Source organism: Pseudomonas sp. CCI1.1 (assembly GCF_034348165.1).
Lineage (GTDB): Bacteria > Pseudomonadota > Gammaproteobacteria > Pseudomonadales > Pseudomonadaceae > Aquipseudomonas > Aquipseudomonas paracarnis.
In genome coordinates this window covers 4,695,003-4,749,827 of record NZ_CP133780.1, presented here as the reverse complement: position 1 = coordinate 4,749,827, position 54,825 = coordinate 4,695,003, and the positions used below count along the sequence as shown (strand labels likewise).

57 protein-coding genes (1 of these 57 cut by a window edge) are annotated in these 54,825 nt (G+C 60.7%); 22 read left to right on the top strand and 35 right to left on the bottom strand.

The features are described 5' to 3' along the window. Window positions 1–66: 66 nt before the first annotated feature. Window positions 67–996, bottom strand: coding sequence for a zinc ABC transporter substrate-binding protein (locus RHM69_RS21605; RefSeq protein ID WP_003187364.1), 930 nt, complete (start codon window positions 994–996; stop codon window positions 67–69). Window positions 997–1,054: 58 nt separating this feature from the next. Between RHM69_RS21605 and zur the strand changes: the two genes are divergently transcribed. From zur to RHM69_RS21585, 4 genes are read left to right on the top strand one after another with little or no spacing between them, the layout of a single operon-like run. Beyond that, window positions 1,055–1,537, top strand: a complete 483-nt coding sequence (gene zur, locus RHM69_RS21600) for a zinc uptake transcriptional repressor Zur (RefSeq protein ID WP_014716336.1) — start codon at window positions 1,055–1,057, stop codon at window positions 1,535–1,537. Next, window positions 1,537–2,307 carry a zinc ABC transporter ATP-binding protein ZnuC gene (gene znuC, locus RHM69_RS21595; RefSeq protein WP_003187361.1) on the top strand — a complete coding sequence of 257 codons (771 nt, stop codon included), beginning with the start codon at window positions 1,537–1,539 and terminating at the stop codon, window positions 2,305–2,307. The genes zur and znuC overlap by 1 nt, the downstream gene beginning before the upstream one ends. Further along, entirely contained in the window at window positions 2,300–3,088 is a 789-nt protein-coding gene (gene znuB, locus RHM69_RS21590) for a zinc ABC transporter permease subunit ZnuB (protein ID WP_200600576.1), read from the top strand. The genes znuC and znuB overlap by 8 nt, the downstream gene beginning before the upstream one ends. A 37-nt stretch (window positions 3,089–3,125) precedes the next feature. Next, window positions 3,126–3,845, top strand: coding sequence for a PA5502 family lipoprotein (locus RHM69_RS21585; RefSeq protein ID WP_014716334.1), 720 nt, complete (start codon window positions 3,126–3,128; stop codon window positions 3,843–3,845). An 86-nt stretch (window positions 3,846–3,931) separates the two neighbouring features. On the opposite strand, the gene katE is transcribed toward RHM69_RS21585, so the two are convergent. Next, complete coding sequence (gene katE, locus RHM69_RS21580) at window positions 3,932–6,073, bottom strand: catalase HPII (protein ID WP_060766945.1); 2,142 nt, start codon at window positions 6,071–6,073, stop codon at window positions 3,932–3,934. A gap of 265 nt (window positions 6,074–6,338) precedes the next feature. Here katE and RHM69_RS21575 point away from each other — a divergent pair, with 265 nt between their 5' ends. Genes RHM69_RS21575 through RHM69_RS21565 form a run of 3 tightly spaced genes read left to right on the top strand, consistent with a single transcriptional unit; the run spans window position 6,339 to window position 8,842 of the window. Then, window positions 6,339–7,346: a methionine ABC transporter ATP-binding protein gene (locus RHM69_RS21575; protein ID WP_014716332.1), complete on the top strand. Its 1,008-nt coding sequence runs from the start codon at window positions 6,339–6,341 to the stop codon at window positions 7,344–7,346. Next, window positions 7,346–8,020, top strand: a complete 675-nt coding sequence (locus tag RHM69_RS21570; RefSeq protein WP_200600575.1) for a methionine ABC transporter permease — start codon at window positions 7,346–7,348, stop codon at window positions 8,018–8,020. Before RHM69_RS21575 ends, RHM69_RS21570 begins: the two co-directional genes overlap by 1 nt. A gap of 51 nt (window positions 8,021–8,071) precedes the next feature. Continuing rightward, window positions 8,072–8,842 carry a MetQ/NlpA family ABC transporter substrate-binding protein gene (locus RHM69_RS21565; protein WP_003187353.1) on the top strand — a complete coding sequence of 257 codons (771 nt, stop codon included), beginning with the start codon at window positions 8,072–8,074 and terminating at the stop codon, window positions 8,840–8,842. A 129-nt stretch (window positions 8,843–8,971) separates the two neighbouring features. Here the strand turns inward: RHM69_RS21565 and RHM69_RS21560 are convergent, their stop codons facing one another. The 5 genes from RHM69_RS21560 to RHM69_RS21540 are packed head-to-tail and all read right to left on the bottom strand — an operon-like array spanning window position 8,972 to window position 12,895. Continuing rightward, window positions 8,972–9,607, bottom strand: a complete 636-nt coding sequence (locus RHM69_RS21560) for an SCO family protein (RefSeq protein WP_014716330.1) — start codon at window positions 9,605–9,607, stop codon at window positions 8,972–8,974. Continuing rightward, window positions 9,604–10,503, bottom strand: coding sequence for a heme o synthase (cyoE, locus tag RHM69_RS21555; RefSeq protein ID WP_038448365.1), 900 nt, complete (start codon window positions 10,501–10,503; stop codon window positions 9,604–9,606). The genes RHM69_RS21560 and cyoE overlap by 4 nt, the downstream gene beginning before the upstream one ends. Further along, window positions 10,491–11,570 carry a COX15/CtaA family protein gene (locus tag RHM69_RS21550; RefSeq protein ID WP_014716328.1) on the bottom strand — a complete coding sequence of 360 codons (1,080 nt, stop codon included), beginning with the start codon at window positions 11,568–11,570 and terminating at the stop codon, window positions 10,491–10,493. The genes cyoE and RHM69_RS21550 overlap by 13 nt, the downstream gene beginning before the upstream one ends. A gap of 10 nt (window positions 11,571–11,580) precedes the next feature. After that, window positions 11,581–12,165, bottom strand: a complete 585-nt coding sequence (locus tag RHM69_RS21545) for a hypothetical protein (RefSeq protein ID WP_014716327.1) — start codon at window positions 12,163–12,165, stop codon at window positions 11,581–11,583. Next, window positions 12,131–12,895, bottom strand: coding sequence for an SURF1 family protein (locus RHM69_RS21540; protein WP_032872186.1), 765 nt, complete (start codon window positions 12,893–12,895; stop codon window positions 12,131–12,133). Before RHM69_RS21540 ends, RHM69_RS21545 begins: the two co-directional genes overlap by 35 nt. 31 nt (window positions 12,896–12,926) lie before the next feature. Here RHM69_RS21540 and RHM69_RS21535 point away from each other — a divergent pair, with 31 nt between their 5' ends. Continuing rightward, window positions 12,927–13,130, top strand: a complete 204-nt coding sequence (locus RHM69_RS21535; RefSeq protein ID WP_003187345.1) for a twin transmembrane helix small protein — start codon at window positions 12,927–12,929, stop codon at window positions 13,128–13,130. A 6-nt stretch (window positions 13,131–13,136) separates the two neighbouring features. On the opposite strand, the gene RHM69_RS21530 is transcribed toward RHM69_RS21535, so the two are convergent. The 4 genes from RHM69_RS21530 to coxB all read right to left on the bottom strand — a co-directional run bounded on the left by RHM69_RS21530 (window position 13,137) and on the right by coxB (window position 17,516). Next, a complete protein-coding gene (locus RHM69_RS21530; RefSeq protein WP_003187344.1) occupies window positions 13,137–14,024 on the bottom strand; it encodes a cytochrome c oxidase subunit 3 in 888 nt (295 codons plus the stop codon). 35 nt (window positions 14,025–14,059) lie between these two features. Further along, a complete protein-coding gene (locus RHM69_RS21525) occupies window positions 14,060–14,611 on the bottom strand; it encodes a cytochrome c oxidase assembly protein (RefSeq protein WP_003187340.1) in 552 nt (183 codons plus the stop codon). Window positions 14,612–14,746: 135 nt separating this feature from the next. Continuing rightward, a complete protein-coding gene (gene ctaD / locus RHM69_RS21520) occupies window positions 14,747–16,330 on the bottom strand; it encodes a cytochrome c oxidase subunit I (protein ID WP_003187339.1) in 1,584 nt (527 codons plus the stop codon). 58 nt (window positions 16,331–16,388) lie between these two features. After that, on the bottom strand, window positions 16,389–17,516 hold the full coding sequence (gene coxB, locus RHM69_RS21515; protein ID WP_014716323.1) for a cytochrome c oxidase subunit II: 1,128 nt from the start codon (window positions 17,514–17,516) through the stop codon (window positions 16,389–16,391). Window positions 17,517–17,886: 370 nt separating this feature from the next. On the opposite strand from coxB, the gene RHM69_RS21510 reads away from it, so the two are divergent. After that, window positions 17,887–18,534 (top strand): hypothetical protein, encoded by a 648-nt coding sequence (locus RHM69_RS21510; RefSeq protein WP_003187334.1) that lies wholly within the window; start codon window positions 17,887–17,889, stop codon window positions 18,532–18,534. Window positions 18,535–18,601: 67 nt separating this feature from the next. On the opposite strand, the gene RHM69_RS21505 is transcribed toward RHM69_RS21510, so the two are convergent. From RHM69_RS21505 to RHM69_RS21480, 6 genes are all read right to left on the bottom strand, one after another. After that, window positions 18,602–20,143: a SulP family inorganic anion transporter gene (locus RHM69_RS21505; RefSeq protein WP_200600574.1), complete on the bottom strand. Its 1,542-nt coding sequence runs from the start codon at window positions 20,141–20,143 to the stop codon at window positions 18,602–18,604. 85 nt (window positions 20,144–20,228) lie between these two features. Next, window positions 20,229–20,960, bottom strand: coding sequence for a carbonic anhydrase (locus RHM69_RS21500; protein ID WP_003187331.1), 732 nt, complete (start codon window positions 20,958–20,960; stop codon window positions 20,229–20,231). A gap of 228 nt (window positions 20,961–21,188) precedes the next feature. Next, window positions 21,189–22,247 (bottom strand): PA0069 family radical SAM protein, encoded by a 1,059-nt coding sequence (locus RHM69_RS21495; RefSeq protein WP_014716320.1) that lies wholly within the window; start codon window positions 22,245–22,247, stop codon window positions 21,189–21,191. Window positions 22,248–22,329: 82 nt separating this feature from the next. Further along, a complete protein-coding gene (locus RHM69_RS21490) occupies window positions 22,330–23,628 on the bottom strand; it encodes a cytochrome c (protein WP_014716319.1) in 1,299 nt (432 codons plus the stop codon). 12 nt (window positions 23,629–23,640) lie between these two features. Continuing rightward, window positions 23,641–25,425 carry a GMC family oxidoreductase gene (locus RHM69_RS21485; RefSeq protein ID WP_014716318.1) on the bottom strand — a complete coding sequence of 595 codons (1,785 nt, stop codon included), beginning with the start codon at window positions 25,423–25,425 and terminating at the stop codon, window positions 23,641–23,643. A 2-nt stretch (window positions 25,426–25,427) separates the two neighbouring features. Beyond that, on the bottom strand, window positions 25,428–26,180 hold the full coding sequence (locus tag RHM69_RS21480) for a gluconate 2-dehydrogenase subunit 3 family protein (protein ID WP_014716317.1): 753 nt from the start codon (window positions 26,178–26,180) through the stop codon (window positions 25,428–25,430). Between the two features lie 275 nt (window positions 26,181–26,455). Here RHM69_RS21480 and RHM69_RS21475 point away from each other — a divergent pair, with 275 nt between their 5' ends. Beyond that, entirely contained in the window at window positions 26,456–27,106 is a 651-nt protein-coding gene (locus RHM69_RS21475) for a tyrosine-protein phosphatase (RefSeq protein WP_200599947.1), read from the top strand. 35 nt (window positions 27,107–27,141) lie between these two features. Here the strand turns inward: RHM69_RS21475 and RHM69_RS21470 are convergent, their stop codons facing one another. Together RHM69_RS21470 and prlC are read right to left on the bottom strand one after the other, a co-directional pair. After that, complete coding sequence (locus tag RHM69_RS21470; RefSeq protein WP_020301415.1) at window positions 27,142–27,417, bottom strand: YheV family putative zinc ribbon protein; 276 nt, start codon at window positions 27,415–27,417, stop codon at window positions 27,142–27,144. Then, on the bottom strand, window positions 27,414–29,465 hold the full coding sequence (prlC, locus tag RHM69_RS21465) for an oligopeptidase A (RefSeq protein WP_166406524.1): 2,052 nt from the start codon (window positions 29,463–29,465) through the stop codon (window positions 27,414–27,416). Before prlC ends, RHM69_RS21470 begins: the two co-directional genes overlap by 4 nt. 101 nt (window positions 29,466–29,566) lie before the next feature. On the opposite strand from prlC, the gene RHM69_RS21460 reads away from it, so the two are divergent. Both RHM69_RS21460 and RHM69_RS21455 read left to right on the top strand, forming a co-directional pair. Next, complete coding sequence (locus tag RHM69_RS21460) at window positions 29,567–30,109, top strand: gamma carbonic anhydrase family protein (RefSeq protein WP_003187318.1); 543 nt, start codon at window positions 29,567–29,569, stop codon at window positions 30,107–30,109. Next, window positions 30,106–30,765, top strand: a complete 660-nt coding sequence (locus tag RHM69_RS21455; RefSeq protein WP_198832900.1) for an HAD family hydrolase — start codon at window positions 30,106–30,108, stop codon at window positions 30,763–30,765. Before RHM69_RS21460 ends, RHM69_RS21455 begins: the two co-directional genes overlap by 4 nt. A 95-nt stretch (window positions 30,766–30,860) precedes the next feature. Here the strand turns inward: RHM69_RS21455 and RHM69_RS21450 are convergent, their stop codons facing one another. After that, window positions 30,861–31,904, bottom strand: coding sequence for an aminopeptidase (locus RHM69_RS21450; protein ID WP_014716311.1), 1,044 nt, complete (start codon window positions 31,902–31,904; stop codon window positions 30,861–30,863). Window positions 31,905–32,014: 110 nt separating this feature from the next. On the opposite strand from RHM69_RS21450, the gene RHM69_RS21445 reads away from it, so the two are divergent. Beyond that, entirely contained in the window at window positions 32,015–32,437 is a 423-nt protein-coding gene (locus tag RHM69_RS21445) for a hypothetical protein (RefSeq protein ID WP_014716310.1), read from the top strand. A 1-nt stretch (window position 32,438) separates the two neighbouring features. Here RHM69_RS21445 and RHM69_RS21440 read toward each other — a convergent pair whose 3' ends face one another. Both RHM69_RS21440 and RHM69_RS21435 read right to left on the bottom strand, forming a co-directional pair. Continuing rightward, complete coding sequence (locus tag RHM69_RS21440) at window positions 32,439–32,678, bottom strand: DUF1161 domain-containing protein (RefSeq protein WP_003187312.1); 240 nt, start codon at window positions 32,676–32,678, stop codon at window positions 32,439–32,441. A 212-nt stretch (window positions 32,679–32,890) separates the two neighbouring features. Further along, window positions 32,891–33,322, bottom strand: coding sequence for an OsmC family protein (locus RHM69_RS21435; protein ID WP_003187311.1), 432 nt, complete (start codon window positions 33,320–33,322; stop codon window positions 32,891–32,893). Between the two features lie 217 nt (window positions 33,323–33,539). Here RHM69_RS21435 and RHM69_RS21430 point away from each other — a divergent pair, with 217 nt between their 5' ends. Beyond that, on the top strand, window positions 33,540–34,541 hold the full coding sequence (locus RHM69_RS21430) for an LLM class flavin-dependent oxidoreductase (RefSeq protein ID WP_014716309.1): 1,002 nt from the start codon (window positions 33,540–33,542) through the stop codon (window positions 34,539–34,541). 137 nt (window positions 34,542–34,678) lie between these two features. Here the strand turns inward: RHM69_RS21430 and RHM69_RS21425 are convergent, their stop codons facing one another. Both RHM69_RS21425 and RHM69_RS21420 read right to left on the bottom strand, forming a co-directional pair. After that, entirely contained in the window at window positions 34,679–34,906 is a 228-nt protein-coding gene (locus RHM69_RS21425) for a DUF1161 domain-containing protein (protein ID WP_014716308.1), read from the bottom strand. A gap of 116 nt (window positions 34,907–35,022) precedes the next feature. Then, complete coding sequence (locus RHM69_RS21420; RefSeq protein ID WP_005783406.1) at window positions 35,023–35,238, bottom strand: dodecin; 216 nt, start codon at window positions 35,236–35,238, stop codon at window positions 35,023–35,025. Window positions 35,239–35,395: 157 nt separating this feature from the next. Here RHM69_RS21420 and RHM69_RS21415 point away from each other — a divergent pair, with 157 nt between their 5' ends. Continuing rightward, window positions 35,396–35,722 (top strand): DUF883 family protein, encoded by a 327-nt coding sequence (locus RHM69_RS21415; RefSeq protein WP_003187304.1) that lies wholly within the window; start codon window positions 35,396–35,398, stop codon window positions 35,720–35,722. An 8-nt stretch (window positions 35,723–35,730) separates the two neighbouring features. Here RHM69_RS21415 and RHM69_RS21410 read toward each other — a convergent pair whose 3' ends face one another. Then, window positions 35,731–36,627: a LysR family transcriptional regulator gene (locus tag RHM69_RS21410; RefSeq protein WP_200599945.1), complete on the bottom strand. Its 897-nt coding sequence runs from the start codon at window positions 36,625–36,627 to the stop codon at window positions 35,731–35,733. A 108-nt stretch (window positions 36,628–36,735) separates the two neighbouring features. Between RHM69_RS21410 and trpB the strand changes: the two genes are divergently transcribed. The 3 genes from trpB (at window position 36,736) to RHM69_RS21395 (ending at window position 40,614) form a co-directional block, all read left to right on the top strand. Further along, window positions 36,736–37,962 carry a tryptophan synthase subunit beta gene (gene trpB, locus RHM69_RS21405; protein ID WP_014716306.1) on the top strand — a complete coding sequence of 409 codons (1,227 nt, stop codon included), beginning with the start codon at window positions 36,736–36,738 and terminating at the stop codon, window positions 37,960–37,962. Further along, window positions 37,962–38,771 carry a tryptophan synthase subunit alpha gene (gene trpA, locus RHM69_RS21400; RefSeq protein WP_014716305.1) on the top strand — a complete coding sequence of 270 codons (810 nt, stop codon included), beginning with the start codon at window positions 37,962–37,964 and terminating at the stop codon, window positions 38,769–38,771. The genes trpB and trpA overlap by 1 nt, the downstream gene beginning before the upstream one ends. A gap of 184 nt (window positions 38,772–38,955) precedes the next feature. After that, window positions 38,956–40,614, top strand: a complete 1,659-nt coding sequence (locus RHM69_RS21395) for an FAD-dependent oxidoreductase (protein ID WP_200599943.1) — start codon at window positions 38,956–38,958, stop codon at window positions 40,612–40,614. A 31-nt stretch (window positions 40,615–40,645) separates the two neighbouring features. On the opposite strand, the gene RHM69_RS21390 is transcribed toward RHM69_RS21395, so the two are convergent. From RHM69_RS21390 to RHM69_RS21365, 6 genes are all read right to left on the bottom strand, one after another. Next, window positions 40,646–41,950 carry an MFS transporter gene (locus RHM69_RS21390; RefSeq protein ID WP_032872181.1) on the bottom strand — a complete coding sequence of 435 codons (1,305 nt, stop codon included), beginning with the start codon at window positions 41,948–41,950 and terminating at the stop codon, window positions 40,646–40,648. A gap of 162 nt (window positions 41,951–42,112) precedes the next feature. After that, the gene (gene dgoD, locus RHM69_RS21385) at window positions 42,113–43,261 is read right to left on the bottom strand and encodes a galactonate dehydratase (RefSeq protein ID WP_003187297.1); all 1,149 of its coding nucleotides are present in this window, start codon (window positions 43,259–43,261) and stop codon (window positions 42,113–42,115) included. 48 nt (window positions 43,262–43,309) lie between these two features. Then, complete coding sequence (locus RHM69_RS21380; protein ID WP_014716302.1) at window positions 43,310–43,930, bottom strand: 2-dehydro-3-deoxy-6-phosphogalactonate aldolase; 621 nt, start codon at window positions 43,928–43,930, stop codon at window positions 43,310–43,312. Between the two features lies 1 nt (window position 43,931). Continuing rightward, window positions 43,932–44,891, bottom strand: coding sequence for a 2-dehydro-3-deoxygalactonokinase (locus RHM69_RS21375; RefSeq protein WP_014716301.1), 960 nt, complete (start codon window positions 44,889–44,891; stop codon window positions 43,932–43,934). Window positions 44,892–45,067: 176 nt separating this feature from the next. After that, window positions 45,068–45,394, bottom strand: a complete 327-nt coding sequence (locus tag RHM69_RS21370) for a DOPA 4,5-dioxygenase family protein (protein WP_014716300.1) — start codon at window positions 45,392–45,394, stop codon at window positions 45,068–45,070. Between the two features lie 30 nt (window positions 45,395–45,424). Next, window positions 45,425–46,375 carry a choline sulfate utilization transcriptional regulator gene (locus tag RHM69_RS21365; RefSeq protein ID WP_032901547.1) on the bottom strand — a complete coding sequence of 317 codons (951 nt, stop codon included), beginning with the start codon at window positions 46,373–46,375 and terminating at the stop codon, window positions 45,425–45,427. A 103-nt stretch (window positions 46,376–46,478) separates the two neighbouring features. Here RHM69_RS21365 and betC point away from each other — a divergent pair, with 103 nt between their 5' ends. From betC to RHM69_RS21350, 3 genes are all read left to right on the top strand, one after another. Next, window positions 46,479–47,993, top strand: coding sequence for a choline-sulfatase (gene betC / locus RHM69_RS21360; RefSeq protein WP_014716298.1), 1,515 nt, complete (start codon window positions 46,479–46,481; stop codon window positions 47,991–47,993). Between the two features lie 18 nt (window positions 47,994–48,011). Next, entirely contained in the window at window positions 48,012–48,926 is a 915-nt protein-coding gene (gene choX, locus RHM69_RS21355; RefSeq protein WP_014716297.1) for a choline ABC transporter substrate-binding protein, read from the top strand. Window positions 48,927–49,148: 222 nt separating this feature from the next. Beyond that, a complete protein-coding gene (locus tag RHM69_RS21350; RefSeq protein WP_019816916.1) occupies window positions 49,149–50,717 on the top strand; it encodes a SulP family inorganic anion transporter in 1,569 nt (522 codons plus the stop codon). Between the two features lie 128 nt (window positions 50,718–50,845). On the opposite strand, the gene aroE is transcribed toward RHM69_RS21350, so the two are convergent. Further along, window positions 50,846–51,664 (bottom strand): shikimate dehydrogenase, encoded by an 819-nt coding sequence (gene aroE / locus RHM69_RS21345; RefSeq protein ID WP_014716295.1) that lies wholly within the window; start codon window positions 51,662–51,664, stop codon window positions 50,846–50,848. Next, on the bottom strand, window positions 51,664–52,596 hold the full coding sequence (hemF, locus tag RHM69_RS21340; RefSeq protein ID WP_014716294.1) for an oxygen-dependent coproporphyrinogen oxidase: 933 nt from the start codon (window positions 52,594–52,596) through the stop codon (window positions 51,664–51,666). Before hemF ends, aroE begins: the two co-directional genes overlap by 1 nt. A gap of 178 nt (window positions 52,597–52,774) precedes the next feature. Here hemF and RHM69_RS21335 point away from each other — a divergent pair, with 178 nt between their 5' ends. Continuing rightward, window positions 52,775–53,752, top strand: a complete 978-nt coding sequence (locus RHM69_RS21335; protein ID WP_014716293.1) for a quinone oxidoreductase family protein — start codon at window positions 52,775–52,777, stop codon at window positions 53,750–53,752. Between the two features lie 110 nt (window positions 53,753–53,862). On the opposite strand, the gene RHM69_RS21330 is transcribed toward RHM69_RS21335, so the two are convergent. Continuing rightward, the gene (locus RHM69_RS21330) at window positions 53,863–54,420 is read right to left on the bottom strand and encodes an L-threonylcarbamoyladenylate synthase (RefSeq protein WP_014716292.1); all 558 of its coding nucleotides are present in this window, start codon (window positions 54,418–54,420) and stop codon (window positions 53,863–53,865) included. A 74-nt stretch (window positions 54,421–54,494) separates the two neighbouring features. Then, window positions 54,495–54,825, bottom strand: the final stretch of a protein-coding gene (gene dprA, locus RHM69_RS21325; RefSeq protein WP_200599941.1) for a DNA-processing protein DprA. The gene runs 773 nt beyond the window's last position; 331 of the gene's 1,104 nt are visible here — the last part of the coding sequence; its start codon lies beyond the right edge, outside the window; it ends in the stop codon at window positions 54,495–54,497.

Here is a 54,825-nt window from a genome sequence, read left to right as displayed (position 1 = left end):
AGCGGTATCAACTGAGCCAACGCTATCGCGGGCAAGCCCGCTCCCACAGGAGTTTTGTGTTACCTGTTAGAGCGACTCCAGGCAACCGGCCAGATCATTGCCGAGTTTTTCCAGCACCTGCTCATAACCCTGCGCGGTAGCCGGCGTATAGCCACCCAACGCATCCAATTCCGCCAACTTCACCGGCAACCCGGCCACCAGGGTTTCGGCCAAGCGAGGTCGCAACGGCGGCTCGCTAAACACGCAAGTCTTGCCCACTTCCTGCAAACGCGCGCGCATCGCCGCTACGTGCTGCGCGCCCGGCTGCACTTCGGCGGCCACGCTGAACACGCCAGCATGCTTCAAACCGTACGCCTCTTCGAAGTAATCAAAGGCTTCGTGGAACACGAAGTATGGTTTGCCATCAACGCCCGCCAAACGCTGCTTCAGGCGCGCATCCAGCGCGTTCAGGCGTTCTTCGAAGGCCTTCGCATTGCTCTGATAACGCTCGGCATTGGCTGGGTCGGCAGCGCTCAGATCGGCCGCCATCCGAGCGGCGATCACACGTGCATTGACCGTGGACAGCCACAGGTGCGCATCCACACTGCCTGGGCGGTGATCATGGTCATGTTCGTCGGCTTCATCGGCATGTGAATGGCTATCTTCGCCGAAGATGCGCAGTTTCATGCCTGGCAGGTCCTGCACGGCCACCGTTGGCGCCGTACGGCCTTTGAGCACACGCGGCAAAAACGTTTCCATGTCCGGCCCGATCCAGTACAGCAGGTCCACCGACTGCACACGCCGTACGTCGGATGGGCGTAAAGCGAAGTTGTGCGGCGACGCCCCCGGCGGCAGCAATACCTCTGGAACAGCCACGCCGTCCTGCACGGCAGCGGCAATCAGTTGCAACGGCTTGATGCTCGTCAGTACCTTGACCTCGGCCTGAGCGGCACCCGCAACGAACAAACTGGTGACAAATACGACAAAAACGGGAAAAAGTCGGGACACGATGACCACTCGATGGCGTAGGAACGGGTAACATAATAACGTCTCTATCAAATATCTGTCGCCGCTCATGCCTAAAACACCGCTTGCCAGCCGTCCCCACGACCACTCTCACTGCGTGCACACCGCATTGTCAGAGGCCGACACCCTGTGCGCAAAGAAAGGCTTGCGCCTGACTGCCTTGCGTCGCCGGGTGCTGGAGCTGGTGTGGCAGAGCCACAAGCCTTTGGGCGCGTACGACATTCTGGGCGTCCTCAGCGAGCAGGACGGCCGCCGCGCCGCGCCGCCCACCGTTTACCGTGCGTTGGATTTCCTGCTGGAAAACGGCCTGGTGCACCGTATCGCCTCGCTTAACGCCTTTGTCGGTTGCAACCACCCGGAGCACGCGCATCAGGGCCAGTTCTTGATCTGCCGCGAGTGCCACGCCGCCATTGAGCTTGAACAAAAAAGCATCAGCGACGCCATTATCAAAAGCTCTGCCGACGTCGGCTTCAAGGTCGAAGGGCAAACGGTCGAAGTGGTCGGCCTGTGCGCAGGCTGCCAGGGGGTTTGATGAGCAATGCGTTAATCCGCCTGGAGCAGGTCGGGGTCACGTTCGCCGGGCAAAACGTGCTGGAGAACATCGCACTGAGCGTGGAACCGGGGCAAATCGTCACCCTGATCGGCCCCAACGGCGCCGGCAAAACCACCTTGGTGCGCGCCGTGCTCGGGCTGCTCAAGCCCCACAGCGGCACGGTTTGGCGCAAGCCCAAGCTGCGCGTGGGCTATATGCCGCAAAAGCTGCACGTGGACCCGACATTGCCGCTCTCCGTATTGCGCTTCCTGCGCCTGGTGCCTGGCGTAGACCGCGCCCGCGCCCAGGCTGCGCTTAAGGAAGTCGGCGCCGAACACGTCATCGACAACCCGGTGCAAAGCATCTCCGGTGGCGAAATGCAGCGCGTGCTGCTGGCCCGCGCCCTGCTGCGCGAGCCCGAGCTGCTGGTACTCGATGAACCCGTGCAAGGTGTCGATGTCGCCGGCCAGGCCGAGCTGTACAGCCTGATCACCCGCCTGCGCGACCGCCATGGTTGCGGCGTACTGATGGTCTCCCACGACTTGCACCTGGTCATGAGCACCACCGACCAAGTGGTCTGCCTCAACCGCCACGTGTGCTGCTCCGGCCACCCGGAACAGGTCAGTGGCGACCCGGCGTTCGTGGAGCTGTTCGGCAAGAACGCCCAGAGCCTGGCGATCTACCATCACCACCATGACCACGCCCATGACCTGCATGGCGCCGTCGTCGATACCCCCCACGTTCATGGAGATAGCTGCAAGCATGGCTGATTTTCTGCTCTACGCCCTGCTGGCAGGCTTGGCTTTGGCACTGGTGGCGGGCCCATTGGGCTCGTTCGTGGTGTGGCGACGCATGGCCTATTTCGGCGACACCTTGTCCCATGCTGCCTTGCTGGGCGTGGCCATGGGCTTTCTGCTGGATGTAAGCCCGGCCATCGCCGTGACCGTCGGCTGCCTGCTGCTAGCCGTGCTGCTGGTGACCCTGCAGCAACGCCAGCCACTGGCTTCCGACACACTGCTGGGCATCCTTGCGCCCAGTACCTTGTCTCTGGGCCTGGTGGTGCTGAGCTTCATGCATGAAGTGCGCATCGACCTGATGGCCTACCTGTTCGGCGACCTGCTGGCGATCAGCCCGACCGACCTGGCCTGGATCCTCGGCGGCAGCGCTGCGGTGCTGGCGTTGCTGGTGGCCCTGTGGCGCCCGTTGCTGGCGATCACCGTGCATGAAGAACTGGCCAAGGTAGAAGGCTTGCCCGTCGCAGGCCTGCGTATGGCCTTGATGTTGCTCATCGCCGTGGTGATTGCTGTCGCGATGAAGATTGTCGGCGTATTGTTGATCACGTCGCTGCTGATCATTCCAGCCGCCGCCGCCCAGCGCCACGCTCGCTCTCCGGAGCAGATGGCGATGGGCGCCAGCCTCCTGGGGATGCTTGCAGTGTGTGGTGGCCTGGCGCTGTCCTGGTTCAAGGACACACCGGCCGGGCCGTCGATTGTGGTTACGGCGGCCGCCCTGTTTCTGCTGAGTTTTGTCCTGCCCCGTCGAGGGGTGTAGACTTGCTCGCTTTTTGCGCAAATAGAGAGTCGCAGGAATGAAGCCGTTCACCTCCCGTTATCTGCTCCTTGCCGCATTTTCACTGCTGCTGGGCGCCTGCCAAAGTACGCCGCCCGCTGCCCCCCAGGCTCCGGATCCGCGGGCTGCGGCCATCGCGCAGCTGGAACAAAACCTGGCCAGCAGCGAATTGGCCACCGCCGAAGACCAGCTGGCTGCATTGCAGGCCCAATCGCCCAACGACCCGGCACTTGAGGCCTACCAGCGTCAATTGGCCGAAGCCTACCTGCAACGCAGCCAGATCGTGTTGCAAAAAGGCGACGTCAACGCTGCCGCCACGGCCCTGAGCCGCGCCCGCGCCTTGATGCCCAAGGCCCCTGCGCTGACCGGTGGCGTCAACAGCGCCATCAGCCATGCGCGCAAAGCCGAATTGGACCAGGCAGAAGCTGCGTTGAAAGCCGCTGAGGCCAAGCCTGCCGCCAAGGTCATCGACCCGGCAGCGCCGAGCACCACCGTGGCGCTGAACCTTGCGGATGTTGAAGACATGCGCCATCAGTTGGACGCCATCGCCACCGATGTGGTGAATTACCAGTGCGACGTCAGCATCCAGGTGCCACGCACCCAGGATTACCCGTGGCTGGCCACGTTACTGACCAAGCGGGTCAAGCGGATTGATTCGGGGTATGACCTGAAGATTCACCGGCAAATCCTGAAACATATTCCGGCGCAGGTTGTGCTGATTCCGCGCAAGGCAGACTAAAAGCATCGCAGGCAAGCCAGCTCCCACATTTGAACAGTGTGGGAGCTGGCTTGCCTGCGATGACGACCTAACAAACAACCGATAAGTTAAGCCGGAATCGCCTTGGATTTCGGCTCACGCTCCCACACCCGATGCTGGGCAATCGCCGCAAAAAACGCTTTGAACGCCTTGGCATCCGCGCCCACGATCAACCCCGCATCCTCCTCCAGTTTCAGCAGGTCCAGCAACGGCTTCACATCGCTGGCTACCGCAATCGCCTTCAGGTGTTTGTAGGCTTCCAGTACGTAATGCAACGCCACGCCATCACCGCTCAGCGCCTTCACGGACTCTTTGCCACCCGGGATAAACACTGCGTCGAAGGCAATGGACGGCATGCCTTCCATGGAGGCGTCGACCGGCAGCGTCTTGCCCTGCGCGGTGGTTACCGGCGCCGAAGTAGGCCCCAGCAACTTGGCATGGGCGCCTTCAGCTTCAAGCGCGGCTTTTAACGCGTCAATGGCCGCACCATCAACGCCGTTGGCTGCCAGAATCGCCACTTTGCGCGTTTTGATATCACCCGATAGCAAATTCACCTGGCTCAAGGCTGGCGATTCTTTCAACGACGTTTCACGGGCAGGCACGGTGCCCTTGGTGGGCGCCGGCAAGCCGAGGTTCTGCGCAACGCGCTTGGCCAGCTCCAGGTCGATATTGGCCAGGATCTCGTTGACCTGGCGCGCACGGATGAACTCGCGCTCCACCTTGCCCAGCTCAAAACTGTAGGCCGCGATAATGTGCTCTTTCTCGTGGTGGCTCATGCTGTTGTAGAACAGCGTCGCCTGGGAGAAATGGTCACCGAAGGATTCGCTGCGCTCACGTACTTTGTTGGCATCGACGCGCTCGTAGTAGGACTCAAAGCCACCATCGGTAGGACCAGCAGGGGTTTCTTTCGGCCAACCACCATCAATAGAGTTTGGCTCGTAGGACGCACGACCCTTATCAATCACGGTGCGATGCTGAGCGTCGCGCTGGCCGTTATGGAAAGGCACGACAGGCCGGTTGATTGGAATCTCATGAAAGTTCGGCCCGCCCAGTCGGCTGATCTGGGTATCGGTGTAGGAAAACAGACGGCCCTGCAGCAATGGGTCGTTGGTGAAGTCGATGCCCGGCACGATGTGGCCCGGGCAGAACGCAACCTGCTCGACTTCAGCGAAGAAGTTGTCCGGGTTACGGTTGAGCACCATTTTGCCCAGCGGCGTGATCGGTACCAGTTCTTCTGGAATGATCTTGGTCGGGTCGAGCAAGTCGAAATCAAACTTGTGCTCGTCTTCTTCGGCCACGATCTGTACGCCCAGCTCCCACTCGGGGTAATCGCCGCTTTCAATCGCTTCCCACAGGTCACGACGGTGGTAGTCCGTATCTTTACCGGCCAGCTTTTGCGCCTCATCCCATACCAGCGAGCAGGTGCCGACTTTTGGACGCCAGTGGAACTTCACGAAGCTGGACTTACCTTCGGTATTGATCAAACGGAAGGTGTGTACCCCAAAGCCCTGCATGGCGCGCAGGCTTTTTGGAATGGCGCGGTCGGACATGGCCCAGATCACCATGTGCGCGGATTCCGGTTGCAGCGAAACAAAGTCCCAGAACGTATCGTGGGCCGAACCGCCGGTAGGAATCTCGTTATGAGGCTCGGGTTTCACCGCGTGGACGAAGTCAGGAAATTTGATCGCATCCTGGATGAAGAACACCGGCATGTTGTTGCCCACCAGGTCGAAGTTGCCTTCGTCGGTGAAGAACTTCACGGCAAAACCGCGAACGTCACGCACGGTGTCGCCGGAGCCACGCGGGCCCTGCACCGTGGAAAAACGCGCGAACACCGGGGTTTTATGCTCAGGCGTGCGCAGGAAACCTGCCTTGGTCAGCGCCGAATGGTCGCCGTAACTCTGGAAATAGCCATGGGCCCCCGTACCACGGGCATGCACGATGCGCTCAGGGATGCGTTCATGGTCGAAGTGCGTGATCTTTTCACGCATGATGAAGTCTTCCAGCAGCGACGGGCCGCGAGCGCCGACTTTCAGGCTGTTCTGGTTATCGGAAATTTTCACGCCCTGGTTGGTGCGCAGGGCCTGGCCGGTTGCATCGGAACGGAATTCTTCCAACGCCTGCAGCTTGGCGTTGGTGTTGCCACGGTCCAGGGTATCAGTGCCCGCGAGTTCACTCTTCGGCGGGGTGGCTGGCTTCTTGGTACTCATCAGTCAAAACTCCTTATTCAAAGTGGCCAGAGCGGTCCCCGGCTCGTTTGAGCAAAACCCCAGGCACGGCACCTGGGAAATCGAGTTGCTTAAGTAGTGACTGACTGGGTTTTGCACCGTTCCTTTTTTATGACCTTTGATCGCGTTATTGCCAAATGACTGGATGAATACGAAATAAATGCTAAGAAACGCTATACGGACAGGCTAAAATGCGCGCCCGGCTAACCGCTGATCCCTTTTCAATGCGCCCCACAAGGTTCGCTACGTGATCGAGTTTCAAAACGTCCATAAAACCTACCGCGTCGCCGGTAAGGATATCCCCGCCCTGCACCCCACCAGCCTGCGCGTCGCCAACGGCCAAGTGTTCGGCCTGATTGGCCACTCGGGTGCGGGTAAAAGCACACTGCTGCGCCTGATCAACCGCCTGGAAGAACCCAGCGGCGGGCAGATCACGGTCGACGGTGAAGAAGTCACCGCCCTGGATGCCAACGGCCTGCGCCGCTTCCGTCAGCAGGTCGGGATGATCTTCCAGCACTTCAACTTGCTGGCGTCCAAGACCGTGGCCGACAACGTCGCGCTGCCGCTGACGCTCGCCGGTGAACTGTCGCGCAAGGAAATCGACCAACGTGTGGCTGAGCTGCTCGCCCGCGTCGGCTTGTCGGACCACGCCAAGAAGTACCCGGCGCAGTTGTCCGGCGGCCAGAAACAGCGCGTCGGCATCGCCCGAGCCCTGGCGACCAAGCCAAAAATCCTGCTGTGCGACGAAGCCACCAGCGCCCTCGACCCGCAAACCACGGCATCGGTCCTGCAACTGCTGGCCGAGATCAACCGCGAGCTGAACCTGACCATCGTGTTGATCACCCATGAAATGGACGTGATCCGCCGCGTATGCGACCAAGTCGCGGTGATGGACGCGGGGGTGATCGTCGAGCAAGGCTCGGTGGCCGACGTGTTCCTGCACCCCAAGCACCCGACCACCAAACGCTTCGTACAAGAAGCCGAACAGGTGGACGAAGGCGAGCAGCGCGACGACTTTGCCCATGTGCCAGGCCGTATCGTGCGCCTGACGTTCCAAGGGGACGCGACCTACGCGCCACTGCTGGGTACCGTCGCACGGGAAACCGGTGTGGACTACAGCATTCTTGCCGGTCGTATCGACCGCATCAAAGACATCCCTTACGGGCAACTGACCCTCGCCGTCACCGGCGGTGACATGGAAGCTGCGTTTGCACGCTTCACCGCCGCAGACGTTCACATGGAGGTGCTGCGCTGATGGACGTGTTCCTAAGTTTCTTCGCCAATATCGACTGGTCTGAAATCTGGCTCGCCACCGGCGACACTATGACCATGCTGTTCGGCTCGCTGTTCTTCACCGTGCTGCTGGGCCTGCCTCTGGGCGTGCTGTTGTTCCTGACCAGCCCGCGCCAGCTGTTCGAACAAAAAGGCCTGTACGCGCTGTTGTCGCTGATCGTGAATATCTTGCGCTCGCTGCCGTTCATCATTCTGTTGATCGTGATGATTCCGTTCACGGTACTGATCACCGGCACGTCGCTGGGTGTTGCCGGTGCGATCCCACCGTTGGTCGTCGGCGCTACGCCATTCTTTGCGCGCCTGGTGGAAACCGCACTGCGCGAAGTGGACCGTGGCATCATCGAAGCCACCCAGTCCATGGGCGCCACCACCCGCCAGATCATCACCAATGCCCTATTGCCCGAGGCCCGCCCTGGCATCTTCGCGGCGATTACGGTGACGGCTATTACACTGGTTTCCTACACCGCGATGGCTGGTGTGGTCGGTGCTGGCGGCCTGGGCGACCTGGCAATCCGTTTTGGCTACCAGCGCTTCCAGACCGATGTGATGGTGGTCACTGTGGTGATGCTGTTGATTCTGGTGCAAATTCTGCAAACCGTCGGCGACCGGCTGGTGGTGCACTTTTCTCGTAAATAACGGCCATTGCCGGCGCGCAGCCGGCAGATGCCCGAACAAGGAGCTTGCTGGATGAAAAAACTACTGGTTGCCTTCGCCGCCGTGGCTGCGTTTTCCGCCCACGCCGAGACCATTACGGTCGCTGCTTCGCCGGTGCCTCACGCCGAAATCCTCGAATTCGTGAAGCCTGCCCTGGCCAAAGAAGGCGTGGACCTGAAGGTCAAAGTCTTCACCGACTACGTGCAGCCGAACGTACAGGTGGCTGAAAAGCGCCTGGATGCCAACTTCTTCCAGCACCAGCCGTACCTGGATGAATTCAACAAAGCCAAAGGCACTCACCTGGTGAGCGTCGGCGCTGTGCACCTGGAACCACTGGGCGCTTACTCCAGCAAGTACAAAAAACTGGCCGACCTGCCTGACGGCGCCAACGTGGTGATCCCGAACGACGCCACCAACGGCGGCCGTGCGCTGTTGCTGCTGGCCAAGAACGGCCTGATCACCCTGAAGGACCCGACCAACATCCTGTCGACCATCAAGGACATCACCGGCAACGATAAAAACCTGAAATTCCGTGAACTGGAAGCCGCTACCTTGCCGCGCGTGCTGACCCAGGTCGATCTGGCGCTGATCAACACCAACTACGCCCTGGAAGCCAAGCTGGACCCATCCAAGGATGCACTGGTGATCGAAGGCAGCGACTCGCCTTACGTGAACATCCTGGTGACCCGCGAAGACAACAAGGATGCAGACGCGGTGAAGAAGCTGGTTGCAGCCTTGCACACGCCTGAAGTGAAGAAATTCATCGAAGAGAAGTACAAAGGCGCGATCAAGCCAGCGTTCTGATCTCTCCTGATCTGATCGTTCCCACGCTCCGCGTGGGAACGCCTCTTGTGACGCTCTGCGTCACGCTTGGGGACGCAGAGCGTCCCTAACTGCATTCCCACGCAGAGCGTTGGAACGATCATCAGGTGCTCACTTGCGCTGTAGCAACCCCGGCAACTGCGCCACCAGCTTCTGGTTGTTCAATGGCGCACGAATAAACCCACGCTGAGTACCATCCGGGCCGATCAGTGCCAGGTTACCGCTGTGGTCGACGGTGTAGTTCGGCTTGCTGGTATCCGCCGGAATGAAGGGAATGCTCACCGCATTCGAAACCTTCTGTACATCCTCCACATTCGCGCCAGTCAGGCCTTGGAACTGTGGGTCGAAGTAACCCAGGTACTGCTTGAGCTGCGCCGGGGTATCGCGGTTCGGATCGACGCTCACCAGGATCACCTGCAACTTATCCACAGCCTCTTTGGGCAGTTCGCTCTTGATCTGGCGAAGCTGGGCGAGGGTGGTCGGGCAGATATCCGGGCAGAAGGTGTAACCGAAAAACAGCAGGCTCCACTTGCCCTTCAACTCATTGACCACCACCGGCTGACCTTCCTGGTCAGTCATGGTCACCGCTGGCAACTGGCGGCTTTGCGGCAGCAGAATGATGCCGGCGTCGATCAGCGCAGTGGGGTCGCCCTGGCCTTTGCCCGAGAGCACTTTGTTGACGGTCAGGCCCATGATCAACGCCACCAGGGCCACGAGGATGAAGACGGTTTTTTGAGTTCGAGTCATAGGTTCAACAATAAGTAGTGGTCTACGAGCAGGGCGATAAACAGCAGCAGCAAGTACCAGATAGAGTACTTGAACGTGTTGATCGCCGCGTGCGGCTGGCTGCCACGGTACAACACCCAGGCCCATTGCAGAAAGCGCGCCCCCAATACCAGCGCAAAGCCCAAGTAGAGCAGCCCGCTCATGTGGATAACGTAGGGCATCAGGCTCACCGCCAGCAGGGCGAAGGTGTACAGCAGGATATGCACCTTGGTGTAGTGCTCGCCATGGGTAACCGGCAGCATCGGGATGTCGGCCTTGGCGTATTCCTCTTTGCGGTGAATAGCCAGGGCCCAGAAGTGTGGCGGAGTCCAGGCGAAGATGATCAGCACCAGCAGCAAGGGTTCGGCACTCACATGCCCAGTGACAGCCACCCAACCCAGCAGCGGCGGCGCCGCACCGGCCAGACCGCCGATGACAATATTCTGCGGCGTCGCTCGCTTGAGAAAGCCGGTGTAGATCACCGCATAACCCAGCAGCGAAGCCAAGGTCAGCCAGGCCGCCAGCGGGTTGGTGAACACCAGCAGCAGGGCCAATCCTGCAATAGCCAGGAACAACGCAAACGCTAACGCAGCCATCGGCGAGACACGCCCCTCAGCCATCGGCCGCTTGTGAGTGCGCGCCATCACGGCATCAATCCGTCGATCCACTACATGATTGACCGCCGCCGCGCCGCCGGCACACAGGGCAATGCCGAGGTTGCCGAACACCAGCACTGTCCAGGGCACACCGGCGCGGGTGGCAAGGAACATGCCCACCAGCGAAGTGATCAGCATCAGCACCACTACTTTGGGCTTGGTCAGCTCCAAATAGTCACGCCAGATCGCCCGGTCGCGACGTGCGCCGATCACGGCCGCCATGGCAGTTCTCCTTTAAGGGTGATCAGGCCTGACACCTGTTTGCGCGGGATAAAACGCCAGCCGAACAGGCGCGGGTGACGCACCCGAACCAGGCTGGTGCGCGCGTGATAATTGACCAGCACCAGCGTCATCAACAACGTTGCCCCGCCAGCGTTGTGCGCGACCGCCACCGGCAGCGGCAGGCCGAACGCCACATTGCTCACCCCCAGGCAGATCTGCGCGGCCAGGGCGATCAACAACAAGCCGGCCAGGCGCGTCATCCCCACTGCCCGCAGTTGCCAGGCCAAACCGAGCAGCACCAGCGTGACCAGCACGGCGCCGATGCGATGCGTCAGGTGGATGGCGGTGCGCGCTTCGCTGTCGAGCTGGCCCCCCAGGTAATTGGGGCCGATGTGCTGGGTCAGGTGAAAACCATTGGCGAAGTCCGCTGCCGGCCACCATTGGCCGTGGCAGGTGGGCAAATCGACACAGGCCACCGCGGCGTAGTTGGAACTGACCCAGCCGCCCAGGGCGATCTGCCCGATCACCAGCACCAGGCCCGCCGTTGCCCAATATTGCAGGCGCTTGGGCACGACCAGCGCCGGTAGTACGCCGGACAGCCGCAGGGTCAGCAGAAACAGCAGGCTCAAGGTCGCAAAGCCGCCCAAAAGATGCCCTGTGACCACTTGCGGCCAGAGCTTCAAGGTCACGGTCCACATGCCAAACGCCGCTTGGGCGAACACCACCGTCAGCAGGAACAGCGGCAGCTTCACCGGCTGGCCCGGATCGCGTCGATGACGCCACGAACGCGCCGCCAGCAGCGCGATCAACAGGCCCAGGCTGCCCGCGAAGTAGCGATGGGTCATCTCGGCCCAACCTTTGTCGGCCTCCACTGGCGTGTCGGGAAAGTGCAACTCGGCATGAGCCAGTTGGGCTTCGCTTTGCGGCACGCTGATAAAGCCATAGCAGCCCGGCCAGTCCGGGCAGCCGAGGCCGGCGTGGGTCAGGCGGGTATAGGCACCGAGCAGCACGACAAACAACGCCAGTAACGTGGCAAACAGCGCGAGGCGAAATCCAGGCTTGGCCATGAGGGTGCCCTTATCCGATGTTCGACAGTTTCAGCAGCAAGCGCAGATCGTTGAGCAAGTCCTTGCCCTTGACCTTGGCGTCGTAGCGCAGCACCAGATTGCCGTGGGGGTCGACGATCCACAATTGCGCATCGCCAGGCGCGGCAGCGTTCCTGGTAAAGGTCGACACATCCAGCGGGTAGCGCTGCAGCTGTGGATATTCGGCTTTGAGCTTGGCCTCGTATTCGCCGCTCAACGGTTGCGCACCCGCCAGGGCATGGCTGGCACGGGATGCATCACGGCCAAGGCTAATCTGCAGCTGACGCGCCAGGTAGACCAGTTGCTGGCAATTGGCAGCACAGGCGGTGGGGGCGGTGACCAGCAGTTGCCAGCGCTGTTCATCGGCCTGCACGCCGATGTCGGCGCGGGTCTGGCCGTTGCCAATCAGTTCGCCGTGATAGCTGCGGCTGTCCGGCACCCAGAACTGCAATTTGTACATGAAGGTGGCCAGCACCATCGGGCCGATCACCATCATCAGGATCAAAATCAGCTGCCAGCGCCCCTTGCGCCGATCAGGCGTGTCAGATGTGCTGGGTGGATTCATGACCGCTCCCATGGGGCTTCTCCTTTTTGTTATGCCATCCGAGGTAGAGGTAAAGCGCCAGCAACGCCATGGCCATGGCGAACCATTGCACAGCGTAGGCCAGGTGTTTTTCCGGGCCCATGGCGACCACAGGCCAGCTGGTTTCGTAGGTACCGGGGCCCGCTTCGGCACGCAGCTCATAGGCAAAGCCACTGCGCCCCAGTTCGCCCCACAAGGCGGCAGGGTGCAGCGCGGTCAGCAGGCGCGGCCATTGCGTGCTGGCCGGGTCGGCATGCAGTTGGAAGGTCTCGCCGGGGGCGACGTACACCCAGGCGTCGAGGTTCAGCGTCTGTTCAGGGGTTGTAAAGGCGGGCGCGATACGCCGGTCCGGCCAGGGCAGCCAGCCGCGATTGAGCAACAGCCACAGGCCGCTGGCCTGGTCATGAAAGGGTTGCAGCAACTCGACACCGGCCTTGCCGTCACGCATGCGGTTATCCAGCAATACGCTGTGTGCACCATCCAGTTGCCCGCGAAGGTGAACGCGACGGAAGGCTGGATCAGCCATGTCATTGAGCTGAGCACTGCTGACCGGCTCGGCGGCGCGGCGCTCGGCATAACGGTCTACCAACAGTTGCTTTTCGTGCCCGCGGGACAATTGCCAAAACCCCAGGCCCACCATCAACGGCAGCAACACCAGTACCACCAGCGTCGGCGCGATGCCCGGACGAAAGCGTTGCATGGCACTGGCTATACTCGATCTCATCGCCCCTCCCCAATTAGCCCGGAGCCAGACCATGCTCAAAGCCGCCATTGCCCTGATGCTGATCGCGACCGTCGTGAGCCTGTTCAGTGGCTTGTTCTTCTTGGTCAAGGACGAGGGCAACTCTAACCGCCTCGTCACTGCCTTGACCGTGCGTGTCACCCTGGCCGTGATCACCGTGGGCTTGATCGCCTGGGGCTTTTTCAGCGGCCAATTGGTCTCTCATGCGCCGTGGTAAGCCGCGTCACAGCACATAGACAAAGAAAAACAGCCCGATCCACACCACGTCCACAAAATGCCAATACCAACTGGCCGCCTCGAAACCGAACTGGTGCTCGGCATTGAAATGCCCGCGCAGGATGCGCATCAGCATCACAAACAGAATGATGGTGCCGATGGTCACGTGGGCGCCGTGAAAGCCCGTGAGCATGAAGAACGTCGCGCCGTACACCCCCGAACCCAAGGTAAGGCCCAACTCTTTGTAGGCGTGGATGTATTCCTCGGCCTGGAACCCGAGAAAGGCCAAGCCCAGCAGCACGGTGATCGCCAGCCAGAGTTTCAGCGCACCACGATGGCCTTTGCGCAGGGCATGGTGGGCAATGGTGATGGTTACGCTGGAACTCACCAGCAGGATGGTGTTCACCAATGGCAGGCCCCAGGGGCTGATGGTGCCTTTGGGCGCAGGGTAGAGCTTAGGGTCGGGGTTGTTCAGCAGGGGCCAGGCAAACTCAAAGTTCGGCCACAGCATGTGCGCAATGCCCTTGGGCCCCTCGCCCGCCAACCAAGGCCCGGCCCAGACGCGCACGTAGAACAGCGCACCAAAAAAGGCGATGAAGAACATCACCTCCGAAAAGATGAACCAGGTCATGCCCCAGCGGAACGAGCGGTCCATCTGCGCGCTGTACAGCCCGGCGCGACTTTCCTTGATCACCGCGCCAAACCAGCCAAACAGCATGTAGGCCAGCAGCAAACCGCCGACGAAAAAGATCCACGGCCCGTGGGATTCGGGCCGCGCGGCCTTCAAGTCGTTGAACCACACGGCCAGGCCATACACGGTGACCAGCAGGCCAATCGTGGCAATTATTGGCCATTTGCTTTGCGCTGGTACGTAGTACGTATCATGAGTCGACATGTATTCGCTCTCCTGATTGAGGGGGCAAACAGTAGCTAGCCCCCGGTCCTGACGGCCACGGGCGGCTGGCGCGCAGTGATATCGAACAGCGTGTACGCCAGGGTCAAATGCTTCACATCCTTGGGCATCGCGCGGTCGACGATGAAACGTACGGGCATCTCAATGCGCTCACCGGGCTGCAACACTTGCTGGGTGAAGCAGAAGCATTCGGTCTTGTGGAAGTACATCGCCGCTTCGGCCGGGGAAATGCTGGGTATCGCCTGGGCTGTCATCGGCTTATCGGTGGGGTTGTAGGCCACGAACAGCATCTCGTTGACTGCACCGGGGTTGACCACAATCTCATCGGCCTTGGAGTGGAATTCCCAGACCATGTCGATGGCGTTGGTGGACAGAAACTGCACCCGCACCTGGCGCGAGGGGTCAACCATTTGCTCACCCTCGTACTGCCCGGCGGTCTTGCCGTTGATGCCGAACGCCTTGCACATCACGTCGTAGATCGGCACGAGGGCGAAGCCAAAGGCGAACATCGCCAGCACTAGGATTAGCAGGCGGGTGACCAGGCGCTTGAGCGGGACGGAGTCAGCCATGGCGCCCACCTGGCTTTGGACTTTCTGTGGGAGCTGGCTTGCCTGCGATGAGGGCCTGAGGGTTGGTAGATTCAGCGCCTGACCTACCGCCATCGCGGGCAAGCCCGCTCCCACAGGGGGAGTATAGGGAGGGCTTCATTTGACCTCCGGCGGCGTGGTGAAGGTGTGATACGGCGCGGGTGAGGGCACGCTCCATTCCAGGCCCTCGGCGCCATCCCACGGCTTGGCCGGCGCAGGCGGGCCGCCACGGATGCACTTGATGACAATGAACAGGAAGAAGATCTGCGTGGCGCCGAACATGAAGGCACCAATGGACGAGACCATATTGAAGTCAGCGAACTGCAGGTTGTAGTCCGGCACTCGGCGCGGCATACCGGCCAGCCCCACAAAGTGCATGGGGAAGAACGCCATGTTCATGCCCACGAAAGACAACCAGAAGTGCAGCTTGCCCAAGGTTTCGTCGTACATATGGCCGGTCCATTTCGGCAGCCAGTAGTAGGCAGAAGCGAAGATCCCGAAGATCGCGCCGGGCACCAGTACGTAATGGAAATGCGCCACCACAAAGTAGGTGTCGTGGTACTGGAAGTCCGCCGGGGCAATCGCCAGCATCAGCCCGGAGAAGCCGCCGATGGTGAACAGGATCACAAAGGCCACCGCAAACAACATCGGCGTCTCGAACGTCAGTGAGCCTTGCCACATGGTGCTGACCCAGTTGAACACCTTCACGCCCGTGGGCACGGCAATCAGCAGGGTGGCGTACATGAAGAACAGCTCACCCACCAGCGGAATGCCCACCACGAACATGTGGTGCGCCCACACGATGAACGACAGGAACGCGATGCTCGCGGTGGCGTAGACCATCGAGGTGTAACCGAACAGCGGCTTGCGCGAGAAGGTAGGGATGATCGAGCTGACGGCGCCAAAGGCCGGCAGGATCATGATGTACACCTCGGGATGCCCGAAGAACCAGAACACGTGCTGGAACAGCACCGGATCACCACCACCGGCCGCACTGAAGAAGCTGGTGCCAAAGTGAATGTCCATCAGCATCATGGTCACGCAGCCCGCCAGTACTGGCATCACCGCGATCAGCAGGAATGCGGTGATCAGCCAGGTCCACACGAACAGCGGCATTTTCATCAGGGTCATGCCCGGCGCACGCAGGTTGAGGATGGTGGCGACCACGTTGATCGCGCCCATGATCGAACTGATGCCCATCAGGTGGATCGCAAAGATAAAGAACGTCACGCTTTCCGGCGCATAAGTGGTGGAGAGCGGGGCGTAGAAGGTCCAGCCGAAATTCGGCCCGCCGCCGGGCGTGAACAAGGTGGACACCAGCAACAGGAACGCCGCCGGCAACAGCCAGAAGCTGAAATTGTTCATGCGCGGCAGGGCCATGTCCGGCGCGCCGATCATCAACGGGATCATCCAGTTGGCCAGGCCGACAAACGCCGGCATCACCGCGCCGAATACCATGATCAACCCGTGCATGGTGGTCATCTGGTTGAAGAACGCCGGCTGCACGATCTGCAGGCCCGGCTGGAACAACTCGGCGCGGATCACCATGGCGAACGAGCCGCCGAGCAGGAACATGGTGAAGGCGAACCACAGGTACATCGTGCCGATGTCTTTGTGGTTGGTGGTCAGCACCCAGCGCATCAAGCCTTTGGCGGGGCCGTGGGCGTGGTCGGCATGACCGTGGTCGATCACAGTGCTCATGGCCGTTCTCCTGCAAGCGAGTGAGCGGGGCGATTCAGGGCATTGGCAATGAAAGTCGTCATTTGCTTTGGGCCTGTTTCAGAGCCAGCACGTCTTTGGGCGTGACCATGTCGCCTTTGTTATTGCCCCAGGCGTTACGCTCATAGGTCACCACAGCGGCGATATCCACTTCAGAGAGCTGCTTGCCGAAGGCTGCCATCGCGGTGCCGGGCTTGCCGTGATACACGATGCTCAGATGGTCTTTGGCCGGCCCGGTGGCGATTTTCGAGCCCTTGAGCGCTGGGAACATCGGTGGCAAGCCTTGGCCCTCGGCCTGGTGACAGGCCACGCAAGTGGTGTGATAGACCTTGTCGCCACGTGCCACCAGTTCGTCCAGTGTCCATTCTTTGGAGGTCAACTCCTTGAGCTTGGCGGCCTCCTCCTTGCGCTCCCCCAGCCAGGTGTCGTAGTCGGCCTTGGACTTGACCTCCACCACGATGGGCATGAAGCCATGGTCCTTGCCACACAGTTCGGCGCACTGGCCACGGTAGATGCCGGGCTTCTCGACGCGGGTCCAGGCCTCGTTGACGAAGCCAGGGATAGCATCGCGCTTGACCGCAAAGGCCGGCACCCACCAGGAGTGGATCACATCGGCAGCGGTCACCAGAAAGCGCACCTTGGCGCCCACCGGCAATACCAGCGGCTGGTCGACTTCCAACAGGTAGTGCTCACCCTTGGTGGCCTGGTTATGGATCTGCTCGGCGGGGGTGGCCAGGTTGCTGAAGAACTCCACATCCTGACCCAGGTATTTGTAGTGCCACTTCCACTGATAGCCGGTGACCTGGATATCGATATCCGACTCACTGCTGTCGTAGATGTTGATCAGGGTCTTGGTGGCCGGAATAGCCATGGCCACCAGGATCAGCAAGGGCACCACGGTCCAGAGGATTTCCACGGTGGTGCTTTCGTGGAACTTGGCCGCTACCTGGCCCGTGGACCGACGGTGCAGGATCATCGACCAGAACATCGCGCCAAACACGACGATGCCGATCACCACACAGATCCAGAAAATGGTCATGTGCAGGTCAAACACAGCGTGGCTGACTTCAGTAGCCCCTGGCGCCATATTCGTAGTCCAGGCGGCGTGCGCCTGGCCGAATACCGACCACAACAGGAGGCCCATCCAAACGTGTGGATGTCGCGTCATTGCGGGTTCCCCTTTATGTTTCTTGTTATCCCGCCGGTTTGCACCTGCGGCGAAGGGAGCGGCTTCCATACTGCTTACAACCGCCAAGCCTTGCCTGCGTCATGCAGTTGGGCGTCATCAGCTAATTGCGTACAAAATCGAGTATAGACAGCCGTAGCAACCCCGCAATGTGTGGGGGCAAATGAATAGAAACAGACAGACGGAGCCCGTAAAATAGGCAGCGGAATCGTTTATCCGACGAACGATGGCATTTCGATATAACCCCTGCCTATAACCATGAAATAATTATGACAAATGCGTCTTAGGCGCTCGTATAAACGAACTACCTTATCTTCTCCCCTTTTCCTACGCCTGCTTCACTGGAGCCCTCATGAACACCGCCGCATTGCGCGAGCAGATTTCCCGTGCCCATCAACACGAAGCCAGCACCGGCCAGCTCGTCAGCCAGCTGAAAAAACAAGTGCCGCACCTGCATTCGTCCATCGCCCTGGCTGACGGTGATCGCAACATGGTCATGACCCGTTTTGTGACCGCTTACATCGACCTGGTTCCTGATTTGCTCGACGCCGCCAATGACGTGGCCCGTGAGGCCGGGATTGAAAGCCAGATCAAACCGGTACTGAAAATCGCTGAACATTTCTTCCTGCAGCCGCCAGCGATTCTGGCCGGCCACGACGGCCTTGATGGCCTGCTGGATGAGGCCTACCTGGCGCATCGCCTGGTCGAAGAAGTAAACGATCTGTATATCAAGCATTTTGGCCAGCCGTTGATTCCAGCGGATACCACCGTGGCCAACGTGATCGCCCATCAACTGATCGGTGAAGACTTCGCCAATCAATTGGATGAAGCCGTGCACCTGGCGGTGGATGAGATGCTTAACGAGGAAAGCTTTGCGCTGGAGTCGGTCGAGGCCTATCGCGAACAGCTCAAGAGCCCGCAGACCGAAGCGTCCTGGAAGCGCTGGCCATGCCTGTCGCGCCAGCTTGGGGTTGAGCTGTCGCTGGATCAGCCTGCGTAGACTTCAGATCCGATAGGGATCCAATGTGGGAGCCGGGCAAGCCCGGCTCCCACAGTTTTTTGAGGGGTCAGGCAGGCGCTGAGCCGATCCCCACTGTCGTTCGCACCCGACCTTCCAGCCGACGCTTCAACCCACGCGCCTCGATCACCAACGTCGAGCCCTTGGCCGCATTGGCCCGGCCCCATTCTTCCAGCAACTCCAGGCAAGAGTGGTCGATGTAACTCAAGTTGCTCAACGGCACATGCAGGGTGGTCCCCGCAGGCACCGCCGACAACACCTGAGTCAACGCCGGCACCTTCAGAAAGGTCGCCGCCCCCGTCAAACGCAGCTCCATCTCACCTTCCTGGGGCAGGTCGATCAGGCTGACTTTCAGGCGCGAGGCCTTGAAGGCCAACTTGAGCAATGTGAGCCCGAAGCCCACCAGCACGCCGGTCAGCAAATCGGTAAAGATGATTGCCAGCGCGGTGGCCGCATAGGTGAACATCGGCATCCGCCCATAGCGCCCCAGCGCCTTGAACGCCTTGACGTCTACCAGCTTGATCCCGGTGTATACCAGCACACCCGCCAGGCTCGCGACCGGAATGCTCTGCAGCACGCTCGACAGCAAAAGCACGAAACCCAGCAACCACAGGCCATGGAACATCGCCGACAGACGCGTGGTAGCACCAGCCTGGACGTTAGCCGAGCTGCGTACGATCACACCGGTCATTGGCAATGCACCCACCAGGCCGCAGAGCATGTTGCCCACGCCTTGGGCCGACAATTCCTTGTCGAAATCGGAACGTTGACCACTGTGCATACGGTCCACCGCTGCGGCAGACAGCAGGGTTTCGGCACTGGCAATAAACGCCACGGCGAATGCCGCGATCAAAAGCTGTGGATCTGCCAGGTTCAGCAGGTCGCTGGGGCGCAGCCAGTCGATAGCGTCCGCCAGGTTTTCCGGGACTTCCACGCGCTTGACCTGCAACGCCAGCACCAGGCTGGCGACGGTCGCCAGGCCCACGCCAAGCAACGCGCCAGGCACAAACCGCAGTTGTTGCGGGCGGAGTTTGTCCCACAGGTACATCACCAACATCGTCGACAGGCCGAGTACGCCAGCCTGCCAGCCGAGGCCGCCGCCAAAGGTAGGAATCGCTTCAGCCAGCGCTGCCGGGAAGCCTGCGAGGTTATCCAGCCCTGACGGCTTGGGCGCGCCGTCGAGCATCACATGGATCTGCGACAGCACGATCAACACGCCAATGCCGGCCAACATGCCGTAGACCACCGCCGGCGCGGTAACGCGAAACCAGCAGCCCAGGCGCAAACGCCCGGCCACCAATTGCAGGAAGCCGGCCAGCAACAGGATCGGCCCCAGCATCAGCATGCCGTGCTGGCGCACCAGTTCGAACACCAGTACCGCCAGACCCGCCGCCGGGCCGCTGACTTGCAGCGGCGAGCCGGCCAACCAGCCCACCACCAAGCCGCCGATGATGCCAGTGATCAGGCCTTTGGCCGGCGGCATGCCGGACGCAATCGCGATGCCCATGCACAGTGGCAAGGCGACCAGAAAAACAACCACCGAGGCGAGCAGCTCCCGTGGCAATACAGCTTTCAATTGAGCAGCACGCATGATGACTCTCCCGAGGCATTCGCCGGGCGCGGTAAAGCCTGGCTGCATCCATGGCAGCCACCGCATTACCCGGCAGGGAAGTGTTTTAGAAGCGCGCTTTAGGCGTCGCTGAAGGGATCGGCTCGGTGCCGTTCAGCGGTCGGAACGCCGCTTTGTCCGCATCGTAGGCCCGGATTTCGCTGGTCTCGATGTTGTAGATCCAACCATGGATAAACAAATGACCATTGGCCATGCGCGAAGCCACGGAAGGGTGGGTGCGCAAATGTTGCAGTTGGGCGATAACGTTTTCTTCGGTCAGCACCGCCATGCTCTCGCCTTCGTTGGCGCAGTCGCAGTTGTCATGGACCATTGTCTTGGCGACCTCGGCGTGACGCAACCAGGCCTTGACCGTTGGCATCTTCTCCAGGCTGTCGGGGTTGAGCACCGCACGCATGGCGCCGCAGTCCGAATGCCCGCACACGATGATGTGCTGTACGCCAAGGGCGAGCACCGCGTACTCGATAGCGGTGGAAACACCACCGTTCATCTGGCCGTAAGGCGGCACCACGTTACCGACGTTACGGGTCACGAACAGGTCGCCTGGGGAGCTTTGGGTAATCAGCTCGGGCACGATGCGCGAGTCGGCGCAGGTGATGAACATCGCCCGTGGGCTCTGGGCGGTGGCGAGTTTCTTGAAGAGTTCTTCCTGCTGGGGGAAGACGTCGTGATGGAAATGCAAAAAGCCGTCAACGATATGCTGCAGCGCTGCATCGGCGGATTCCGCCACCTGAGGGGCTGAAGCCGACGCAGCCAACGGCTGTTTATCCTTGTCACTCATGATTCATCCTCTTGATCAATGCAGGGGAGGGTTCAGGTCAGTTCGACGCCATGGCGGTGAAATAGTTGTAAAACAAGCACCGGCCAGGCCGCCGACTCATCAGTCACTCGCTGAACAAGGTAACCGTCGAAACTTAACTCAAACTGAATGAACCGCTCTAGAACGCGGGTTTCAGTGATATCAAAACGCGACTATTCCTACAGCAAAGGTGCGTGTCTCTCCATCAGTCTACAACAAAGCCATCTGCCTGCCCGGTGGGCAAAACACCGTGCAATCGAGGTTGAACCCTTCCCGCCGATTCAGCCCCAGGCGCTTGATTGCCTTGCTGAAACGCTGCGCCAGCAAATCGGCAAACGGCCCCTCACCACGCATGCGCACGCCAAACCGGCTGTCATACACCTCACCCCCGCGCACCTGGCGCACCAGGCTCATCACATGGGCCGCACGCTGGGGGTAATGGGCCGCCAACCACTCCTCGAATAACGGCGCCACCTCCAACGGCAGGCGCAGCATCATATACGCCGCGCTTTGTGCGCCGGCCGCGTGAGCTTCGGTAAGCAGGCTCTCCAGCTCGCTGTCGTTGATCATCGGGATCATTGGCGAGCACAGCACGCCCACCGGGATACCCGCGTCGCGCATTACCCGAATCGCCCGCAGCCGTGCCTTGGGCGCTGCGGTGCGCGGTTCCAGGATGCGCTTGAGCTCATCGTCCAGGCTGGTGAGGCTGATCATCACCGCCACCAGGCGCTGGCGGGCCAACTCGGTCAGCAGGTCGAGGTCGCGCAGGATCAGCGAGCCCTTGGTGATGATCGTCACTGGGTGGCGGTAGCGCAGCAGGACTTGAAGGGTTTGCCGGGTGATCCGGTATTCGCGCTCGATTGGCTGGTACGGATCGGTATTGGAGCCCAGGTTGATCGGCGCACACACGTAGCCCGGCTTCGACAACTGCTGTTCCAGCACATCGGCCGCGTTGCTCTTGGCAATCAATCTGGTTTCAAAGTCCAGCCCGGGCGACATGTCCCAATAGGCGTGGCTTGGCCGTGCATAGCAGTAGATGCAACCATGTTCACAACCGCGATACGGATTGATGGACCGATCAAACGGCAAGTCCGGGGAGGTGTTGCGGGTGATGATGGTCTTGGCCGTTTCGATACGCACTTCGGTGCCTTGGGTCGGCGGCACTTCCTGGTACCAACCGTCGTCCTCGGCCACGCTGACGGTGGGTGCAAAGCGATTGTGCAGGTTAGTGGCCGTACCCCGGCCACGGGGCGGCAGCGCAGTAGACATGAAAACGCCTCGATACTGTTTTTATATACAGTATCGAGGCGCGAAGCTTCTGACCAGTGCCGTTGGGCGGCCAGCGAACTTATCAGTGCTTTTGCGTCACCTGCCCCAGGTCATCGCCCGAGGTGGTGTGCAGATCGTTTTTGCGCAGATCCGCCACATCGCTCGCCTTGACCGGTGCGCCCTGGTTGCCCCAACTGCCACGGATAAAACTGACCACATCCGCCACTTCCTGGTCCGACAGACGCCAGGCAAACGCCGGCATGGTGAAGGTTGACGGCGCCGCATGGGTGGCCGGCAAGGTGCCGCCGTTCAACACAATGTTGATCAACGACGTGGCATCTGCCGTCTGCAACACCGGGTTGCCCGCCAGCGCCGGGAATACCCGCGTATAGCCATGGCCGTCGGTACGGTGGCAGGCCGCGCAGTTGTCGATATACACCGACGCACCCGGCTTGCTGTCGTCCCCCTTCCACAACGCTTGCGCTACCTGCTTGTCGTACTGGTGCGGCTGATCCTTGGGATCGACCGCCGGCAGGCTCTTGAGGTAACGGGCGATGGCGGTCAGGTCATCTTCCGACATGTACTGCATGCTGTGCACGACCACATCACTCATGCCACCGAATACCGCGCTGCGGTCGCTGCGACCGGTCTTGAGGAACTGCACCAACTGCTCCTCGCTCCAGCTGCCGAGACCGTCCTTGTGGTCGCCGCGCAGGCTTTTGGCAATCCAGCCTTCCAACGGCGCACTGCCAGACAGGAAGGCGCTGCCGTCCGTGGCACTCAGGGCTTTTTCCTGCATGGTCAGGGCACGCGGCGTATGGCAGGCGCCGCAATGTCCGAGACCTTCCACCAGGTAGGCACCGCGATCGATCACCGGGTCGGCAGCGGCTTGCGGCTGATGCGCCTCGACTGCCGGGGCAAACATCCAGCGCCAGGCCGCCAACGGCCAACGCATGCTCAGGGGCCAGGGAATATCGCTGTCCTTGTTTTCCTGGGCGACCGGTTCGACCCCCTTCATGAAGTACGCATACAACGCTTGCATATCGCTGTCGCTGACGCGCGCGTAAGACGGGTAGGGCATCGCCGGGTAAAGCGTACTACCGTTCTTGGCGACGCCATGGCGCACGGCCTTGTCGAAATCCTCGAAGCTGTAGTCGCCCAGGCCGGTCTTGTCCGGGGTGATGTTGGTGGAATAGATCACGCCAATCGGTGTTTCCATCGGCAGGCCGCCAGCGAAGGGCTTGCCACCCTTGGCGGTATGGCAGGCAACACAGTCGCCGGCCCGCGCCAGGTATTCACCCTGTTTGATCAGATCGGTTTCGGCAGCGCTGATCGAGCAGCTGCTGAACAGCGCCAGGGAGGCAATAACGAATGCTTTCATGGTCATCGCTCCTTATGCCTGAACCAGTGGGCCGGGGTTTTTGAGGTACTGCTCGCGAATCGCGCGAGCCGACCAATAGGTCAACGCTGCCACCAGGCCGGTAGGGTTGTAGCCCAAGCCTTGTGGGAAAGCGGAGGCACCAGGGACGAAGACGTTGTGCACATCCCAGCTCTGCAAGTAGCGGTTCAACGCACTGGTTTTCGGGTCGGTACCCATGATCGCGCCACCGTTGAGGTGGGTGGTCTGGTAGGAGGCGGTATTGAAATGCTCACCGACCTTTTTACCCAGCACGGCGATGGCCTTGGGGTTCATGGCCTGGGCCACTTTGCCCATTTTTTCCATCATGAAGCGGTTCATCTTGATGTCGTTTTCTTGCCAGTCGAAGGTCATGCGCAGCAGCGGCAGGCCGTAGGCATCGCGGTAAACCGGGTCCAGATCCAGGTAGTTGCTGCGGTAGGACTGATGGGCACCGTGAGAATCCATTGAGACTTGATGGGTGTAGTAATCGGCGGTGGCGCGCTTCCAGGCACTGCCCCACGCCGGGGTGCCCGGCGGGTTGGACGTACCGGCAATCGGCCGGCTGCCCGCCTGGTTGACCCACATCGGCGACCCCCCCACAAAGCCATGGGGGCCATGGTCAAAGTTGTCGGCGTTGAAGTCGTCGATGGCCACGCCATTGCCGCCCGCGCCGATAAAGTTGTTGGTGTGGGTGTCCTTGTCGAAGAACGCCTTGATGGTGCCCATGTTCTGGTAGGCGAAGTTGCGGCCTACCACACCCTCGTTGGTAATCGGGTCGTAGGGCTTGCCGATGCCCGACAGCAGCATCAGGCGCACGTTATGGAACTGGAATGCGCCAAGAATCACCAGGTCGGCCGGTTGTTCACATTCGCGGCCCTGGGCGTCGATGTAGGTCACGCCGGTGGCTTTCTTCTTGGTGCTGTCGAGGTTGACCTTGAGCACGTGGGAATTGGGCCGCAGCTCGAAGTTGGGCACCTGGCGCAAGGCCGGCAGGATGTTCACGTTCGGCGAGGCTTTGGAATACATGTAGCACACGTAGCCACTGCAAAAACCGCAGAAGTTGCACGGGCCCATCTGCGCACCGTAGGGGTTGGTGTACGGCCCCGACGTGTTGGCCGAAGGCAGGTTGTAAGGTTTGTAACCTACGTCGGTCGCCGCTTTCTGAAACAGCTGGGCGGAGACGGTATTTTTCTGCGCCGCAAGCGGGAACGGGTTGGAGCGATCCGGCGCGTAGGGGTTGCCGCCACGGCCTTCGCCGACCAGTTGGCCCTTGACCGTCCAGGCTTGCCCGGAGGTGCCAAAGACTTTTTCCGCATAATCGAAAAACGGCTCCAGCTCTTCATAGCTGACGCCGAAGTCCTGGATGGTCATGTCCTTGGGAATGAAGTTCTTCCCGTAGCGCTCTTCGTAATGGCTGCGCATGCGCAGCTCAATCGGGTCGACGCGAAAATGCACGCCCGACCAGTGCAGCCCCGCACCACCAACACCGTTACCCGGCAGGAATGCGCCCAACTGGCGATTGGGCAGGGCAACGTCATTCACGCTGTGGCGAATGGTCACCGTTTCTTTGGAGATGTCCTGGAACAGCTTCTTACGCACGCTGTAGGTCAGTTCGTCGATGACCTGGGGATAGTTGCCGTCTGGGTAAGTGTCCTGCATCGGGCCGCGCTCCAGCGCTACCACGTTGAGGCCCGCTTCCGTCAGCTCCTTGGCCATGATCGCGCCCGTCCAGCCGAAGCCCACAATCACTGCATCCACTTTCTTCATGATGGTCGCCACGTTTATGCCCTCTCACCGCGAATGGAAACAGCCGGGAAGGGGTATTGCTCGTTGCGTTCCACCCAATCCATGAAGTCGGCGCGGGCGCCGGGGAAGCCGATCATGGTCCAGCCGACCATGCCTTTATTACCGCCGTGGATAGGGTCGCAGAAGAAGCCTTCCTTGGTGTTTTGCAGCAAAAGGTTGAAGAACATCTTGGGCGGCACCGCGTCGAAATGCGCCGCCACTTCGCTGCCGCCAGCCTCCAGACGCCTGAGCATATCGTCTCGGGTAGCGCTGTCTTGCGCAGCAAAAGCTTTACCGTTGAACGCTTTCGACCAGGCATCCGTCGCAGCAATACCCAGGCGATAGATCTCCTTGGGCACCAATTTGCTCTGCCAGCCCATCTCCGGCGCCGCATCGGCATTGAACGGGCCTTGCATGAACCACAGAGCGCCACTGGCGTAAGGGGTGTTCATCTGGCGGTCGATGTATTCCGGCGCGCCAGCCTCCAAGGCACCGGGTCCCTGGGCGTCAGCGGGAATCAAGCGCTCGACGGCGGCGTTGATAAACGCCCATTCCTCGGCCGTGAAATAGCTCGGCTCATAGGCTTTATCGCTCGCCGCAGGTTTGGCCGGCTCGGCCTGGGCCGGTGCCGGAGTGGCCATCAACATCGAACCGCCAAGGCCAGTGCTGGCAACCGTGACCACCGGGATCAAGGTCAAGGATTTGCGTAAAAAGTCACGCCGGGGGTTGTCTTGATCTTGATCAGACATAGGTACACCTCATCATGTGGTCACGGGTTTATCCGCCGCTTCTGGGAGCAGCGTGAAGGCTTTGCGGCTAATTGGATCCAAGCAGATACAGCACAATGGCAAACATTAGTTACAAATGATAGCAGGCTAAGAATTCAGAGGCGTCAATTCGGCGACAAAAACACCGGATCAGATAGCAAGTATCACGATTCTTTGACGCGAACCTCACGCCTTATTGACCCGCCGTGAGTGAGTCTGTGGCCCATCAACCACTTCCTCGCTCGGTCACAACGTTCATGTTCAACACACGCATACTGCTCGCTCTCGGCCTGGCGCTCATGAGCCTGCTCAACACCGTACAAGCCGATGAGGCTGCGTCGATCCGCTCGCCGGAATGGGCCCAGCCGGTGGGTAACCAATACAACCTGCATCAAATGACACCCACGCTCTATCGCAGTGCATTGCCGGACGAGCGTGCGCTGCCGCTGTTGCAAACGCTCAAGATCGCTACGGTCATCAACTTCCTGCCGGAACCTGATGCGCAGTGGCTCCAGTCATCTGATATCAAACAGGTGGAGTTGAGTTATCGCACCAACCACGTCGACGATGCCGACGTGCTGGCGGCGATCAGGGCGATTCAGGCAGCAGAGGCCGATGGCCCGGTGTTGATGCATTGCAAGCACGGCGCCGACCGCACCGGCCTGATGGCAGCGATGTATCGGGTGGTGGTTCAAGGGTGGAGCAAGGAGGACGCGCTGAACGAAATGACCTTGGGCGGCTTTGGCAGCAGCAATGGTTTCAAGGACGGCGTTCGCTACATGATAAAAGCTGATGTCGACAAGTTGCGTACAGCTTTGGCGAATGGGGATTGCAGCACCAGCGCCTTTGCGTTGTGCTCAATGAAAGACTGGATCACCACAACGGGCCAGCAAGAGAAAAAATTGTAGGAGCGAGCTTGCTCGCTCCTACAGTGAGTGCGGTTTTAGTCTTTTTTCAGCTTCGGGTTCGGGAAGAACTGCACTGCCTGCACTTTAGGATCCGCCGGCGCTTTCAACGCGGTGGTATTGACCCTAGTGCCCAATTCCTTGGGCACCGACAGGCCTTGATCATTCAGCGTATCGGTATACCCGCAGGCCACGCATTCGCGGTGCGGCACGCTGTCTTCGGTCCACATCTTCAACTTGTCCGGCTCGCTGCACGCCGGGCAGACCGCCCCGGCGATAAATTGCTTTTTGGTGATCACAGGCCCTTCACTCATGCTGCTGCGTCCTCACTCAGGCCGCTGTGGCGCAAGAGTGCGTCAATCGACGGCGCGCGTCCGCGGAAGTCGACGAACAGCACCATCGGCGCCTGGGAACCGCCACGCGCCAGGATGGCTTCACGGAAGGCACGCCCGGTCTGGGCGTTGAGCACGCCGTCTTCCTCAAACTTGGAGAACGCATCCGCCGACAGCACTTCGGCCCACTTGTAGCTGTAGTAGCCCGCCGCATAACCGCCGGCGAAAATGTGAGCGAAGCTGTTGGGGAAGCGGTTGTAGGCCGGTGGGCGCATGACCGAGACTTCATCGCGCACGCCTTCAAGCACCTGGGCCACACTGCGACCATCGCCATGGGTGGCGTGCAGTTCAAAGTCGAACAGTGAGAACTCCAGCTGACGCACCATCATCAGGCCGGACTGGAAATTTTTCGCCGCGAGCATTTTCTCCAGCAAGTCTTGGGGCAGGGGCTCGCCGGTTTCGTAGTGGCCGGAGATCAGCGCCAGGCCTTCAGGCTCCCAGCACCAGTTCTCCATGAATTGGCTCGGCAGTTCCACCGCGTCCCACGCCACACCGTTGATACCGGATACGCCGGCATGTTCCACGCGGGTGAGCAGGTGATGCAGGCCATGGCCGAATTCGTGGAACAGGGTGGTGACTTCATCGTGGGTCAGCAGGGCAGGCTTGCCGCTGTCGGCCGGAGTGAAGTTGCACACCAGGTTGGCGACGGGGCTTTGCAGCACGCCATCAACGGTACGGCGGCGGTCACGGGCGCCATCCATCCAGGCACCGCCACGCTTGTTGGCGCGGGCGTACAGGTCGAAGAAGAAACGTCCGACGTGCTCGCCGTTCTCCTTGATCTCGAACAAGCGCACATCCGGGTGCCAGGTGTCGAAGCCTTTAAGCTCGGCGATCTCGATGCCGTACAGGCGCTGCACAATGGCAAACAGGCCGCCCAGCACTTTGTCGATGGGGAAGTAGGCGCGTAGCGCTTCCTGGGACACGCTGTAGCGCTGCTCACGCAGTTTTTCGCCGTAGAAACCGCTGTCCCAGCTTTGCAGATCGGCGCAGCCTTGCTCGGCGGCATAGGCCTTGAGTTGCTGCAGGTCCTGGGCGGCAAACGGCTTGCTGCGCTTGGCCAGGTCACGCAGGAAGCTGAGCACCTGGTCGCTGGACTCGGCCATCTTGGTGGCCAGGCTCAGCTCGGAGAACGACGCATAACCCAGCAATTGGGCCAGTTCCTGACGCAGGTCGAGGATCTGTTCCATCACCGGGCCGTTATCGTTCTGACCGGCATTCGGGCCTTGGTCCGAGGCACGGGTGCAGTAGGCGGCGTACACCTCTTCACGCAGGGCACCGTCCTGGGCGTAGGTCATGACGGCGTAGTAGCTGGGGAATTCCAAGGTGATCAGCCAGCCGTCGAGGCCCTTGGCCTGAGCGGCGGCGGCCATTTGCGCCTTGGCCGAATCGGTCAGGCCGGCGAGGGTGGCTTCATCGGTGACGTGTTTGGTCCAGGCCTGGGTGGCGTCCAGCAACTGGTTGGAGAATTTGCTGCCCAGCTCGGATAGCTTGCTCTGTACCTCGGCGTAGCGTTTTTGCTGCTCCGGCGGCAAGTCGATACCCGACAGGCGGAAGTCACGCAGGGAGTGCTCCAGAATGGTTTTTTGTGCCACATCGAAACCGGCAGCTTCCGGGCTGTTGGCCAGGGCTTCGAAGGCCTGGAACAGCTCACGGTTCTGGCCCATTTCGGTGGAGTAAGCGCTCAAGGCCGGCAGGCACGCCTCGTAGGCTTCGCGCAGTTCGGCGCTGTTGCACACGGCATTGAGATGGCTGACCGGGCTCCAGGCCGCGCCGAGGCGATCATTGAGTTCATCCATGGCCAGGACCAGGCCGGCCCACGTCGGATTTTTACCCTGGCTTTGCAGGATCTCTGCGATTGCCACGCGGTTGTCGGCGAGGATCTGTTCGATGGCCGGCTGGACGTGCTCGGCACGGATCGCCGAGAACGGCGGCAGGTCGTAGGACTGCAAAAGAGGGTTGTTCGCGCTCACGGTGGGCACCTTGGCTGAAGAAACATGTAGAACAAAGATGGGGCCATCTTAATTACAATCAACACCCACCGCAGCTATCAGCACAACAGAGAGAGGCTATCGTGACCCTTCGCACCTATCAGAACCACACGCCAACCCTCGGCGCCGGGGCGTTTGTCGATATTTCGGCGGTGGTGATCGGCGATGTCGAAATCGGCACTGACAGCTCGGTTTGGCCGCTGACCGTGATTCGCGGCGACATGCACCGCATCCGCATCGGTGCGCGCACCAGCGTGCAAGACGGCTGTGTGCTGCACATTACCCATGCCGGGCCGTTCAATCCGCAGGGTTACCCGTTGCTGATCGGCGACGATGTGACCATCGCCCATAAGGTCATGCTGCATGGCTGCACCGTAGGTAGCCGCGTCCTGATCGGCATGGGCAGCATCGTGATGGATGGCGCCGTGGTTGAAGACGACGTGATCATCGGTGCCGGCAGCCTGGTGCCGCCAGGCAAGAAACTCGACAGCGGTTTTTTGTATGTGGGCAGCCCGGTTAAGCAGGTTCGCGCATTGACTGACAAAGAGCGCGCCTTTTTCACCTACAGCGCGGCGAACTACGTGAAGCTCAAAGACCTGCACCTGGCCGAAGGATTCGATCAATGACCCTGCATCACCCCACCGTCCTGTTCGACCTGGACGGCACCCTCACCGACCCGCGCGAGGGCATTACCCGTTCGATCCAGTACGCCCTGGCCAAACTGGGCATTGATGAGCCCGACCTGACCAAGCTCGAACACTTCATCGGCCCGCCCTTGTTGCAGGCGTTCATGCAGTTTTACGCCTTCGACGAGGCCAAGGCATGGGAGGCGGTGAATTTCTACCGCGAGCGCTTCAAGGTTACCGGACTGTATGAAAACCGCGTGTTCGACGGGGTCATGCCGTTGTTGGAAGAGTTGAACAGCCAAGGGCGCCAGCTGTACATCGCCACCTCCAAACCGTGGGAATTTGCCCGCGAGATTGCGCGACATTTCGACTTTGCCAAGCACTTCAAGGTGATCTACGGCAGCGAGTTGGACGGCACGCGTACCAACAAGGTGGAATTGATCGCGCATTTGATGCGTGAGGAACGACTGGACCCGGCCACCACCTTGATGATCGGTGATCGCAAGCATGACCTGATCGGGGCACGCAGTAATGGGCTGGATTCGGCCGCCGTGGGGTATGGGTTTGGTAGTTTTGAAGAGCTGAATGCCGAGGCGCCGACCTGGCATTTCGAGACGTTGGACCAGATGCATCAGGCGTTTTTGCAGCGTCCTTGAGACCGCTTTCGCAGGCAAGCCAGCGCCCACAGTTGACCGCATTCTCATGTTGAAAATCGGTCAACTGTGGGGGCTGGCTTGCCTGCGATAAGGCCCTAACGGCCAACCCTCTCCAACTGCCTCAACGCCGCCTTACGCTGCTCCACCGGCAGCTCACCCAACTTCTCCACCGCCGCATAAAACCTCACCCAATCCCCGCCTTCCCGCGCAAACAACGCCGCAAACGCCGGCACCCATTGGTCATACAACCCAAACGGCAAAAGCCGCGCGTTATTCATCGGCTGGTTGATCCAGGCGTCATAACGCTTGTCACCACCCCATTGGCTATCGCGCAGGTGCCGGTATTCGCTGCGCAACTGCTCGAATTGCGCCGCTTTGGCCCGGCGCATGGCGTCCGCCGCCAACGGCTGCGCGTACAACGCCTCCAGACGTTTGCGGGTATCGAGAATCAGCCGGATAAATTGATCGCGTTGCTTCAACGCCGCATCGCCGACAGGCGCCAGGCCCCGCGCCGCACGCCATTGTCGGGTGCCTTCCTGCTCGACAAAACTGGCATAGGACTCGTTGAACTCGGTGTCGTCCTTCACGTAGAAGCGCTGGTGGGCCAGCTCATGGAAGATCAGCGTGGCGAGGCGCTCATCGCCCCAGCTCATCATCGAACTCATGATCGGGTCGTTGAACCAGCCCAGGGTGGAATAGGCCTCCACGCCACCAATCGACACATCCATGCCCTGCTGCCGCAACAGCGCCGCCTCGCCCCGCGCAGCGCCTTGGTTGTAGTAGCCGCGATAGGCGACGCAACCGGCGATGGGAAAGCAATGGTTCTGTGGTGACAGAGAAAATTCCTGCGTGGCAAAGACATTCCAGACCACATAGGGCCGGCCGATATCGGCATACAGCCGATAACTTTGGTTGTCAGGCAGATGCAGTTGTTCACTGGCAAAGGTTCGGGCTCTCTGCGATTGAGCCAGATGCTCGCGCAGCACTGGCGGGCGAGCAGGGTCGGCGATGACCTCGGCAACCGGCTCCCGGGCCCGCAACAGCTGCCACTGGCCACTCGCCAACTGGCTGTAATAACTGACACTGGAGCAGCCGCTGAGCAGCACAACCATCAGCCCTGGAAGAAAACGCCTGATCATGCCCTGACTGCTCCTGGATGATGGGTTCGCCAGACTATCGCGCTTGCAGGGGATTTTTCCACGGCATGGCGTGTTTATACTCAAGCCTCTCTTCGTGTTGAGTACCTGCCATGCGCCAGCTTGTGCTTCCCCTCGCCGCTGTGTTCCTCAGCGCTTGCGCCTATACCCCCATCCCCCCTGTGGACCCGCAGCAGGCCTGGGTGGATTTCACCACGCCGACACCGGGTTCCAAGTTGGTGATGGCTCAGCGCCTGGACGGGAAAAACCTCGACGACGGGCGCTTTTTTCAAATGCCTCCCGGCCCTCACGAGCTGATGGTGCGCTTTGACTTTGAAGTGCCCGCCGGCGGCGGCCTGGGTGGCCTCAGCCAGATGATGTATCGCACCTGCTTCATGACGCTGCAGTACGACCACTTTCAGGCCGGCCAGCACTATGTGCTGGAAGGGCGATCACTGGCGTTCACGCCCAACATCCGGCTGTACGACTCAACCCGCCAGCTATTGGCCGAAGAGCGCAGCGTGAACTGCATCTAAGTCAGTCGTTGTTCTTTTGATAGATGATGCGCTTGGTGCCGTTTTCGCATGAGCCGACAATCATGGCTTCGTCATGGTTCTTGGCTTCTTCGGCGGTGATGATTTCCAGGGTGTAGGACGGAATCGCCTTGGCCTGGATCTTCACTTCGATTTCTTTCCTGAGCTCTTCACAATCTTTTGGCGCGGCCACGGCCGAAGTGGCCAATACACCGCAGATGATTGCCAAGGCAAAACGTTTCATGTGTGGAGCTCCCTGAATGCGCTGCGCACGAGTGTGCGCCTAGGCTGCATGGGCTATTCGACCACATTTTGCAAACACGAGTTCTAATTTAACGCAGCACCAAAAATGTGAGAGCGGGCTTGCTCGCGAATACGCAGTATCAGGCACCGAAGATATCGGCTGATCCACCGCATTCGCGAGCAAGCCCGCTCCCACACAAGATGACTGCTGTGTCAGTTGACCAGCGTGGCATCCAAGGTGATGGTTGCATTCAGCACCTTGGACACCGGGCACCCTTCCTTGGCCTTTTTGCTCAGCTCGTCGAACTGCGCCTGGCTCGCGCCTGGAATTTTGGCCTTCAGGATCAGATGCACTGCTGTAATCGCAAAGCCGCCCTCGACCTGGTCCAGGGTCACTTCGGCCTGGGTGTCGATACTGTCAGCCTTGAGCCCGGCGTCGCCAAGAATCATGGAAAACGCCATGGAGAAACAGCCGGCGTGAGCCGCGCCGATCAATTCTTCAGGGTTGGTACCCTTGCCGCCCTCGAAGCGGGCCTTGAAGCCGTAGGGCGCTTCGCGCAGCACGCCGGTTTCGGTGGAAATGGAGCCCAGGCCAGTCTTCAGGTCACCTTCCCAATGCGCGGATGCCTTTTTAACGATACTCATAGCTTTCTCCTCGAACGGTGGTTTGCGTCGGTAAGGGTTCTGAGGATAGACGCCGCGGCAAAGTTCACTTGTAAGAAAAACCTAGTGATTAAGTAGGAAATTTGGCGGTTACTATTGAATCTCGGGTATATGCCCTCATTGCATAGGGTATGCACATGCAGCGGCAGGTTTTAGCTCGTTTAAAAAAGCCTGTACGCCCTATTGGAGAAGCAGGCTGATGAAATCGCTGTCCGACGTAAAATTCTCGACCCTTGACCTCGTGCCCGTGCGCGCCGACGGCAACCCGGCGCAGTCCCTGCGTAATTCCCTGGACCTGGCCCAGCATGTGGAGAAGTTCGGTTACCACCGTTTCTGGGTAGCCGAGCACCACAATATGGACGGTATCGCCAGTTCGGCTACCTCGGTACTGCTCGGTTACCTGGCAGGCGGCACCTCGACCATTCGCGTGGGTTCCGGCGGGGTGATGCTGCCTAACCACGCGCCACTGGTGATCGCCGAGCAGTTCGGCACCCTGGAAAGCCTCTACCCTGGCCGTATCGACCTGGGCCTGGGGCGCGCCCCCGGTTCCGACCAGATGACCGCCCGCGCCCTACGCCGTGAACGCTCCGGCAGTGCCGATGACTTCCCCGAAGATGTGGCCGAGCTGATGGCCTACTTGGGCCCGCGTACGCCCGACCAACGGGTTATCGCGGTACCGGGGACCGGCACCAATGTGCCAGTGTGGCTGCTGGGTTCAAGCCTGTTCAGCGCGCAATTGGCCGGTGAGCGTGGCTTGCCTTACGCCTTCGCCTCCCATTTCGCGCCGCGCCTGATGCACGAAGCAATTCGCGTGTACCGCAATCACTTCAAGCCTTCGGCGGTGCTGGACAAGCCCTACGTGATGCTCGGCATTCCGCTGGTGGCCGCGGACACCGATGAGCAGGCCGATTACCTGGCCACCTCGGTGTACCAGCGTATTCTGGCGTTGATGCGCGGCCAGAGTCTGGTGCAGCGCCCTCCTGTAAAAACCATGGACGGCCTGTGGTTGCCCCATGAAAAAGACGCGGTGGGTAGCTTCCTCGGGCTGGCCATGGTGGGTAGCCCCGCGAAGATTCGCGGCAAGTTGGAGGTGTTGATCGAGCAGACCGGTGCCGATGAGCTGATTTTTACCAGTGACCTGTATGAGCACGCAGACCGGATTCATTCTTACGAGCTGCTTGCACAAGTGATGAAGGGCTGAATGGTAAAACGATATACCTGTGGCGAGGGAGCTTGCTCCCGCTGGAGTGCGCAGCGCTCCCATTTTTTTGGGGCCGCTACGCAGCCCAGCGGGAGCAAGCTCCCTCGCCACAGGTGCGTCGCTTATACAGCACGAGGTTAGCCGCGCTTGTAGGCAATTTCCTTGGTGCCACCTTCGCAGGTGCCAACTACTGTGTGGTCACTTGGCGTAGCACCTTTGTCCACCACTTCCAGCGAATACCCCGAAGCACCCTTGGCGTCGATTTTCGCTGCGATTTCACTTTTCAGCTCTTCACAAGGCTTGCCCGCCGCCATAGCGGTACCCGCAATGCTCAACAACCCTACCGCTAACAGAAACTTCTTCATCCGTTACTTTCCTTGCGCTGATCAAAAAGAGCGTGCCGACGCTCATCGCGTCGGCACCCGTTGTTTGTAGCGCAGGTTATGGCAATCGGCCAGCGGGCAAAGTTCAACTCTGCCGATCAACTACTGGCAATGCGGAATCCCACTTTGAGCGTGACCTGGAAGTGTGCAGCCTTGCCATCCTTGATGTGACCACGGGTTTCGGTCACCTCAAACCATTCCAGATGCTTGATGCTCTTGTTGGCTTCGGCCAGGGCATTGTTGATCGCGTCTTCGATGCTGGTGGTGGAAGAGCCTACCAGTTCGACTTTCTTGTACGTGTGATGATCACTCATGGCGTTTCTCCTTTAGGTCGTCAATCAAGACTAGCAGCGAATGTGCGTACTGCTTCAGGCGACCGTTGGGAGGCGAAAGTTCAGAATTACTGCACTTTCTGAAACCGGCGCAGTCGGTATCTACACACGCCACTCAATCACTTCAGGAGATGTCCACATGGCCAACACTTCTTTACGCAAAGCGTCGCTGGAAAGCATGGAAGCCGAGATTTCGAGCCTGCTCAAATCTCTGGAGAGCCTCAAGGACGACGCGTCCGATGAGTCGCGCAAAACGCTGAAGGCCTTGAAGAGCAATGCCGAGAACGCGCTCAAGCACTCTCGCCATCTGATCAGCGACGCCTACGAAGAAAGCAAAGTCAAAATCCGCGAAACCAGCGCTGCCACCCGTGACTACGCACAAGAGCACCCATGGACGACCGCTGGCGTCGCCGTGGGCGCGCTGGGCCTGCTGGCGGCTTACCTGCTGTGCAAGCGCGGTGACTGATTGACCGGTTACACCGGTTGACGCAACAGCTCAGCCTTGAGCCATTGCGCCAACTGCCCGGCGCGCCCGTCTGCGGCGCGCTTGGGTAGCCACAACGCCAGGTGCGCCGGGGTTTCACTGAACCCCCACGGCGCCACCAGGCGACCCGCTCGCAGGTCCTCTGCCACCAGCGGTTCTGGCGCAATTGCCACTCCCAAGCCGGCAACCGCCGCTTCCAGTAAATAATACAAATGCTCAAACCCCTGGCCGAGCTTCAGCGCACCGGGTTCGATGCCGTGTTGCCGTGCCCAACTGGGCCAGGCTTGCGGCCTTGACGTGGTGTGAAGCAAGGGTTGCTCCAGCAGTTCCGACGCTGGGGCCTGACGCAGGTGTTCAAAACCGGCGAAACGGGGGCTCAAGACCGGGCCGATACGCTCGCTGGCCAATTCATACACTTGCATGTCCGCCGGCCAAGGCGGCTCAGCGAATACCAGCAGGGCATCCAGCCCCGGACGGCGCGGGTCCAGATCGCCTTCGCCCGCCGACAGGTGCAGGCGTAAATCCGGCAAGTCGGCATTCAACCGCCCCAGCCGAGGGATAAACCAACGCGCCAGCAAGCTGCCTGAACAGCCAAGAACGAAGGGCGCATCAGCGCCGCGTTGGGTGAGTTCGGCGCACACGTCGCGCAACCGCTCAAAAGCCTCGCTGCTGGCATCTCGTAGCCTGACGCCAGCATCTGTGAGTTTAATGCCGCGTCCATCCTTGACGAACAGGCTCACGCCCAAATGCTCCTCCAGTACTTTCAACTGCCGGCTGACAGCACCGTGGGTCACGTGCAATAGCTGCGCAGCCTGGCTGACGCTGTTAAGGCGAGCAGTGGCTTCAAAAGCGCGCAGGGCATTAAGGGGCGGGAGATCACGACTCATCTGTGAGTTTTCCTGACAGGTTACGGCGATCTTATCGGTTTTCAGGCCAGGGCGTCACGAGTAGAGTGACCGTCATTGCCTTTAAACACATTTTTCCTGGAGCGTCCCATGACTCAGTCCCAGACCGATCTACGCAACGGCCCCGACGCCAACGGCCTGTTTGGTGCGTTCGGCGGCCGCTACGTCGCTGAAACCCTGATGCCGTTGATTCTCGACCTGGCCCGTGAATACGAAGCGGCGAAGGTAGATCCGGCGTTTAACGAAGAATTGGCCTACTTTCAGCGCGATTATGTCGGACGCCCAAGCCCGCTGTACTTTGCCGAACGCCTCACCGAGTTCTGCGGCGGCGCCAAGATCTACCTCAAGCGCGAAGAGCTCAACCACACCGGCGCGCACAAGATCAACAACTGCATCGGCCAGATCCTGCTGGCCCGGCGCATGGGCAAGAAACGCATCATCGCCGAGACCGGCGCCGGCATGCACGGCGTGGCCACCGCAACTGTGGCGGCGCGCTTTGGCCTGCAATGCGTGATCTACATGGGCACCACCGACATCGAGCGCCAGCAGGCCAACGTGTTTCGCATGAAGCTGCTGGGCGCCGAGGTCATCCCCGTGGTCGCCGGCACCGGCACCCTCAAAGACGCCATGAACGAAGCCCTGCGCGACTGGGTCACCAACGTCGACAGCACCTTCTACCTGATCGGCACCGTGGCCGGCCCACACCCATACCCGGCGATGGTGCGCGACTTCCAGGCAGTGATCGGCAAGGAAACCCGCACCCAGCTGCAAGCCCAGGAAGGCCGCCTGCCGGACAGCCTGGTGGCGTGCATCGGCGGCGGTTCCAACGCCATGGGCCTGTTCCACCCGTTCCTGGATGACACCAGCGTCGAGATCATCGGCGTTGAAGCCGCAGGCCATGGCATCGAAACCGGCAAGCACGCCGCCAGCCTCAACGGCGGCGTCCCGGGCGTGCTGCACGGCAATCGCACCTTCCTGCTGCAGGACGACGACGGCCAGATCATCGACGCCCACTCGATTTCCGCAGGCCTGGACTACCCCGGCATCGGCCCGGAACACGCCTGGTTGCATGACATTGGCCGCGTCCAATACACCTCGGTAACGGACGACGAAGCCCTGGAAGCCTTCCACAAATGCTGCCGCCTGGAAGGGATCATTCCTGCCCTGGAAAGCGCCCACGCCCTGGCTGAAGTATTCAAGCGCGCGCCAAACTTGCCCAAGGATCATCTGATGGTGGTCAATCTCTCGGGCCGTGGCGACAAAGACATGCAGACCGTGATGCACCATATGGAACAGTCCAAGCAGGAGAAACACTGATGAGCCGCCTGCAAACGCGCTTTGCGCAACTTAAAGAACAAAACCGCGCCGCCCTGGTGACCTTCGTCACCGCTGGCGACCCCGGCTATGACACCTCGCTGGCGATCCTCAAGGGCTTGCCGGCCGCTGGCGCCGACGTGATCGAACTGGGCATGCCCTTCACCGACCCGATGGCCGACGGCCCGGCCATTCAACTGGCCAATATCCGCGCGCTGGCCGCCAAACAGAACCTGTTGAAAACCCTGCAGATGGTTCGCGAGTTCCGCCAGGACAACAACGACACGCCGCTGGTGTTGATGGGCTATTTCAACCCGATCCATAAATATGGCGTGTCGCAGTTCATTGCCGATGCCAAGGCAGCTGGCGTCGACGGCCTGATCGTGGTGGACATGCCCCCCGAGCACAACGGCGAGCTGTGCGACCCGGCCCAGGCCGCAGGCATCGACTTTATCCGCCTGACCACGCCGACCACCGATGATGTGCGCCTGCCTACTGTGCTCAATGGCAGCTCCGGGTTTGTGTATTACGTGTCGGTCGCCGGTGTTACCGGGGCGGGCGCCGCCACTCTGGAACACGTCGAAGAAGCCGTGACCCGCCTGCGCCGTCATACCGACCTGCCGATCAGCATCGGCTTTGGTATCCGCACACCGGACCAGGCAGCGGCCATCGCACGCCTGGCAGACGGGGTGGTAGTGGGTTCGGCGCTGATCGATCACATCGCCACGGCCAAGAACGACCAGCAAGCCATTGATGGCGTACTGACCCTGTGCGCGGCGCTGTCGGAAGGTGTTCGCAACGCACGCAAGTAAACTGCACAACGACCGCAGCTCATACGCTAGGCTTCAAAGGAGGTGGGCATGTCGCCCACCTCCTTTTTTATCGCACTTCGTGCCCTTTGCCGTCTAACCACCTTCGCAAGTCCTGCAGTCCTTGCCCCTCGGTCGTTAAGTTAGCCGCATCAGAAGTCATTCTTGTCTCTTTAAGGAGTACATCATGGCATTTGATCTCGTCACGGTTTCAGACCGTCGTCACTCAGCCCTACAAAAAGGCTTCAACCTGCGCTGGCCCTTGGGAAACGTGCAGGGCCAGTCGTCGACCAAGGGCGCCAATCTGATTTACCTGTGCCGCAGCCCGCAAGACATCATGGACGCCGCCGCCCAGGCATTGGCCCTGCCCAATGGGCGCATCACCGTACGCAGCGGCGGTCATTGCTACGAAGGGTTTGTCGCCAACAAGATGCCCGACAGCCCGCATGAGGTGCTATCGATCCTGGATATCAGCGCGCTGAACCGAGTGGTCTACGATGCCAGCGGCCAGATCGGTTCCGAGCTAAATCCCACGCAGCCCTTTCGCTACCGCTTTCGCCTCGAGGCCGGCAGCCAGGCCTGGGACAGCTATAGCGCGTTGTACAAGCAAGCCAACAAGACCCTGCCCGGCGGCTCATGTTACTCAGTGGGCCTGGGCGGGCACATTTGTGGTGGCGGCTACGGGCTGCTGTCGCGCAAGTATGGACTGGTGTGTGACTGGCTCAGCGGGGTCGATATCCTGGTGCCTGACAGCCAAGGCAAAGGGCTCGAACCGCGCCATGTCAGCCGGGACAGCACGCAACAGGACGAATTGGACCTGTTCGCCGCCTGCTGCGGTGCGGGGGGTGGGCAATTCGGCATTATCACCAGCTATTACTTCGAAGACCTGCCACCGGCCCCCAAAGAAGTACTGTCGCTGGTGTTGGAATGGGATTGGTCAGTACTGACCCAGGATGCACTGAACAATCTGCTGGCGGCTTACCAGCTATGGTTTGCCAGCCATCAGAACAACCCGGACACCTGGGGCCTGGCGACCAAACTGGAAATGCGCCACGAGCACACAGGCAATATCACCCTGGGCATCCATTATGTGGACAAGGAGGGTGAGCTGAACGACCTTGCGCCCTTCGATGATTTTGTCGACAAGATGCTCACGGCCATCGGCTTACCTGCCACCGAGTCGCTGGTGCCGTTTCATGTGGTCCATTTGCCGCCTGGCACAGCCGGCGGGCGCCCCATCGACTCAGTGTCATCCGCCCAGGCTGCGGCGCGGCGCCTGGATTGGCTGGCGTGCCAGCAAACATTGAATGGTTCGGGAGACAATCAGCGTGGGCGCTACAAATCGGCCTATCAGAAAGGTGGATTCAGCCCTCACGTATTAGAGGCCATCTGGCGGGCCTTGACCTGGCCAGACCCAGACAACCACCTGACACAAAGCCTGATCCAGATCCAGTCCTTCGGCGGCCAGATCAACGCCGCCAGTGCGCCCGTACGCAAGGAGTCGTCGGCCGCCCAGCGGTCGTCCTTCCTCAAGTGGCAACCCCAATGTTACTGGCACGGCGACAGCGCCGCTGCGGACCAAGTCCATGCTGACTGGATCCGGGGGCTGTACTTCAACGCGTTTGCCGACGCTCAAGGCGTGCCGCTCAACGATGCGTTCGAAGGCTGCTACATCAATTACCCCGACCTCGACATGACTTACAAAGGGGGTAACCCGGCCAACGGCAAAAACCCCCAGTGGTACAAAATCTTCTTTCCCGATCTGATGATCGAAAGCCGCTTGCGCCGTACCAAGCAGCGCTGGGACCCGCACAATATATTTCGCAACGAGATGTCGGTGCCGTAGAACAAAAAAGGCGACCCGAAGGTCGCCCTTTTTACAGCTCGATCCGCTCGACTTTGCCGACCAGCAATATGTAGGAAAGCGCACCGAGCAACGCCAAGACCGCGATATAGGTGATGGCCGGCGCAAACGATGAGCCACTGGCCAGAAAGCCAATCACGATAGGTGTGGCAATCGCCGCCAGGTTGCCAATGAAGTTGAACACCCCGCCGGTCAGCCCCAGCAGACGGGCAGGCGCCAAGGTCGACACCAACGACCAGGTGATCGACGCCAGGCCATTGCCGAAAAACGCCACCGCCAGAAACGCGATGACCCACCCCGTCGATTCCACGTAGTTGGCCCCGATGATCGCCGTGGAAATCAGCAGCCCGCTGATGATCGGTAACTTGCGCGCAAAGCCCACTGACGCCCCACGCCGAATCAGCCAATCGGAAAACACCCCCGAACACAGCACGCCCACAAACGCGGCCAGGAACGGCAAGGAGGCCAGCAAGCCAGACTGGATAAAGTCCATGCCGCGATATTTCACCAGGTACGTCGGGAACCAGGTCAGGAAGAACCACAGCGTGGAGTTCAGGCAAAACTGGCCCAGGTAGATGCCCCACAGCTTGCGCTTGCTCAGCACGATGCCGAGGTCGGTCCAACTGAAGGGTGCCTTGACGGTTTTAGCCTGCATGTCCACCAGCCCGCCACCGTCGCGGATCAGTTGGACTTCGGCTTCGTTGACGCCTTTGAAATCCTTGGGCTCGCGATACACCGCATACCAGATCGCCGCCCACAGGATGCCGATGCCACCGGTTACCACAAACACCATGTGCCAGCCGTACTGGTGCTGCAGCCACGCCAACACCGGGGTGAGGAACGCCAGGCCGACGAATTGCCCGGAGGTATAGACGCCGATAGCCGTGGCGCGCTCACGCTCGGGAAACCAGGTGGTGACCACACGGCTGTTGATGGGATAGGCCGGTGCCTCCAACGCGCCCACGGCCATGCGCAGCACAAACAGCGCGATAAAGCTGGCGGCGAAACCGAGCATCACGGTGGCAATCGACCACAGCAGCAGGGCGGCCGTGTAGAGAATGCGCGGCGGCACTCGATCTACCAGCCAGCCACCCGGGATTTGCATGGCCGCGTACGTCCAGCCGAAGGCAGAGAAAATCAGCCCGACTTGCACCGGGTCGATCCCCAGCTCGCTGGTCAGCGCGGGCGCGGCAATCGACAGGTTGCTACGGTCGAGATAGTTGATGACCACGGTGATGAACAGCAGCACCATGATGAAAAAGCGCTTTCTGCTGGGCGTGACTAAAGAAGCCTGCCCGGTGAGGGATTCAGGGTGCATGGGGGGTGCCTCTTTTTATATTTGTTGAGGAAGGAACGCGCTCAATGTGGGAGCTGGCTTGCCTGCGATGGCGGCATGACTGGCACCACTGCAGTGACTGGCCCACCGCCATCGCAGGCAAGCCAGCTCCCACATTTTTAGCGCGTTTCAATCAAGTGGAAATCACCACTCGGCAAAGCTGCCATCGGCATGGCGCCAGATCGGATTGCGCCAGCGATGGCCGATGGCCGCGCGCTCAACCACATACTCCTCGTTGATCTCAATGCCCAACCCCGGGCCGTTGGGGATCTTCACAAAGCCCTGGTCATAGTCGAATACGCCTGGATCACGCACATAGTCGAGCAGATCGTTGCTTTCGTTGTAGTGAATACCCAGGCTCTGCTCCTGGATAAACGCGTTGTAGCAAACCGCATCCAATTGCAGGCATGCCGCCAAGGCAATCGGGCCCAGCGGGCAGTGCAGGGCCAGGGCCACGTCGTAGGCTTCGGCCATGTTGGCGATCTTGCGGGTTTCGGTAATCCCACCGGCGTGGGAGGCGTCCGGCTGAATGATGTCGACGTAGCCTTCGCTGAGCACCCGCTTGAAATCCCAGCGCGAGAACAGGCGCTCGCCCAGGGCGATCGGCGTACTGGTCAGCGGCGCCAGTTCTTTCAGCGCTTCGTAGTTTTCGCTCAGCACGGGCTCTTCAATGAACATCAGTTTGTATGGGTCGAGCTCTTTCATCAGCACCTTGGCCATCGGCTTGTGCACGCGGCCATGGAAGTCGACGCCGATACCCACGTTAGGGCCGACCGCATCGCGCACGGCAGCGACGTTGGCCAGGGCCAGGTCGACTTTTTCGAAGCTGTCGACGAACTGCAATTCTTCGGTGCCGTTCATTTTTACCGCCGTGAAGCCACGCGCTACGGCCTCTTTGGCAGCACGGGCGGTGTCGGCGGGGCGGTCACCGCCGATCCATGAGTACACGCGAATTTTGTCACGTACCTGGCCGCCCAGCAGATCGCTGACCGACACACCGAGGGCTTTGCCCTTGATGTCCCACAACGCTTGGTCGATACCGGCGAGGGCGCTCATGTGCACCGCGCCGCCTCGGTAGAAGCCGCCGCGATAGAGCACGGTCCAGATATCTTCGATATTGCGTGGGTCTTTGCCGATCAGGTAGTCGGACAGTTCTTCGACGGCGGCGGCCACCGTGTGAGCGCGGCCCTCGACCACCGGCTCGCCCCAGCCGGTCACACCCTGGTCGGTTTCGACCTTGAGGAAGCACCAGCGCGGCGGAACGATAAAGGTCGTCAGTTTGGTGATTTTCATCTCTTGTCTCTCTTATAGATGCAGCGCCTGTGGGCGCGGAATATGCTCTCAGCCGAGGGCTTTCCAGGCGGCGACATAAGCCTGGGCACGGCTCGCAACCTGATCCACTGTCATGCCCGGCTTGAACAGCCCGGAACCCAATCCGAAGCCCTTGGCGCCGGCGTCGGTAAACACCTGCATGTTGTCCGGGGTGATGCCGCCCACCGGCAGCAGCAATGTGCCCGCCGGCAATACCGCCAGCCATGCCTTGATCACTGAAGGGCCCATCTGCTCGGCCGGGAACAGCTTCAACACATCGGCGCCTTCGGCCAGTGCGGCAAAGGCCTCCGTAGGCGTGGCTACCCCAGGCGACAAGTACAGGCCCGCCGCTTTAGCGGCACGCAGCACCTTGGCATCGCTGTGGGGCATGACGATCACCTGGCCTCCGGCGGCCTTGACCTGTTCGACCTGCTCAGGCGTCAACACCGTGCCGGCACCGATCAGGCAATCGGCGGGCAAGCTGTCGCGCAGGATGCGGATGCTGGTGTAAGGGTCTGGCGAGTTGAGCGGCACTTCGATCACGCGAAACCCCGCGTCGTACAGCACTTGGCCGACCGCCTGGGCTTCGTCGGGGCGTAGGCCGCGCAGGATGGCGATCAAACCGTTTTGTGCGAGTGCTTGCTTGAGCATGTCAGGCCTCCAGTACAGGTCGAATGAGCCCGGCGGCTTGCGCCAGTTGCCACAGGCCACGCTCGGTGGCTTCTTGCGCCAGGCTGACGTGGGCAAATCCGCAAAGGGCGAGGGCGCGTTGATAGCGGGCGCAAAGTGCAGCAGCGCCGACCAGGATGATCGGCTGATGTTTGGCCGAATCTGGCAAGCCGGCGAGCTCATGGCCGATGAGCAGGCCAGACAGGTAATCGGGTTGCTGGTCGGGCGCCAGCTGCGCGGTCAGCCCAAGGGTACGGGCACTGAACAGGGTCGAAAGTACGCCACGCTGACCATCGTTGGACAGCGCCACGCGCACGCCTCGATCAAACGCCTCGGCCTGGAACTGCTCGCTTGCTTGTTGGGTACGCCCCAGGATGCTGTGCTTGCTCAACACCGCAAACACTTCGCCAGTCATGAAGGTATCGAAATGGGTAATGCGGCCTTCCACCACCTCGACCCACTTGGAATGGCTGCCGGGCAGGCCGATCAACACCTGGGGCCCTAGCCCTTGCAGTACGCCGAGCACTTGGGTTTCTTCGCCACGCATGACATTGGGCAGACCCACTTGCTCGATCACCCCCGGCACGATATGCACCTGCACCCCACGCAGGCTGCGTATGCCATGCAATGCCTGGCCGAGACTGGCGACATCCACGGGCGTGCTGCGATAGGCCGCCTCGCTCCAACCCTGTGCGCTGCCGACCATGCCGCAAGCGATCACCGGCAGCTCGGGCTGGGCATCAAGCCAATCGCCACAGGCGCTATCGAACGCCAGTTCAAAGCCGTCAGTGCACAGCACACCGGCTATTTCCCGGGGCTCTGTGGGCAAATGCATGATGCCCCAGGCTTGCGAGCGCTGTTCCAGCACAACCCCCGCGGGGCCGAGTTTGTAAGCACGAAGGGAGCTGGTCCCCCAATCGAGCGCGATCAATTGCGCCTGCATCGCTTCACCTGAAATGAGTGGGTGCTGAAAAAAGCAGATGGGCGAATATAAACCGAGGGCGCGGAATATCTCAATATATAAATATCAATCCCATATAATGAGACAAGACAAGATTAATCCTACAACTCATCCTGTTTTTACTTAGGGAAAGACGCAGGATTATCGGGTAGGAAAGGCTAAAAAATAGACAGGTCCAGTTCGCGCATCGCACCCATCCAGATGGCGTAATCGGTGTGGTCCTTGAGGTCGTCACCGGTTTCAGGGTGCAGGAACACCACCAGACCATTGCGATGCAGCGCCAGCCACGGCAACACCACGCCGATATATTCCGGCTCGAACGCCAACTGGCAACTCCAATCCGGGTGCGGGCCCACGGGCCGCTCGTGCACGCGGCCCATGCGCAGCGGGAACAACTTGGCGGCGTCTTCACAGAGCGTGCGCGCCTGCTCGATCGTGCTGGCATCGAAGTAGATATGGGCGTGGTAGCCCTTGATACGTTGCATGACAGACTCCGGTTCCACTGTGCGCCGATCCTAGACCGCAATCGACGGCAGGGCCAGCCCGGTCAACGACTGCGCACTGCTGGCCTGTTCCGCCACCAGCCACTCGACAAATCGGTCCACCAACTGCCCACGGCGTTTGCGCTGGGGCTGCACCACGTAATAGCCCAAGCGCGACGTCACCGTGTGGCTGATCGGCCGGCACAGCCAATTCTGCTCCAGCAGGTTATCCACCAGGTGGCGCCAGCCGATGGCGACGCCCTGGCCGGCAATCGCGGCCTGGATCAGCAAGGTGTAGTTGTCAAAGCGCAATTGCCCAGGGGTCGGCGCAGCCGTGATACCCAATTCACGGAACACGCCATTCCAGTCGAACCACTGGCTGTTGTTTTCCTGGCGCAGGTGCAGCAACGGGCAGTCTTGCAAGGTCTGCACCGTCAGGGGCGCGACCTGCTCCTTGAGCCACTGCGGGCTGCACACCGGGAACACTTCCTCATTGAACAACCACAGGCTTTCGCCCTGCTTGAAACGGCCATCGCCAAACAGCACCGCCACATCAATATCGCTGCGCAGCGTGGCGTGGTTGCGCTCACTGGTGACCAGGCTGACATCCACCTGCGGGTTGGCCTGGTGAAAGCGATGCAGGCGTGGCATCAGCCAATAGGCGGCGAAGGCAAAGTCGGTGGCGACTTGCAGCACTTCATGCTGGCTTTGTTGAGTGATGGCGCCGAGGCCCTGATTGATGTTCTGCAGGCCGCCTTGCACATGCTCGAACAGCAGGGCACCGGCGTCGGTCAGTTCGATGCCGCGGTAAATGCGATCAAACAGGCGGATCGCCAGTTGCTCTTCAAGGCGTTTGATTTGCTGGCTGACCGCCGGTTGGGTGGTACCCAGCTCCATCGCAGCCGCGGTGAAACTGCGATGACGCGCCGCCGCCTCAAAGGCGCGCAGCAAATCGAGAGAGAGGTCACCCAGCGCTTCATACATAAGCTCAACTTATCCTAGTCATTGCTGCGCATGGGCTTTACCCCATAATTTAAGGACCGCATGCTCATTGGCATAAACACTGCCTATGGAATGCCGAGAAACCATGAAGCGCAAGAACATTCTTTTCATCATGGCCGATCAGATGGCCGCGCCGATGCTGCCGTTCTACGGGCCTTCCCCGATCAAGCTGCCCAACCTCAGCCGCCTGGCGGCACAAGGCGTGGTGTTCGACGCTGCCTATTGCAACAGCCCGTTGTGCGCACCGTCGCGCTTCACCTTGGTCAGCGGCCAGTTGCCGAGCAAGATCGGCGCCTACGACAACGCCGCCGATTTCCCCGCCGACGTGCCGACCTATGCCCACTACTTGCGCCGCCTCGGCTACCGCACCGCGCTGTCGGGCAAGATGCACTTCTGTGGCCCCGACCAGTTGCACGGCTATGAGGAGCGCCTGACCAGCGACATCTACCCCGCCGACTACGGCTGGGCGGTGAACTGGGATGAGCCAGACGTACGCCCTACCTGGTATCACAACATGTCCTCGGTGCTGCAAGCCGGTCCGTGTGTACGCACCAACCAGCTGGATTTCGACGAAGAGGTGGTGTTCAAGGCCCAGCAATATCTGTTCGACCACATCCGCGAGCCGGGCGACCAGCCGTTCTGCCTGACCGTGTCGATGACTCATCCCCACGACCCTTACACCATTCCCAAGCCGTTCTGGGACCTCTACGCCGACACCGAGATCCCAATGCCCGCGACGCCGCCCCAGGCCGACCTCGACCCGCATTCCCAGCGGCTGCTCAAGGTTTATGACTTGTGGGACAAACCGCTGCCTGTGGATAAAATTCGCGACGCCCGCCGCGCCTACTTCGGTGCCTGCAGCTACATCGACAGCAACGTCGGCAAGCTGCTGCAGACCCTGGAAGACACCGGCCTGGCCGACGACACCCTGATCATTTTCTCTGGCGACCACGGCGACATGCTTGGCGAGCGCGGCCTCTGGTACAAAATGCACTGGTTTGAAATGGCCGCCCGCGTGCCGCTGCTGATCAGTGCGCCGGGGCAGTTCGCCGCTGGCCGCGTCGCCCAGGCCGTGTCGACCGCCGACTTGTTGCCGACCCTGGTGGAATTGGCCGGAGGCGAACTGGATCCGCACTTGCCGCTGGACGGCCGCTCGCTGGTCGCGCACTTGCAGGGGCAGGGCGGGCATGACGAAGTGTTTGGCGAATACATGGCCGAAGGCACCGTCAGCCCATTGATGATGATTCGCCGGGGCGCCTACAAATTCATCTACAGCGAGGACGATCCTTGCCTATTGTTCGATGTGCATAACGACCCGAGCGAGCAGGAAAACCTCAGCCAGTCAGCTGAACATCGGCCATTGTTCGAGGCGTTCTTGCGTGAAGCGCGGGCTAAATGGGACATCCCGGCGATCCATCAACAGGTGCTCGCCAGCCAACGCCGTCGCCGCCTGGTGTTTGAAGCGCTGACCCAAGGCAAGCTCAAGAGCTGGGATCACCAGCCACTGGTAGACGCCAGTCAGCAGTACATGCGCAACCATATCGACCTTGATGACCTGGAGCGCAAAGCACGTTTTCCACAACCCTGCCAAAACCAATAAGTAGACAGAGGGAAGGCCATGCAAAAGTTGACCGTGGTACTGAGTTTGGTGGTGCTCAGCAGCGCCCAGGTGTACGCAGACACTCGCTGCGAAACGGTAAAGATGGCCGATCCAGGCTGGAGCGATATTGCCGCCACCAACGCTATCACCAGTTTCCTGCTGACGGGCATGGGCTATCAACCCAAGGTCGACACCCTGGCGGTGCCGATTACCTTCGGCGGGCTCAAGGACGGCCAGGTGGATGTCTTCCTCGGCAACTGGATGCCGGCGCAGCAGGGCTTCTACGACAAGTTCGTGGCCAACGGTGATGTGGTGCAACTGGCGAAGAACCTGGAGGGCACCGAGTTCACCCTCGCCGTGCCGGACTATGTGTGGGACGCCGGGGTGCATGACTTTGCCGACCTGAACACATTTGCCGACAAGTTCGACAAGAAGATCTACGGCATCGGCTCCGGCGCGCCAGCCAATATCTCGTTGCAGGAGATCATCAAGAAAAATGATTTCGACCTGGGGCAGTGGAAGCTGATCGAGTCCAGCGAACAGGCGATGCTCGCAGAGGTCTCGCGAGCGGTGAAGAAACAGCGTTTCATCACCTTTCTCGGCTGGACCCCGCACCCGATGAACGTGCAGCTGAAAATGCGCTACCTCAAGGGCGGCGAGCAGTACTTTGGTGCCACCGGCAGCGTCTATACCTTGACTCGCAAGGGTTACGCACAAGCGTGCCCCAATGTCGGCAAACTGCTGACCAACCTGAGTTTTACCCAGGCCATGGAGAACAGCATCATGGCTGACGTGGCGAACAACAAGGTCAGCAATGCGCAGGCGGCGAAGACGTGGATCAAGGCCAACCCGGCGGTCCTGGACCAGTGGCTGGAGGGGGTGAAAACCCTGGACGGCCAGGAGGCGTTGCCGGCGGTAAAAGCCAAACTCTGACGTTAAAATCGGACGCAGAGCGTCCCGAGCAGCATTCCCACGCAGAGCGTGGGAACGATCAACTCTGACGCTTGCCGGCGACCCCGTGGGAGCTGGCTTGCCTGCGATAGCATCACCCCGGTATGCCTCTCACACCGAGGCGCCAGCATCGCAGGCAAGCCAGCTCCCACAGGTACCCATGCATATTGATACTCTTGCCAAAACCCTTTATCCGAGCCTGCGATGCCCCGGCCCAACCGCCATACACTCTTGCCTTTCCTGCGCTGGCTGCCGCGCCAAACCCGCGCCAGCGTCGGCCGGGACGCGATCGTCGGCCTCAGCGGCGCTGTGCTTGCGCTGCCGCAGTCGATTGCCTACGCACTGATCGCCGGTCTCCCACCCGAATATGGGCTCTACGCAGCCATCATCCCAGTATTGATCGCCTGCCTGTGGGGCTCGTCCTGGCACCTGATCTGCGGGCCCACGGCCGCCATCTCCATCGTGCTTTACGCCAGCATCAGCCCACTGGCCGTGCCAGGCTCCCAGGACTACATCACCCTCATCCTGTTGCTGACCTTTCTCGCCGGGGTATTCCAATGGTTGCTCGGCCTGCTGCGCTTCGGCGCGTTGGTGAACTTTGTCTCCCATTCGGTGGTGCTGGGTTTCACCCTGGGTGCCGCCGTAGTGATCGCCTTGGGGCAATTGCCCAACCTGCTCGGCTTGGATTTACCGAGCCAGGCCACGGCTATCAATGGCCTGCTGGCGCTGATCGACCATCGTGGCGAGTGGGACCACGCGTCCCTGGCCCTGGGGCTGGGTACATTGCTGGCAGGTATGCTGCTCAAGTACCTCGTGCCACGTTGGCCGACATTGTTGATCGCCTTGGTGTTGGGCAGCCTGGCGGCATGGCTGTTGCCGGCGATGTTCGGGCATGTGGCACGGGTCAGTTCGTTTATTGGCAAACTGCCGCCGTTCAGCCCGTTGCCGATGGATCTGGATCTGGTACTACGCCTGCTGCCCAGTGCCGTAGCGGTGGGAATGCTGGGGTTGGTGACCAGCCTGTCGATTGCCCGTTCGCTGTCCGCCCGCTCGCAACAACTGCTCGACGCCAACCAGGAAGTACGCGCCCAGGGTTTATCCAACATCGTGGGCGGATTTTTTTCCGGATACCTGTCAGCCGGATCGTTCACCCGCTCGGGCCTCAGTTATGAGGCGGGTGCCTGTTCGCCATTGGCGGGGGTTTTTTCGGCTCTGTGGGTGGCGTTATTCGCGTTATTTGGCGCAGCGTTGATTGCGCATATTCCGATCCCGAGCATGGCGGCGAGCATCCTGCTGATCTGCTGGGGCCTGGTGGACCACCGCGGCATTCGTGCGCTGTTCCGGGTCAGCCGCGCCGAATTTGTGGTGATGAGCCTGACCTGTGTCGCCACCTTGTTGCTGGAGCTGCAAACGGCGATCTATGCCGGGGTACTGGCGTCGCTGTTTTTCTACCTCAAACGCACCTCGCAGCCACGGGTGCAACACTGGCGCGACGGTGAAGCGGATGTGTTGCGGGTGGGCGGCTCGATCTTTTTTGGCGCCAGCCATTACCTGCAAGTGCGCCTGCAACGTCTGCAGGGTGAGCGGGTGGTGATCGAGGCGCAGCAGATCAACTTTATCGACTATTCCGGGGTGGAGATGCTGCACCAGGAGGCGCGGCGGTTGGCGGGGTTGGGCCGTAGCTTGACGTTGCGTGGGGCCAGGCCGCAGGTGGTCGAGGAATTGATGAAGCTGGAGGGGCCGGATAACTGCCCCCTCCATTTCGAAGATTAAACCCGATCAACTGTGGGAGCTGGCTTGCCTGCGATAGCGGTGGATCAGCCAGCACATGGGTAACTGACCTATTGCTATCGCAGGCAAGCCAGCTCCCACATTAAGCGTGCCCACATCAGCGTGTGGGATCAGGCCAATTGCCGGCGCAGTTCGGCCAGTACGGGGCCCGAATCCGGACGCACGCCGCGCCACAGCAAGAAGGCTTCCGCCGCTTGCTCCACCAGCATGCCCAGGCCATCCATCGCCACCGCCGCGCCTTGCTCGCTCGCCCAGCGGCAGAATGCGGTGGGTTCCTTGGCGTACATCATGTCGTAGCAGAAGGTCTTGCCCGGCTCGATCAGGCTGCCGGCAATCGGCGGTACATCGCCTGACAGGCTGGCCGACGTGGCATTGATGATCACATCCACCGGCTCACGCAACCAGTCGAAACCACTGGCAGACACCGGGCCCAGGTCATCGAACAGCTCAGCCAGCCGCTCGGCCTTTTCCACGGTGCGGTTGGCGATGATCAACGACGAGGGTTGCTGCGCCAGCAACGGCTCCAGCGCACCGCGTACCGCGCCACCGGCGCCCAACAACAGAATGCGTTTGCCTTGCAGGCTCAGCCCGGCATTGACCGTCAAGTCGCGCACCAGGCCCGCGCCGTCGGTGTTGTCGCCCAACAACGTGCCGTCAGCCAGTTTGCTCAAGGTGTTCACGGCGCCGGCGCGCTGGGCACGTTCGGTCAGGGTATTGGCCAAGCGATAGGCCTCTTCCTTGAACGGCACCGTCACGTTGGCGCCACGGCCCTGTTGGAAAAACTCACGGGCACAGGCGGTGAAGTCCTCCAACGGCGCGAGCATCGTGCTGTAGTCCAGTTGCTCGCCGGTCTGGGCGGCGAACAGACGATGAATCAGCGGCGACTTGCTATGGCCGATGGGGTTGCCGAACACCACATAACGGTCCATCACACCGCCGCCTTGGGCGCGGCAACGCCGAGCCAGTCACGGTCTTGCAGGAAGTAGTCGGTGAGGCGCGCCTCTTCGCTGCCGGCTTCGGCCTTCCAGTCGTAGCTCCAGCGTACCTGAGGTGGCAGCGACATCAGGATCGACTCCGTACGCCCGCCCGATTGCAGGCCGAACAGGGTGCCCCGGTCATAGACCAGGTTGAACTCAACGTAGCGGCCCCGGCGGAACTCCTGGAACTGGCGTTGTTGCTCGGTGTACGCCATGGCCTTGCGACGCTGCACAATCGGCAGATAGGCATCGATGTAGGCATCGCCGATGGCGCGGATGAAGGCGAAGCAGGTGTCAAAGCCCCACTCGTTCAAGTCATCGAAGAACAGCCCACCGATGCCACGGGGCTCGTTGCGGTGCTTGATGTGGAAGTAGGTGTCACACCAGGCCTTGTAGCGGGAGTACACGTCCGGGCCAAACGGTGCACAGGCCTGCTCGGCCACGCGGTGCCAGTGAATGCAGTCTTCTTCATTGCCGTAATACGGGGTGAGATCGAAGCCACCACCGAACCACCACACCGGTTCTTCGCCTTCTTTTTCAGCGATGAAAAACCGCACATTGGCGTGGGAAGTCGGTACATGAGGGTTATGCGGATGGATCACCAGTGACACACCCAGGGCCTCAAACCCACGGCCCGCCAGTTCAGGGCGATGGGCACTGGCAGACGGTGGCAGACCGCTGCCGAACACGTGGGAAAAGTTGACACCGCCTTTTTCGATCACCGAACCGTTTTCCATCACACGGGTACGACCGCCACCGCCGGCTGGCCGGGTCCAGGCGTCTTCGATAAAGCGAGTGTCCGTCTCGAAGGTTTCCAGGGCGCTGCAAATGCGGTCTTGCAGGTCAAGCAGGTAGGCTTTAACGGCCTCGGTGCGGGTAGTCATGGCATCACCTTGAATCGGGCAAAGCTACGCGAGGCCCATGGGGCGTCGGCGGCAAATGGGCGCACAGGATACCACTGCGCCTACATGCCACTGCACTTAGGTGCACAGCAGTTGACGAGGATCAAGCTTAGGAGTCCGATAGGGGGCTACGCAGATTCGAACCCAAGGAGAAGTGCAGATGGCCAAACGTATCCAGTTCAGCGCCCATGGCGGCCCCGAAGTACTTGAATATGTGGACTACACGCCAGCGGAGCCTGGCCCACAGCAGGTTCGGGTGCGCAACGAGGCCATCGGCCTGAACTTCATCGACACCTATTTCCGCAGTGGTCTCTACGCGCCGCCCGCCCTGCCATCGGGCCTGGGTGCGGAAGGCGCTGGCGTGGTGGACGCGGTGGGCAGTGAAGTCAGCCAATTCAAAGTTGGCGACCGCGTGGCCTACGGCAGCGGTCCGCTGGGTGCCTACAGCGAGCTGCATGTGTTGCCTGCCGCCAACCTGGTGCACCTACCGGATGAGATCAGCTTTGAACAGGCCGCCGGTGCCATGCTCAAAGGCCTGACCGTGCAATACCTATTGCGCCAGACCTATGAGCTCAAAGGCGGTGAAACCATTTTGTTCCACGCCGCCGCCGGTGGCGTGGGTTCCCTGGCCTGCCAATGGGCCAAGGCCCTGGGCGTGAAGTTGATCGGTACGGTCAGCTCCCCGGAAAAAGCCGCTTTGGCCAAATCGCTGGGCGCCTGGGAAACCATCGACTACAGCAAGGAAGATGTCGCACAACGCGTACTGGAATTGACTGACGGCAAGAAGTGCCCGGTGGTATATGACGGCGTCGGCAAAGACACCTGGCTGACCTCGCTCGACAGCGTGTCGCCGCGGGGCTTGTTGGTGAGCTTCGGCAATGCGTCGGGTGCGGTGGATGGGGTGAACCTGGGGATTCTGTCGGCGAAAGGATCGCTGTACGTGACCCGGCCTACTTTGGCGACCTACGCGAACAACCCGGCGAACTTGCAGGCGATGGCGGACGATCTGTTTTCGATGATCAAAAGTGGCAAGGTGCGCATTGATATCAACCAGCGCTACTCGCTGGCAGAGGCGGCCAAAGCGCAGACGGAGTTGTCGGGGCGGCGCACGACTGGATCGACCATCCTGCTGCCTTAAGATCGTACCCACGCTCTGCGTGGGAATGCATACCGTGACGCTCTGCGTCACAAGCGGACGCAGAGCGTCCAATGCGGCGTTCCCACGCAGAGCGTGGGAACGAGCTGCACCTACGAGGGGCGCACCACATCACCCGTCACCAGGTCCCGAATCAGGCTCGGGTTCTTGCGCCCACCCAAGGCGCCGCCCAACACCAGGTCCACTTGCCCGCGAAAATACTGCTCCACGCGAATCCGCGTGCGGGCTGCCGGGCGGCCCTGTGGGTTGGCCGAGGTGGAAATCAACGGGCCGACCTCGGCGCACAAATCTCTCACCAACGGATGATCACTGACCCGCAGCGCTACGGTGTCGTGCACACCCGTGACCCATTCGGGCAGCAAGTCTTGATGGGGCACCAGCCAGGTATTCGGCCCTGGCCAGGTGCTGGCCATGCGTTCGATCCATGTGTCCGGGAAATCTTCAAACAGAAAGTCGAACTGACGAATATTGTCCGCCACCAGGATCAGGCCTTTGTCGACCGAGCGGTTCTTGATCGCCAGCAGCCGATCCACTGCTTCTTCGTTCCACGGGTCGCAGCCCAGGCCCCAGACCGCTTCGGTCGGATAGGCGATCACCGCGCCTGCGCGAATTTCCCGTGCGGCTTCCAGCACACGCCACCTGTTGACCATTGTTTACTCTCCGGACTAAAGCTCTGGGCAGTTTACCGATCTTCGTTACAAAACCTAGCGCCAAAAACGGGCCACTACAAAAGCGGGCACCGCGCCAGCCAGCGCCCGCTTTCGCAAATCACCTGGCCCTCCAACTCCAGCTCTGTCAGGGTGGCCAGTACTTGGGACAACGGCCGACCGCTGGCAATCGCCAAGGCTTCGCTGCTATGCGGTGCCGCGTGCAGCAGCGCCACCAACGGATGGATCACGGGCACCGGCGCAGCATGGGACAACCGCTGCCAACCGCGCAGGCCTTCAAGAATGTGCTCGATGGTTTCCACAAGCACCGCGCCATCACGGATCAGTTGATGACAGCCCTTGGCGGCGGGGTGGTGGATGGAACCCGGAATCGCGTACACCTCGCGC

Bases quoted from the DNA above. Each gene is read 5' to 3' on its own strand.
- RHM69_RS21445 (WP_014716310.1), top strand. From the start codon at position 32,015: ATGCGCCAGCTTGTGCTTCCCCTCGCCGCTGTGTTCCTCAGCGCTTGC.
- RHM69_RS21450 (WP_014716311.1), bottom strand. From the start codon at position 31,904: ATGATCAGGCGTTTTCTTCCAGGGCTGATGGTTGTGCTGCTCAGCGGC.
- RHM69_RS21410 (WP_200599945.1), bottom strand. From the start codon at position 36,627: ATGAGTCGTGATCTCCCGCCCCTTAATGCCCTGCGCGCTTTTGAAGCC.
- trpB (WP_014716306.1), top strand. From the start codon at position 36,736: ATGACTCAGTCCCAGACCGATCTACGCAACGGCCCCGACGCCAACGGC.
- RHM69_RS21560 (WP_014716330.1), bottom strand. From the start codon at position 9,607: ATGACTCGAACTCAAAAAACCGTCTTCATCCTCGTGGCCCTGGTGGCG.
- dgoD (WP_003187297.1), bottom strand. From the start codon at position 43,261: ATGAAAATCACCAAACTGACGACCTTTATCGTTCCGCCGCGCTGGTGC.
- RHM69_RS21380 (WP_014716302.1), bottom strand. From the start codon at position 43,930: ATGCTCAAGCAAGCACTCGCACAAAACGGTTTGATCGCCATCCTGCGC.
- RHM69_RS21535 (WP_003187345.1), top strand. From the start codon at position 12,927: ATGCTCAAAGCCGCCATTGCCCTGATGCTGATCGCGACCGTCGTGAGC.
- RHM69_RS21440 (WP_003187312.1), bottom strand. From the start codon at position 32,678: ATGAAACGTTTTGCCTTGGCAATCATCTGCGGTGTATTGGCCACTTCG.
- RHM69_RS21330 (WP_014716292.1), bottom strand. From the start codon at position 54,420: ATGGTCAACAGGTGGCGTGTGCTGGAAGCCGCACGGGAAATTCGCGCA.
- RHM69_RS21495 (WP_014716320.1), bottom strand. From the start codon at position 22,247: ATGTCTACTGCGCTGCCGCCCCGTGGCCGGGGTACGGCCACTAACCTG.
- aroE (WP_014716295.1), bottom strand. From the start codon at position 51,664: ATGGACCGTTATGTGGTGTTCGGCAACCCCATCGGCCATAGCAAGTCG.
- znuC (WP_003187361.1), top strand. From the start codon at position 1,537: ATGAGCAATGCGTTAATCCGCCTGGAGCAGGTCGGGGTCACGTTCGCC.
- RHM69_RS21500 (WP_003187331.1), bottom strand. From the start codon at position 20,960: ATGAGTGACAAGGATAAACAGCCGTTGGCTGCGTCGGCTTCAGCCCCT.
- RHM69_RS21540 (WP_032872186.1), bottom strand. From the start codon at position 12,895: ATGAGATCGAGTATAGCCAGTGCCATGCAACGCTTTCGTCCGGGCATC.
- RHM69_RS21420 (WP_005783406.1), bottom strand. From the start codon at position 35,238: ATGAGTGATCATCACACGTACAAGAAAGTCGAACTGGTAGGCTCTTCC.
- hemF (WP_014716294.1), bottom strand. From the start codon at position 52,596: ATGACTACCCGCACCGAGGCCGTTAAAGCCTACCTGCTTGACCTGCAA.
- znuB (WP_200600576.1), top strand. From the start codon at position 2,300: ATGGCTGATTTTCTGCTCTACGCCCTGCTGGCAGGCTTGGCTTTGGCA.
- RHM69_RS21530 (WP_003187344.1), bottom strand. From the start codon at position 14,024: ATGTCGACTCATGATACGTACTACGTACCAGCGCAAAGCAAATGGCCA.
- RHM69_RS21475 (WP_200599947.1), top strand. From the start codon at position 26,456: ATGTTCAACACACGCATACTGCTCGCTCTCGGCCTGGCGCTCATGAGC.
- coxB (WP_014716323.1), bottom strand. From the start codon at position 17,516: ATGACGCGACATCCACACGTTTGGATGGGCCTCCTGTTGTGGTCGGTA.
- RHM69_RS21505 (WP_200600574.1), bottom strand. From the start codon at position 20,143: ATGCGTGCTGCTCAATTGAAAGCTGTATTGCCACGGGAGCTGCTCGCC.
- betC (WP_014716298.1), top strand. From the start codon at position 46,479: ATGAAGCGCAAGAACATTCTTTTCATCATGGCCGATCAGATGGCCGCG.
- RHM69_RS21370 (WP_014716300.1), bottom strand. From the start codon at position 45,394: ATGCAACGTATCAAGGGCTACCACGCCCATATCTACTTCGATGCCAGC.
- zur (WP_014716336.1), top strand. From the start codon at position 1,055: ATGCCTAAAACACCGCTTGCCAGCCGTCCCCACGACCACTCTCACTGC.
- RHM69_RS21455 (WP_198832900.1), top strand. From the start codon at position 30,106: ATGACCCTGCATCACCCCACCGTCCTGTTCGACCTGGACGGCACCCTC.
- RHM69_RS21550 (WP_014716328.1), bottom strand. From the start codon at position 11,570: ATGGCCAAGCCTGGATTTCGCCTCGCGCTGTTTGCCACGTTACTGGCG.
- RHM69_RS21395 (WP_200599943.1), top strand. From the start codon at position 38,956: ATGGCATTTGATCTCGTCACGGTTTCAGACCGTCGTCACTCAGCCCTA.
- cyoE (WP_038448365.1), bottom strand. From the start codon at position 10,503: ATGGCGGCCGTGATCGGCGCACGTCGCGACCGGGCGATCTGGCGTGAC.
- RHM69_RS21335 (WP_014716293.1), top strand. From the start codon at position 52,775: ATGGCCAAACGTATCCAGTTCAGCGCCCATGGCGGCCCCGAAGTACTT.
- RHM69_RS21350 (WP_019816916.1), top strand. From the start codon at position 49,149: ATGCCCCGGCCCAACCGCCATACACTCTTGCCTTTCCTGCGCTGGCTG.
- RHM69_RS21425 (WP_014716308.1), bottom strand. From the start codon at position 34,906: ATGAAGAAGTTTCTGTTAGCGGTAGGGTTGTTGAGCATTGCGGGTACC.
- RHM69_RS21525 (WP_003187340.1), bottom strand. From the start codon at position 14,611: ATGGCTGACTCCGTCCCGCTCAAGCGCCTGGTCACCCGCCTGCTAATC.
- ctaD (WP_003187339.1), bottom strand. From the start codon at position 16,330: ATGAGCACTGTGATCGACCACGGTCATGCCGACCACGCCCACGGCCCC.
- RHM69_RS21375 (WP_014716301.1), bottom strand. From the start codon at position 44,891: ATGCAGGCGCAATTGATCGCGCTCGATTGGGGGACCAGCTCCCTTCGT.
- RHM69_RS21570 (WP_200600575.1), top strand. From the start codon at position 7,346: ATGGACGTGTTCCTAAGTTTCTTCGCCAATATCGACTGGTCTGAAATC.
- RHM69_RS21470 (WP_020301415.1), bottom strand. From the start codon at position 27,417: ATGAGTGAAGGGCCTGTGATCACCAAAAAGCAATTTATCGCCGGGGCG.
- RHM69_RS21480 (WP_014716317.1), bottom strand. From the start codon at position 26,180: ATGTCTGATCAAGATCAAGACAACCCCCGGCGTGACTTTTTACGCAAA.
- RHM69_RS21545 (WP_014716327.1), bottom strand. From the start codon at position 12,165: ATGGGAGCGGTCATGAATCCACCCAGCACATCTGACACGCCTGATCGG.
- RHM69_RS21365 (WP_032901547.1), bottom strand. From the start codon at position 46,375: ATGTATGAAGCGCTGGGTGACCTCTCTCTCGATTTGCTGCGCGCCTTT.
- RHM69_RS21490 (WP_014716319.1), bottom strand. From the start codon at position 23,628: ATGAAAGCATTCGTTATTGCCTCCCTGGCGCTGTTCAGCAGCTGCTCG.
- RHM69_RS21510 (WP_003187334.1), top strand. From the start codon at position 17,887: ATGAACACCGCCGCATTGCGCGAGCAGATTTCCCGTGCCCATCAACAC.
- choX (WP_014716297.1), top strand. From the start codon at position 48,012: ATGCAAAAGTTGACCGTGGTACTGAGTTTGGTGGTGCTCAGCAGCGCC.
- RHM69_RS21430 (WP_014716309.1), top strand. From the start codon at position 33,540: ATGAAATCGCTGTCCGACGTAAAATTCTCGACCCTTGACCTCGTGCCC.
- RHM69_RS21435 (WP_003187311.1), bottom strand. From the start codon at position 33,322: ATGAGTATCGTTAAAAAGGCATCCGCGCATTGGGAAGGTGACCTGAAG.
- RHM69_RS21415 (WP_003187304.1), top strand. From the start codon at position 35,396: ATGGCCAACACTTCTTTACGCAAAGCGTCGCTGGAAAGCATGGAAGCC.
- trpA (WP_014716305.1), top strand. From the start codon at position 37,962: ATGAGCCGCCTGCAAACGCGCTTTGCGCAACTTAAAGAACAAAACCGC.
- RHM69_RS21585 (WP_014716334.1), top strand. From the start codon at position 3,126: ATGAAGCCGTTCACCTCCCGTTATCTGCTCCTTGCCGCATTTTCACTG.
- RHM69_RS21390 (WP_032872181.1), bottom strand. From the start codon at position 41,950: ATGCACCCTGAATCCCTCACCGGGCAGGCTTCTTTAGTCACGCCCAGC.
- katE (WP_060766945.1), bottom strand. From the start codon at position 6,073: ATGAGTACCAAGAAGCCAGCCACCCCGCCGAAGAGTGAACTCGCGGGC.
- RHM69_RS21565 (WP_003187353.1), top strand. From the start codon at position 8,072: ATGAAAAAACTACTGGTTGCCTTCGCCGCCGTGGCTGCGTTTTCCGCC.